The sequence below is a fragment of the Jatrophihabitans sp. genome, from assembly GCF_046262535.1.
Lineage (GTDB): Bacteria > Actinomycetota > Actinomycetes > Mycobacteriales > Jatrophihabitantaceae > Jatrophihabitans.
This window is the reverse complement of sequence record NZ_JBHEMO010000135.1, coordinates 1-49,814: the sequence shown is the minus strand read 5'-3', so window position 1 is coordinate 49,814 and position 49,814 is coordinate 1. Positions and strand designations below refer to the sequence as shown.

Annotated in this window: 51 protein-coding genes and 2 tRNA genes; 32 read left to right on the top strand and 21 right to left on the bottom strand. The window is 69.6% G+C overall.

Annotated features, from left to right (window positions below; translation table 11 throughout):
- The 11 genes from ABR571_RS17790 to ABR571_RS17740 form a co-directional block, all read left to right on the top strand.
- Positions 1-1,853 (top strand): DNA gyrase C-terminal beta-propeller domain-containing protein (locus tag ABR571_RS17790; protein WP_409454544.1); only part of this gene is annotated, 1,853 nt, incomplete at its 5' end.
- A gap of 67 nt (positions 1,854-1,920) precedes the next feature.
- A complete protein-coding gene (locus ABR571_RS17785) occupies positions 1,921-2,583 on the top strand; it encodes a DUF3566 domain-containing protein (RefSeq protein ID WP_409454543.1) in 663 nt (220 codons plus the stop codon).
- Positions 2,584-2,670: 87 nt separating this feature from the next.
- Positions 2,671-2,744, top strand: a tRNA-Ile gene (locus ABR571_RS17780).
- A gap of 57 nt (positions 2,745-2,801) precedes the next feature.
- Positions 2,802-2,927, top strand: a complete 126-nt coding sequence (locus tag ABR571_RS17775) for a DLW-39 family protein (protein WP_409454542.1) — start codon at positions 2,802-2,804, stop codon at positions 2,925-2,927.
- A 32-nt stretch (positions 2,928-2,959) separates the two neighbouring features.
- Positions 2,960-3,032, top strand: a tRNA-Ala gene (locus ABR571_RS17770).
- 152 nt (positions 3,033-3,184) lie between these two features.
- Positions 3,185-5,773, top strand: a complete 2,589-nt coding sequence (locus tag ABR571_RS17765; protein ID WP_409454541.1) for a PQQ-dependent sugar dehydrogenase — start codon at positions 3,185-3,187, stop codon at positions 5,771-5,773.
- 33 nt (positions 5,774-5,806) lie between these two features.
- Complete coding sequence (locus ABR571_RS17760; protein WP_409454540.1) at positions 5,807-7,081, top strand: MurT ligase domain-containing protein; 1,275 nt, start codon at positions 5,807-5,809, stop codon at positions 7,079-7,081.
- 79 nt (positions 7,082-7,160) lie between these two features.
- A complete protein-coding gene (locus ABR571_RS17755; protein WP_409454539.1) occupies positions 7,161-7,880 on the top strand; it encodes a type 1 glutamine amidotransferase in 720 nt (239 codons plus the stop codon).
- Between the two features lie 21 nt (positions 7,881-7,901).
- Positions 7,902-8,552, top strand: a complete 651-nt coding sequence (locus ABR571_RS17750; protein ID WP_409454538.1) for a hypothetical protein — start codon at positions 7,902-7,904, stop codon at positions 8,550-8,552.
- 59 nt (positions 8,553-8,611) lie between these two features.
- Positions 8,612-9,136 (top strand): peptidylprolyl isomerase, encoded by a 525-nt coding sequence (locus tag ABR571_RS17745; RefSeq protein ID WP_409454537.1) that lies wholly within the window; start codon positions 8,612-8,614, stop codon positions 9,134-9,136.
- 3 nt (positions 9,137-9,139) lie between these two features.
- Positions 9,140-10,000: a rhomboid family intramembrane serine protease gene (locus ABR571_RS17740; RefSeq protein ID WP_409454536.1), complete on the top strand. Its 861-nt coding sequence runs from the start codon at positions 9,140-9,142 to the stop codon at positions 9,998-10,000.
- A gap of 22 nt (positions 10,001-10,022) precedes the next feature.
- On the opposite strand, the gene ABR571_RS17735 is transcribed toward ABR571_RS17740, so the two are convergent.
- A complete protein-coding gene (locus ABR571_RS17735) occupies positions 10,023-10,481 on the bottom strand; it encodes a PH domain-containing protein (RefSeq protein WP_409454535.1) in 459 nt (152 codons plus the stop codon).
- 147 nt (positions 10,482-10,628) lie between these two features.
- Positions 10,629-10,901 (bottom strand): cell division protein CrgA, encoded by a 273-nt coding sequence (locus tag ABR571_RS17730; protein ID WP_409454534.1) that lies wholly within the window; start codon positions 10,899-10,901, stop codon positions 10,629-10,631.
- Positions 10,902-11,020: 119 nt separating this feature from the next.
- Between ABR571_RS17730 and ABR571_RS17725 the strand changes: the two genes are divergently transcribed.
- From ABR571_RS17725 to ABR571_RS17710, 4 genes are read left to right on the top strand one after another with little or no spacing between them, the layout of a single operon-like run.
- Complete coding sequence (locus tag ABR571_RS17725; protein ID WP_409454533.1) at positions 11,021-11,752, top strand: DUF881 domain-containing protein; 732 nt, start codon at positions 11,021-11,023, stop codon at positions 11,750-11,752.
- A 10-nt stretch (positions 11,753-11,762) separates the two neighbouring features.
- Positions 11,763-12,596 carry a class E sortase gene (locus ABR571_RS17720; protein WP_409454532.1) on the top strand — a complete coding sequence of 278 codons (834 nt, stop codon included), beginning with the start codon at positions 11,763-11,765 and terminating at the stop codon, positions 12,594-12,596.
- Positions 12,596-12,757: a hypothetical protein gene (locus ABR571_RS17715; protein ID WP_409454531.1), complete on the top strand. Its 162-nt coding sequence runs from the start codon at positions 12,596-12,598 to the stop codon at positions 12,755-12,757. Before ABR571_RS17720 ends, ABR571_RS17715 begins: the two co-directional genes overlap by 1 nt.
- Complete coding sequence (locus ABR571_RS17710; protein WP_409454530.1) at positions 12,754-13,410, top strand: aminodeoxychorismate/anthranilate synthase component II; 657 nt, start codon at positions 12,754-12,756, stop codon at positions 13,408-13,410. Before ABR571_RS17715 ends, ABR571_RS17710 begins: the two co-directional genes overlap by 4 nt.
- Positions 13,411-13,413: 3 nt before the next feature.
- Here the strand turns inward: ABR571_RS17710 and ABR571_RS17705 are convergent, their stop codons facing one another.
- Positions 13,414-13,995, bottom strand: a complete 582-nt coding sequence (locus tag ABR571_RS17705) for an HhH-GPD-type base excision DNA repair protein (RefSeq protein WP_409454547.1) — start codon at positions 13,993-13,995, stop codon at positions 13,414-13,416.
- A 48-nt stretch (positions 13,996-14,043) separates the two neighbouring features.
- Between ABR571_RS17705 and ABR571_RS17700 the strand changes: the two genes are divergently transcribed.
- A complete protein-coding gene (locus ABR571_RS17700) occupies positions 14,044-14,430 on the top strand; it encodes a (deoxy)nucleoside triphosphate pyrophosphohydrolase (protein ID WP_409454529.1) in 387 nt (128 codons plus the stop codon).
- Here ABR571_RS17700 and hutH read toward each other — a convergent pair.
- Complete coding sequence (gene hutH / locus ABR571_RS17695; RefSeq protein ID WP_409454528.1) at positions 14,410-15,951, bottom strand: histidine ammonia-lyase; 1,542 nt, start codon at positions 15,949-15,951, stop codon at positions 14,410-14,412. The two genes, ABR571_RS17700 and hutH, sit on opposite strands and share 21 nt — an antisense overlap.
- 148 nt (positions 15,952-16,099) lie before the next feature.
- Here hutH and ABR571_RS17690 point away from each other — a divergent pair, with 148 nt between their 5' ends.
- From ABR571_RS17690 to ABR571_RS17680, 3 genes are read left to right on the top strand one after another with little or no spacing between them, the layout of a single operon-like run.
- Entirely contained in the window at positions 16,100-17,086 is a 987-nt protein-coding gene (locus tag ABR571_RS17690; protein ID WP_409454527.1) for an NAD(P)H-quinone oxidoreductase, read from the top strand.
- 22 nt (positions 17,087-17,108) lie between these two features.
- On the top strand, positions 17,109-17,687 hold the full coding sequence (locus tag ABR571_RS17685) for a bacterial proteasome activator family protein (RefSeq protein ID WP_409454526.1): 579 nt from the start codon (positions 17,109-17,111) through the stop codon (positions 17,685-17,687).
- A 6-nt stretch (positions 17,688-17,693) separates the two neighbouring features.
- A complete protein-coding gene (locus ABR571_RS17680; RefSeq protein ID WP_409454525.1) occupies positions 17,694-19,136 on the top strand; it encodes an acyl-CoA synthetase in 1,443 nt (480 codons plus the stop codon).
- On the opposite strand, the gene ABR571_RS17675 is transcribed toward ABR571_RS17680, so the two are convergent.
- Together ABR571_RS17675 and serS are read right to left on the bottom strand one after the other, a co-directional pair.
- Positions 19,123-19,971: an HAD family hydrolase gene (locus tag ABR571_RS17675; RefSeq protein WP_409454524.1), complete on the bottom strand. Its 849-nt coding sequence runs from the start codon at positions 19,969-19,971 to the stop codon at positions 19,123-19,125. The two genes, ABR571_RS17680 and ABR571_RS17675, sit on opposite strands and share 14 nt — an antisense overlap.
- Entirely contained in the window at positions 19,968-21,221 is a 1,254-nt protein-coding gene (gene serS, locus ABR571_RS17670; RefSeq protein WP_409454523.1) for a serine--tRNA ligase, read from the bottom strand. Before serS ends, ABR571_RS17675 begins: the two co-directional genes overlap by 4 nt.
- 129 nt (positions 21,222-21,350) lie before the next feature.
- Between serS and ABR571_RS17665 the strand changes: the two genes are divergently transcribed.
- The 4 genes from ABR571_RS17665 to ABR571_RS17650 are packed head-to-tail and all read left to right on the top strand — an operon-like array spanning position 21,351 to position 23,624.
- Complete coding sequence (locus tag ABR571_RS17665; RefSeq protein ID WP_409454522.1) at positions 21,351-21,653, top strand: WXG100 family type VII secretion target; 303 nt, start codon at positions 21,351-21,353, stop codon at positions 21,651-21,653.
- The gene (locus ABR571_RS17660) at positions 21,650-21,937 is read left to right on the top strand and encodes a WXG100 family type VII secretion target (protein ID WP_409454521.1); all 288 of its coding nucleotides are present in this window, start codon (positions 21,650-21,652) and stop codon (positions 21,935-21,937) included. Before ABR571_RS17665 ends, ABR571_RS17660 begins: the two co-directional genes overlap by 4 nt.
- Positions 21,934-23,262: a colicin D domain-containing protein gene (locus tag ABR571_RS17655; protein ID WP_409454520.1), complete on the top strand. Its 1,329-nt coding sequence runs from the start codon at positions 21,934-21,936 to the stop codon at positions 23,260-23,262. Before ABR571_RS17660 ends, ABR571_RS17655 begins: the two co-directional genes overlap by 4 nt.
- 38 nt (positions 23,263-23,300) lie before the next feature.
- Positions 23,301-23,624 carry a colicin immunity domain-containing protein gene (locus ABR571_RS17650; RefSeq protein WP_409454519.1) on the top strand — a complete coding sequence of 108 codons (324 nt, stop codon included), beginning with the start codon at positions 23,301-23,303 and terminating at the stop codon, positions 23,622-23,624.
- 86 nt (positions 23,625-23,710) lie between these two features.
- Here the strand turns inward: ABR571_RS17650 and ABR571_RS17645 are convergent, their stop codons facing one another.
- The 5 genes from ABR571_RS17645 to ABR571_RS17625 form a co-directional block, all read right to left on the bottom strand.
- Positions 23,711-25,048 (bottom strand): ABC transporter ATP-binding protein, encoded by a 1,338-nt coding sequence (locus ABR571_RS17645; protein ID WP_409454518.1) that lies wholly within the window; start codon positions 25,046-25,048, stop codon positions 23,711-23,713.
- Entirely contained in the window at positions 25,038-26,048 is a 1,011-nt protein-coding gene (locus ABR571_RS17640) for an ABC transporter ATP-binding protein (RefSeq protein WP_409454517.1), read from the bottom strand. The genes ABR571_RS17645 and ABR571_RS17640 overlap by 11 nt, the downstream gene beginning before the upstream one ends.
- Positions 26,045-26,965 (bottom strand): ABC transporter permease, encoded by a 921-nt coding sequence (locus ABR571_RS17635; protein ID WP_409454546.1) that lies wholly within the window; start codon positions 26,963-26,965, stop codon positions 26,045-26,047. Before ABR571_RS17635 ends, ABR571_RS17640 begins: the two co-directional genes overlap by 4 nt.
- Before the next feature lie 88 nt (positions 26,966-27,053).
- Positions 27,054-28,097, bottom strand: a complete 1,044-nt coding sequence (locus tag ABR571_RS17630; protein ID WP_409454516.1) for an ABC transporter permease — start codon at positions 28,095-28,097, stop codon at positions 27,054-27,056.
- Between the two features lie 113 nt (positions 28,098-28,210).
- Positions 28,211-29,833: an ABC transporter substrate-binding protein gene (locus ABR571_RS17625; protein ID WP_409454515.1), complete on the bottom strand. Its 1,623-nt coding sequence runs from the start codon at positions 29,831-29,833 to the stop codon at positions 28,211-28,213.
- A 262-nt stretch (positions 29,834-30,095) separates the two neighbouring features.
- Between ABR571_RS17625 and ABR571_RS17620 the strand changes: the two genes are divergently transcribed.
- From ABR571_RS17620 to ABR571_RS17610, 3 genes are all read left to right on the top strand, one after another.
- The gene (locus ABR571_RS17620) at positions 30,096-31,238 is read left to right on the top strand and encodes an inorganic phosphate transporter (RefSeq protein ID WP_409454514.1); all 1,143 of its coding nucleotides are present in this window, start codon (positions 30,096-30,098) and stop codon (positions 31,236-31,238) included.
- Positions 31,239-31,248: 10 nt separating this feature from the next.
- On the top strand, positions 31,249-31,497 hold the full coding sequence (locus tag ABR571_RS17615) for a hypothetical protein (protein WP_409454513.1): 249 nt from the start codon (positions 31,249-31,251) through the stop codon (positions 31,495-31,497).
- Positions 31,498-31,563: 66 nt separating this feature from the next.
- Entirely contained in the window at positions 31,564-31,857 is a 294-nt protein-coding gene (locus ABR571_RS17610; RefSeq protein WP_409454545.1) for a GroES family chaperonin, read from the top strand.
- Between the two features lie 2 nt (positions 31,858-31,859).
- On the opposite strand, the gene ABR571_RS17605 is transcribed toward ABR571_RS17610, so the two are convergent.
- Genes ABR571_RS17605 through ABR571_RS17595 form a run of 3 tightly spaced genes read right to left on the bottom strand, consistent with a single transcriptional unit; the run spans position 31,860 to position 33,848 of the window.
- A complete protein-coding gene (locus ABR571_RS17605) occupies positions 31,860-32,372 on the bottom strand; it encodes a DinB family protein (protein ID WP_409454512.1) in 513 nt (170 codons plus the stop codon).
- Positions 32,369-33,292, bottom strand: coding sequence for a prephenate dehydratase (gene pheA / locus ABR571_RS17600; RefSeq protein ID WP_409454511.1), 924 nt, complete (start codon positions 33,290-33,292; stop codon positions 32,369-32,371). Before pheA ends, ABR571_RS17605 begins: the two co-directional genes overlap by 4 nt.
- 22 nt (positions 33,293-33,314) lie before the next feature.
- Complete coding sequence (locus tag ABR571_RS17595; RefSeq protein ID WP_409454510.1) at positions 33,315-33,848, bottom strand: DUF4446 family protein; 534 nt, start codon at positions 33,846-33,848, stop codon at positions 33,315-33,317.
- 61 nt (positions 33,849-33,909) lie between these two features.
- Between ABR571_RS17595 and ABR571_RS17590 the strand changes: the two genes are divergently transcribed.
- From ABR571_RS17590 to hisC, 4 genes are all read left to right on the top strand, one after another.
- Positions 33,910-34,509, top strand: a complete 600-nt coding sequence (locus tag ABR571_RS17590; protein WP_409454509.1) for a TMEM165/GDT1 family protein — start codon at positions 33,910-33,912, stop codon at positions 34,507-34,509.
- 104 nt (positions 34,510-34,613) lie between these two features.
- On the top strand, positions 34,614-35,807 hold the full coding sequence (hppD, locus tag ABR571_RS17585) for a 4-hydroxyphenylpyruvate dioxygenase (RefSeq protein ID WP_409454508.1): 1,194 nt from the start codon (positions 34,614-34,616) through the stop codon (positions 35,805-35,807).
- Positions 35,808-35,977: 170 nt separating this feature from the next.
- Positions 35,978-37,636: a DEAD/DEAH box helicase gene (locus ABR571_RS17580; RefSeq protein ID WP_409454507.1), complete on the top strand. Its 1,659-nt coding sequence runs from the start codon at positions 35,978-35,980 to the stop codon at positions 37,634-37,636.
- Between the two features lie 61 nt (positions 37,637-37,697).
- On the top strand, positions 37,698-38,762 hold the full coding sequence (gene hisC, locus ABR571_RS17575; RefSeq protein ID WP_409454506.1) for a histidinol-phosphate transaminase: 1,065 nt from the start codon (positions 37,698-37,700) through the stop codon (positions 38,760-38,762).
- On the opposite strand, the gene ABR571_RS17570 is transcribed toward hisC, so the two are convergent.
- Positions 38,763-39,683: a DUF4349 domain-containing protein gene (locus ABR571_RS17570; protein WP_409454505.1), complete on the bottom strand. Its 921-nt coding sequence runs from the start codon at positions 39,681-39,683 to the stop codon at positions 38,763-38,765.
- Between the two features lie 67 nt (positions 39,684-39,750).
- Entirely contained in the window at positions 39,751-41,178 is a 1,428-nt protein-coding gene (locus tag ABR571_RS17565) for an NAD-dependent malic enzyme (protein WP_409454504.1), read from the bottom strand.
- A gap of 94 nt (positions 41,179-41,272) precedes the next feature.
- On the opposite strand from ABR571_RS17565, the gene ABR571_RS17560 reads away from it, so the two are divergent.
- On the top strand, positions 41,273-46,084 hold the full coding sequence (locus ABR571_RS17560; protein WP_409454503.1) for an NAD-glutamate dehydrogenase: 4,812 nt from the start codon (positions 41,273-41,275) through the stop codon (positions 46,082-46,084).
- 11 nt (positions 46,085-46,095) lie between these two features.
- Here ABR571_RS17560 and ABR571_RS17555 read toward each other — a convergent pair whose 3' ends face one another.
- From ABR571_RS17555 to msrA, 5 genes are all read right to left on the bottom strand, one after another.
- Positions 46,096-46,482, bottom strand: coding sequence for an ATP-binding protein (locus ABR571_RS17555; RefSeq protein ID WP_409454502.1), 387 nt, complete (start codon positions 46,480-46,482; stop codon positions 46,096-46,098).
- A gap of 77 nt (positions 46,483-46,559) precedes the next feature.
- Positions 46,560-47,453 carry a glycerophosphodiester phosphodiesterase family protein gene (locus ABR571_RS17550; RefSeq protein ID WP_409454501.1) on the bottom strand — a complete coding sequence of 298 codons (894 nt, stop codon included), beginning with the start codon at positions 47,451-47,453 and terminating at the stop codon, positions 46,560-46,562.
- A gap of 53 nt (positions 47,454-47,506) precedes the next feature.
- Positions 47,507-47,851, bottom strand: coding sequence for a rhodanese-like domain-containing protein (locus ABR571_RS17545; protein WP_409454500.1), 345 nt, complete (start codon positions 47,849-47,851; stop codon positions 47,507-47,509).
- Between the two features lie 29 nt (positions 47,852-47,880).
- Positions 47,881-48,756, bottom strand: coding sequence for an Fpg/Nei family DNA glycosylase (locus ABR571_RS17540; protein WP_409454499.1), 876 nt, complete (start codon positions 48,754-48,756; stop codon positions 47,881-47,883).
- A gap of 23 nt (positions 48,757-48,779) precedes the next feature.
- Complete coding sequence (gene msrA / locus ABR571_RS17535; protein ID WP_409454498.1) at positions 48,780-49,430, bottom strand: peptide-methionine (S)-S-oxide reductase MsrA; 651 nt, start codon at positions 49,428-49,430, stop codon at positions 48,780-48,782.
- A gap of 35 nt (positions 49,431-49,465) precedes the next feature.
- On the opposite strand from msrA, the gene ABR571_RS17530 reads away from it, so the two are divergent.
- Positions 49,466-49,792 carry a DUF6191 domain-containing protein gene (locus ABR571_RS17530; RefSeq protein ID WP_409454497.1) on the top strand — a complete coding sequence of 109 codons (327 nt, stop codon included), beginning with the start codon at positions 49,466-49,468 and terminating at the stop codon, positions 49,790-49,792.
- Positions 49,793-49,814: the final 22 nt, after the last annotated feature.

Here is a 49,814-nt window from a genome sequence, read left to right as displayed (position 1 = left end):
CCGAGGAGGAACTGCTCGAGAAGCTGATCGAACTGATTCAGGGTCCGGACTTCCCCACCCGCGGCCTGATCGTCGGCCGCGACGGGATCGAGGAGGCCTACCGCACCGGCCGCGGCTCGATCCGCATGCGGGCCGTGGTCGAGGTGGAGGAGGACCAGAAGGGCGCGACGATCCTGGTCGTCACCGAGCTGCCCTACCAGGTGAATCCCGACAACCTCGTCGAGTCGATCGCGCAGCTGGTCAAGGACGGCAGGATCTCCGGGATCCGGGCCATCCACAACGAGAGCTCCGACCGCATCGGCATGCGGATCGTCATCACCCTGAGCCGCGACGGCGTCGCCAAGGTCGTGCTCAACAACCTGTTCAAGCACACCCAGCTGCAGACGACCTTCGGCGCCAACATGCTGGCGATCGTCGACGGCGTCCCCCGCACGCTGCGCATCGACCAGTTCGTCTCGCACTACGTCGAGCACCAGGTCGAGGTCATCGTCCGGCGCACCCGATTCCGGCTGCGCAAGGCCGAGGAACGCGCGCACATCCTGCGTGCCCTGCTCAAGGCGCTCGACCAGCTCGACGCCGTCATCGCCCTCATCCGCAGCGCCCCCTCGGCCGAGGAGTCGAAGGCCGGCCTGATGGCTCTGCTCGAGATCGACGAGCTGCAGGCCACGGCGATCCTCGACCTGCAGCTGCGGCGACTGGCCGCGCTGGAGCGCAACCGGATCATCGAGGAGGCCGCGGAGATCGAAGCCAAGATCGCCGATCTGACCGACATCCTGGCCAAGCCGGGCCGGCAGCGCAGCATCATCCGCGACGAGCTGACCGAGATCGTCGACAAGTACGGCGACGAGCGGCGCACCCGGCTGATTCCGCACGACGGCGATGTCTCGATGGAAGACCTCATCGCGCAGGAAGACGTGGTCGTCACGATCACGCGCACCGGTTACGCGAAGCGGACGAAGACCGACCTGTACCGGGCCCAGCGCCGCGGCGGCAAGGGCGTGCAGGGCGCGAACCTGCGCACCGACGACATCGTCGAGCACTTCTTCGTCACGTCCACCCACGACTGGATCCTGTTCTTCACCAACAAGGGACGGGTCTATCGAGCCAAGGCGTACGAGCTGCCGGAGGCCAACCGCAACGCGCGCGGCCAGCACGTCGCCAACCTGCTGGCCTTCCAGCCCGACGAGGCGATCGCCCAGGTCATCACGCTGAAGAACTACGACGTCGCTCCGTACCTCGTCCTGGCCACCAAGCACGGCCTGGTCAAGAAGACGAAGCTCACCGACTTCGACTCGAACCGCACGGGTGGCTTGATCGCCATCAACCTGCGCGACGACGATGAGCTGATCGACGCCGCGCTGATCTCCGGGACCGACGACCTGCTCCTGGTCAGCCGCAAGGCGATGTCCATCCGGTTCACCGCGGACGACGACGCGCTGCGGCCGATGGGCCGGGCCACGTCCGGCGTGTTCGGGATGCGGTTCAACTCCGGGGACGAACTCCTGGCCATGGCCGTGGTCCGTGACGAGGATGCCGAAATCTTGGTTGCCACTGAGGGGGGATACGCCAAGCGCACACGGGTAGGCGAGTATCCGATACAAGGACGAGGCGGCAAGGGGGTACTTACGGCGCGTATCGTCTCCACTCGGGGCGGCCTCGTCGGAGCGATGGTGGTGGTCCCGAAGGATGAGATCTACGCCATCACTTCTGACGGAGTGGTGATCCGTACCAAGTCGGCGGAGGTTCGCAGAGCCCAACGACAGACGATGGGTGTGCGCCTGATGAACCTTCCCGACGGCGTCAACCTCGTTGCCATTGCCCGAAACGCCGATGAACCGGACGAGCAGGACTGAGCAGGGCCGCGGGCCGAAGGCCGGCGGAGCGACACGGAGCGCGCACCGCGCGTGAGGACGGAGTGACATGACGCAATCGAGCCCCGGCGGCTCTGCCGGCTCGAGCGGTCCGTCGCCCTCGACACCGACGACCTCGACTCCGTGGGGCTCGACCTCGACGGTCCCCGGCTCGTCGACCTATGGGGCCGACCAGCATGCGCAGGGAACGCCGACGTGGTCGGCCCACCCGGTCGAGCACGCGCACGCCGACGCCCCGACGGCCAACGTCCCGCTCGTACAGGGCACGGCGGCCGCCACGCACCAGGGCGCTGTTCCGCCGCCACCTCCACCGCCCGCGGCGGCGGACCAGAACCGTGCCGGTCGAGCGACCCGCGCCCGCGGCCCGCGACGGGCGCGGCTCCAGTTGCGCCATGTGAATCCGTGGACCGTGCTGAAGTTCTCGTGCGTCCTGTCGATCGCGCTGTTCTTCGTCTGGCTGATCGTCGTCGGCATCCTCTTCGGAGTGCTCGACGCCGCCGGAGTGGTCGGCAAGATCAACGACGCCTACACGACCGTGCAGGGCGGCAATGCCAAGGCGCCGGTCACTGCCGGCGTCGTCTTCGGCGGCGCCGCGATCATCGGAGTGGTGAACATCGTGCTGTTCATCGCCCTCTCGACGGTCGGTTCGGTGGTCTACAACCTCTGCGCCGACCTCGTCGGAGGCATTGAAATCACACTCTCGGAGCGGTGACGCGAACCAGCGGTTTGCTCCGGAGTAGTGGCGATACCGGTTTGGAGGGCGTGTTAAGCGCCCGATATGCTGGCCGTTCGCGTTTGCGGGCCTGTAGCTCAGACGGTTAGAGCGCATCCCTGATAAGGATGAGGCCGGAGGTTCAAGTCCTCCCAGGCCCACTGCACGACGCAGCGACGAGCCCGCTCGGCCCGGCGCGCAGCGACGAGGAGGTGCGGATGAGGAAGCCGGTACTGCTCGCCGCAATAGCAACGGCGATCGCCGCCGTGGCAGCGCGCCGGCGTCAGGCGCAAGCCGACGCGGCGGCGCTCTGGCGGGAGGCCACCTCCGACGCATCGAAGTGAAGAAGCGGGCTGACTTGTCAGTTCCGTCGCTGGGGGACGTAGCTCAATTGGCAGAGCACCGCCTTTGCAAGGCGGGGGTTAGGGGTTCGATTCCCCTCGTCTCCACAGACTGAAGGCCCCGCGCGTCGGATCGTCGGGCTTCACAGCCTCCAGATCTCGATTGGGCACATCCGGCGATCCGTGTCATCCTCCCCCCGTATTCGATCAAGGCTGCATCAATCGGGGGATTCATGCGACGAATCGCGGCAACCGCGGTCGTGACACTCACTGCAGCCACGCTGGTGGGCGCGGCCACTGCGTCGTCCTCGGCCGTACCGAGCTTGCCGGCCGGGTTCCAACTCGTGACCTATCCGACCGGCCAAGCGGCTTACAACCTCACGAACTACGCCTGGCTGCCTGACGGCGGCCTGCTGACGAGCGGCAAGGACGGCACCGTCACCCATGTGCCCCCTGGCGGAACGCCGCAGGTGATCGCGAAAGTGCCAGGAGTCCGGGCCACCGGTGACCACGGCATGCTGGGGTTCGCCCCGGCCAACGACTACGCCACGACCGGACACGTCTACGTCTCCTACGACAAAGGCGACCCGGCGACGACCGGGTTCGGGATGGTCGAGGTATGGACCGCCTCGCCGGCGAGCGCGCCCACGTCCTTCACCTTCACCTCGAAGATCATCGACGGCAGCACGACGAGCCCCCAGTTGCTCGAGAGCGGCACCACCCACTCGATCGACTCGGTCGTCGTCGCGCCTGATGACACCCTTTTCCTGACGATCGGCGACAACGCGGGCAACAACGGTGACCCGAAGACGTTCCGGGCCCAGGACCTGGATCAGCCGTACGGAAAGATGCTGCACTTCAACGCCGACGGCACCGCCGTGCCGAGCAATCCGTTCTACTCCGCGAGCGCGCCCAAGTCGTGGCGCAGCCTCGTCTACGCCTACGGCTTCCGCAACCCGTTCCGCTTCGACCTCGACCCGCGCTCGGGCGTCCCGCACCTCGGCGACGTCGGGTGGTACACGACCGAGGAGGTCGACACGGTCCGGGCCGGTATGAACGGGGGCTGGCCCTGCTACGAGGGCGCTGAACAGAACACCTACTTCGCGACAGACGCCCGATGCGTCGCGCTGTACTCTGCCGGCTCGGCGGTACCGCCGATCACGGAGTACCCGCATGCCGGCGCGGGTGCAGCGGTCGTCGGGGGCATGCACTACACCGGCACGGTCTACCCCAGCACGTACCTCAATTCGTTCTTCTACGGCGACTACGTCCGTCACGAGCTGTGGACGTTGGCCACCGACACGAACGGGGCGCTGACGCGGGCGCCGGAGGCCGCGGGCTTCGCCACGGACATCGGCGGCCCCGTCGCGTTCCACGCCGGCCCGAACGGCGACGTCACCTACGCAGACCTCGTCGCGGGCAACATCGAGCGGCTTGTGTACACGGCAGGCAACCGGCCGCCCACCGCTCAGTTCACCTCCACAACCGACGCAGCCACCCGCACGGTCAGCTTCGACGCCAGCTCCAGCTATGACCTCGACGGTGACGCGCTCACCTACCGCTGGGACTTCGGGGACGGTTCGTCGCCGGCAACCGGCGTGACGGCACGGCACGTGTACGGCAGTCCCGCTCAGGCAGTCGTCACGCTGACGGTGCGCGATCAACTCGGCGCCCAGGACAGCGCGACAGCCACCGTGTACCCGGCCAACTTCACCCCGGTCCTCAACTTCACCCCGCCGCCGCCCACTACGTATCAGGTCGGCGGACTTGTGAAGCTCAGCGCATCGGCCACCGATCCCGAGGACGGCCCCCTCCCCGTCAGCTGGTTCACCTACTTGCTGCACTGTCCGTTCGCCGGCAGCTGCCACGTGCATCCCGGTGACACCGTGACGGGGCCGAATTACAGCGAGCCGTTCACCGACCACGGCGCCGACACCGTCATGGTCATCACGGTGAGTGCGACGGACAGCAAGGGAGCGACGGCGAGCGCCAGTTACGAGGCCGACCCGACTCTGCGCACGGTCGCGGTCAACAGCCCGGTGGCGGTGGCGATCAACGGCATCATCTCCGCCTCTCAGCAGGCCGTCGTCGGATCGCAGGTCATCGTCAACGCACCGCCGAGTTCAGGCATCCTGACGTTCCACAGCTGGAGTGACGGCGGCGCCGCGGAACACGCGTTCACGATGCCCGCCACCGATGTGACTCTCACGGCCCGCTACGACTCGCCGATCGACCTCAAGTACGCGGCCCTCGGCGGCGCCACGTCCGTGGTCGGGGCTGCCACGGGTCCTGAGTACCCCGTCGTCGGTGGACGAGCCCGCGATTACACCCGCGGGCGCATCTACTGGAGCAGCGCGACGGGTGCCCACGCGCTGTACGGGGCGATCTTCACGAAGTTCGGCGCCGTCGGCGGCCTCGCGAAGTCCGGCTTCCCCACCAACGACCAGGTCGCGGTGACCGGCGGATCGGGGCAGTACTTCACCAAGGCCCGCATCTACTGGTCGGCTACCTACGGCGCCCATTGGATCAACGGAGCGATTCTCACCAAGTATCTGGCGGCCGGCGGCCCGACCGGGTACGGCCTGCCGACGATGGACTTGAGCGCGACGACGGGCGGGTACTACGACTTGTTCAGCCCGGGGCGCAGCATCTACTGGTCCTCGGCGACCGGCTCCCATCTGGTGTACGGAGCGATCTTGTCGAAGTACCAGTCATTGGGGACGGTGCGGTCCTGCCTCGGGTATCCGACCACGGACGAGTATTCGATCACCAACGGCCGCCGCAACCAGTTCGTCCACGGCAACATCACCTACCACACGGATACGCACGTCATCACCTACGTCTGCTGAGGGTCGCTCGTCCGCGGCGTTACCGTTGGCGTCATGAACGTGGCGGCGGTGTGGCTGGGCAAGCTCACCCTGCTGGCGCTGCGGACGATCGGCCGGCGCGGGAACGCGTTGCCGGGCCTCGTGGTCGAGAAGGTGTTTCCCCGCTATCTGGCCCACGCGATGGCCCGGCTGCCCGAGGGCGTCGTCGTCGTCTCGGGCACCAACGGCAAGACGACGACGACGAAGATGGTGGCCACGCTGCTCGGCGAACGCCTGCGCGTCCTGACCAACGACACCGGCTCGAACTTCGTCCGCGGCGCAATCACCGCCACCGTCGAGCACGCGTCGTGGTCGGGGCGACTGCCGTATGACGTCGCGGTCTTCGAGCTCGACGAGGCGTGGGCCGTCCGCTTCGTCGAACGGGTGCAGCCCCGACGAGCGCTGCTGTTGAACGTCATGCGTGACCAACTGGACCGGTTCGGCGAGATCGACACGACGGCCCGCCTGCTCGGCAAGGTGGCGGCGGCGACCACCGGCGCGGTCGTGCTCAATCGCGACGACGAGCGGATCGCGGCACTCGCGGGCCAGACCCCGGCCGCGGTGTCGTACTACGGCGTCGCCCCGGCGTTGCGCGAACTGTTCCCCAACGACGAGGAGCTCTACGGCGGCCCGGTGCACGTCTCCGAGACGCCTGCGGTCGTGGAGCTGCAGTCGCTGCCGACCGTCGAGCGGCCGGCGGCGACGCTGCGCATCGCCGGCACCGATTGCGAAGTGGTGCTGCGGGCTGAGGGACCGCACAACGCGCAGAACGCGTGCGGCGCCGCGGCGCTGGCCCTCACCTTCGGCTTCGACACCGAGACCGTCGCCGCCGGGTTGGCCAAGGTCTCGCCCGCATTCGGGCGCGGGCAGACCTTCATGGTCGAGGGCCGTCCCGTCACCCTGCAGCTGGTCAAGAATCCGGCCGGCTTCAGGCAGACGCTGCGCACCCTCGATGCCGCAACGCCCGACGCGATCGTCGTCGCCATCAACGACGACTACGCCGACGGCCGTGACGTCTCGTGGCTGTGGGACGTCGACTTCGCCGCCCTTGCCCCGCTGCCCAGCCGCCGCTCGACGTCGGGAACCCGCGCGGCCGACATGGCCGTCCGCCTGCGCTACGACGAGGTTGCGGTGGACGAGATCGAGCCCGACCTCGAGAGAGCCGTGCGGGCCGCCGTCGCGGCGGTGCCGCCCGGCGGGCGGGTCGTCGTGTTCAGCACCTACACCGCGATGTGGGAACTGCACGGCGCCCTGGAACGCATCGGCGCCCCGGCCGAGGTGGCCGCATGACCCCCGCTTTGCACCTTTCAGCGCTGCTGGGACGGGCAATTTGCAGCGCTGAAAGGTGCAAAGCGGGAGGGGGGCGGACGTGACCAGGCCGCTCACCCTCGTGCACCTGTACCCGCGCGAGATGAACATCTACGGCGACACCGGCAACGTGATGGTGCTGCGCAAACGGCTGCAGTGGCGCGACCTGCCGGTAACCGTCGTCCCGGTCAGCGTCGGCGACCCGTTGCCCACCGACGCCGACATCGTGCTCGGTGGCGGCGGCCAGGACGCCGCCCAGGGCGAGATCGGTCAGGACTTCACCTCCCGTGGCCCCGAGCTCCGCGCGATGGCCGACGACGGCGTCGTGATGCTCGCGATCTGCGGGTCCTACCAGATGCTCGGCCACGAGTTCGTGACGCAGGAGGGGCTGCGCATTCCGGGCGTCGGCGTGCTGGACGTGACGACTCAGGGCCAGCCCGTGCGCCTCATCGGCAACAACTACGTCGACACCCCGGACGCCGGCCGCCTCGTCGGCTACGAGAACCACAGCGGGCTGACCACTCTCGGACCGGATGCACGCCCGCTCGGCACGACGCAGAGCGGCCGCGGCAACAACGGCAAGGACGGCAGCGAGGGCGCGGTGCGCGGCAACGTCTTCGGCACCTACCTGCACGGCCCGGTGCTGGCCAAGAGCCCGCGGTTCGCCGATGAGTTGTTGCGGCGCGCCTACGCGCGCCGCGGGGACAACCCGGCCCTCGAGCCGCTGGACGACACCCTGCCCGAGATCGCCGCCCGGGTCGCCGTCGGGCGCCCGCGCTGAGCCCCGGATAGGCTGCCGCAGGTGAAGCGCCTCCTGCCGGTACTGCTCGCCGTGCTGGTATTGGCCGGCTGCACGTCCAACGGCAACCCGGGTCCGACCCCTCCGGCCAGCACCCACACCTTGACGCAGACGAGCACTCGTACACCTCCCCTGGTGGTGAAGTTCCGCGCGCCCGCGCCGGCGACCGTCCGTCCGCTGCCGCCGGGCGCCAAGGCGCATACGGGCGAGACGGACAGGCGCTGTCCGTACATCAAGACGGGTTTGAACCAGGACGAGAACACCGGCGTCAACCTGGCCGACATCGAGGGCGACCGGGTCTACCGCACCACCGTGCTGGCCGCCTACAAGCCGGTGGGCTGCCGCTTCTACTTTATCGGCCCGCCGTACGAGGCGACCGCTGACATCCGTCCGTACACCTTCGCCACCGCGACCGAGGCGTACAACGCCATGGTGGTGGTCGCGCGCAGCGGCACCAACCCGATCCCCGAACGCGAGTTCGTCAAGGGCGCGACGGGGGTCGCCTACCGCACGAAGTTCTTCGGTCAGGACGGGGCGCGGGACTGGGCCTTCGTGTTCGCCAAGGGCAAGCACATGGTGATCATCCATACCCAGCGCAAGGACACGTCCCGCAATGCCGTCTACCTGGGCCAGGCCATCGCCGCGAAATTCTGAGGCAGCGCCCTCGTGGGAGAATGATTTCTCCCCGTTCTCGAGCCGCAGGAGTCAGACGTATGTCCGCAACGCAGATCGCCACCCTGCACACGTCGGTGGGGGACATCCGCGTCGAGTTGTTCGGCAACCACGCCCCCAAGACGGTGAAGAACTTCGTCGATCTCGCCACCGGCGCGGTCGAGTGGAAGCACCCCGGTACCGGCGCCAAGACCAACGACCCGCTGTACGACGGAACGGTGTTCCACCGCGTCATCCCGGGCTTCATGATCCAGGGCGGCGACCCGCTCGGTGAGGGCTACGGCGGCCCGGGTTACAAGTTCGCCGACGAGTTCCACCCGGAGCTCTCGTTCGACCGTCCCTACCTGCTGGCCATGGCGAACTCCGGTCCGAACACGAACGGATCGCAGTTCTTCATCACCGTCGGTCGCACGCCGCATTTGAATCGCAAGCACACGATCTTCGGCGAGGTGGCCGACGCCGACAGCCGCGCGGTCGTCGACACGATCGCCAACACGAAGACGGCGCGCGGCGACAAGCCGGTCGAACCGATCAGCATCAACTCGGTGACGATCGAACCCGCGTAGTAGATGAGCTCGACGGGCAGCGAGGTCACCGCGCACTGCTACCGCCACCCGCACCGGGAGGCGTTGATCCGCTGCGTCCGCTGCGACCGGCCGATCTGCCCCGACTGCATGCGTCCGGCCTCGGTGGGCTTCCACTGCCCGGACGACGTCGCGGCCGGCGCGCGGACGGTGCGGGCGCCCCGCACGACCGTCGGCGCGCGGATCATTCAGTCACCGCCCTACGTGACGATCGCGCTGGCCGCGTTGAGCATCGCGGGGTACCTGGCGACCGGACTGCAGAAGCCGGGGACGCTGCGCGACCCCAGCGGTTCGGCCCGGTTCGTCAAGTGGCAGCTGTTCCCGCCGAAGGTGCACGACGGTGCGTTCTACCAACTGCTGACGTCGGGCTTCCTGCACCTGAGCCCGCTGCACATCGCGGCCAACATGGTGTCGCTCGCGTTCGTCGGGCCGTTCCTGGAAACCCAGCTCGGTCGCTGGAGGTTCCTGGCGGTGTATCTGCTGTCCACGCTGGGTGGTGGCGCGGCGGTCTACGCCTTGGGCTTCCGGCTGACTGCCACGGCCGGCGCATCCGGGGCAATCTTCGGGCTGCTCGGTATCGCGCTCGTCCTCGTCCGCAAGATCGGGCTCGACCTGCAGTGGCTGGTCGGGACGCTGGTGCTGAACTTCGTGATCACGTTCTCGGTGCCCGGGATCTCGAAGTGGGGGCACATCGGCGGCTTCGTCACCGGCGTGCTGGCCGGGGTCGCCCTCGGCGGCCTGCCGTCGTCACGCGAGCGGGTGCCGACCCGTCTACAGGTCGCCGGGCTGGCCGGCGTTCTGGGCCTGGTAATCGTCGTCGTGGCGGTCCGGACCGCGACCTGGTGAGATCGCGGGTACCGTGCGCCGGTCAGCGGGGGCGGAACGCCTCGACGAGTTCGGCCGCCTCGACCGGATCGGCGCCCAGCGCCCGACGGCTCAGCACCGCGAGTACCGGACCGGCGTCGACCTCGAGAGTGGTGTTGCGCAGCCCACGCCGGATCCGCGTCGCGGCCCGGACCTCGTACACCTCGGCCCAAGACAGCCGGGCGCGGGTCATCGGCGAGTTCACCACCAGCCCGTCGGCCGACGCGACCAGCCGTGGGCTGAAGATCAGGTCCGAGCCGACGTAGCCGAGCAGGATCACCACCGCCAGGCCCAGCATCAGCCGGCCGCCGGCGTCGCCGGTGATGAGCGCGGCGATCAGGGCGCCGACGGCGCCGCCGGCGGCCAGGGCGGTGTAGCGCCGATCCGGCGTGAAGCGCGCCTGCGCCGGCGCCGGCGTGTCGGGGGGCAGGGACGGCAATTGCGGCCGAGCCGCCGGCGGCACGGGGCGAGGCGGCGCCGGCCGCGGCCGGGCCGTCGGGCGCGGCTTTGGGCGGCGCGGGCTCGGTCGCTCGTCCACAGGCTTTTCCCCAGCTGGGGATGAACTACAACCGTGTAATCACAGGGGTGGACAACGCTGTGGACGCGGCGGTCAGCGCCACCGGACCGCCATGACCAGCCCGAGCAGCATCACGCCGAAGCCCACCGCGAAGTTCCATGCGTTGAGGTCGGCCATCACCGGGATGTGCGGGTTCTTGCCGCTCGATGTGAGGTAGTAGAGCACCATGTAGGCCAGCCCGAGCAGCAGGACGCCGGCCATGACGATCGGGTACCAGGACGGGCTGGGGGCCAGCGCCCGGGACGGCTGCGCCGCCGACGTCCGGATCGGGGCGTCGGGCTTCTTGCGGACCTTGGACTTGGGCACGTGTCTCTCCGATATTCCTATGCTTGGCGGTCCGGCGGAGCGGACGTTCCCGGCTAGCGTAGACGGCGCAGGCGGGCGAAGCTTCCGCCGAGGGGAAGCCAGCGTCCGAGGGGAGATCGGTGCCCGACAGCTCCGCCGCGACCCGGCGCTGGAAGATGCTGGTGCCCGTCGTCTGCCTGGTGGCCGGAATCGGCTTCGCCGCCAGTGCGCGGGACTCCGGTGGCAAGGACCTGCGCAACGCCAACTCGAGCCTGGCCGACACCGTGCGGCGGGCCGAGCAACGCGTGCGCAGCGCGGACGCCCGGGTGCAACGGTTGCAGGCGCAGGTCAACGAGACGGTCAAGGCGGCCGGTCGTGGTGACTCCGCCGTCGCGGCCGCGCAGGCGAGGGTGACGCCGCTGCTCGCCCCGGCCGGCCTCACGCGGGTCAGCGGGCCCGGACTCGAGGTGATCCTCGACGACGCGCCCGGCGCGCCGCCGGGCGTGAGCGTCGACCCCAACCAGCTCGTCGTGCACCAGTCCGACCTGCAGGCGGTCGTCAATGCGATGTGGGCCGGTGGTGCCGAGGCGATGTCGATCGCCGGCCAGCGGGTGATCGCGACGTCGGCCGTCCGGTGCGTCGGAAACACCCTGTTGCTCAACGGCGAGGTGTTCTCGCCCCCGTTCCGGGTTGCAGCCATAGGCCCATCAGCGACAATGCTGGAACGACTGGCAGCGTCGCCGGGCGTCAAGCTGTTCCGCGAAGCGGCGGGCTACTACGGCTTGGGCTACACGGTGGAGCTGCTCGACAAGGTGGAGCTGCCGGCCTTCACCGGGTCGATAACGCTCAACTACGCAAAGGCCGGCAAGTGAGGACGAGGGCATGGCACACGCCGCGGTGACCGACCCGCCGAGAGGCTCCCTGCCGCCGAGGGCCCCGATGGCCACCGGCGACAAGGTGCGCTTCGTGTTGCGCGGCATCGGCCAGACGCTGATCACCCTCGGGCTCGTGGTCCTGTTGTTCGTCGTCTACGAGGTGTGGATCACCAACATCTTCGCCGCTCGCGAGCAGTCGAAGGTCGCCTCGGCCCTGCGCCACGAGTGGGCCGACAGCGGGGGTGACCCGCTGTTGCCGTTGCCCGGCGAGAGCGATCCGACGATCCCGCTCGGCACCGGCATCGGCGTCCTGTACATCCCGCGCCTCGGTCAGGACTTCCACTTCACGATCGTCGAGGGCAGCGTCGTCCCCACCGACGGCGAATTGGAGAAGGGACCGGCGCACTATCACCACACCGCGTTGCCCGGGGCGGTCGGCAACTTCGCCGTCGCCGGACACCGGGTGGGCAAGGGCGAACCCTTCCTCAACATCGACAAGTTGCGGGCCGGTGACTCGATCATCGTCGAGACGAAATCCTGGTGGTACGTCTACAAGGTCAAGGGCAGCCCGGCCGGGTCCAATCCGCAGAATTCGAAGGACGCGGACGGCATCCCCGGGCGCGAGATCGTCTCGGCCAGTGACGGGAACGTGCTGCTGCCGGTGCCCGATCATCCCGCCACCAAGCCGACCGAGCGGTTGATGACGATGACGACCTGTCATCCGAAGTTCACGGCATCCCACCGGATGATCGTCTACTCCGCGTTGGTGATGAAGGTGGCCAACCCGGATCTGAAGATGCCGGCGTCGGTACGCGACCTCTACAAGGCGGTGAAGGCCTGATGTACGTATGGATCTGGCGGCATCTCCCCGGGCCTCTTGCCGCCCGGTTGGCCCAGGTGCTGGCGCTCGTGCTGGTCGTCGCCGCCGTGCTGCTGTTCGTCATCTTCCCGTGGATCGAGCCGCACCTGCCGATCAACCAGGTGACGGTGCACAACAAGTGACCCGAGTCCTCGTCGTCGACAACTACGACAGCTTCGTCTACAACCTGGTGCAGTACCTCGGGCAGTTGGGCGCGGAGGTGATCGTGCGCCGCAACGATGCCGTCACGCCGTCCGACCTCGACTCCCTGGACGTGGATGGTGTGCTGATCTCACCTGGCCCGGGCACTCCGGAAGACGCCGGTGCGTCCATGTCGTTCGTGTCGGCCTGCGCCGAGCGCGCGCTGCCGCTGTTCGGCGTGTGTCTCGGCCATCAGGCCATCGGCGCCGTGTTCGGTGCGCCCGTACACCGTGCGCCGGAGCTCTTGCACGGCAAGACCAGCGACGTCGTGCACGACGGCTCGGGCGTGCTGACGGGGCTGCCGAGTCCGTTCACCGCCACTCGGTACCACTCGCTCGCCGTGTCGGAGGACGAACTGCCCCCGGAGATCGTCGTCACCGGCCGCACGCCGTCAGGCGTCGTCATGGCGCTGCGGCACACGTCGCTTCCGATCGAGGGGGTGCAGTTCCACCCCGAATCGGTGCTCACCCAGGGTGGGCACCGGATGGTCGGCAATTGGCTGCGCCGCTGCGGCGCGACCGTCGACGACGGCCTGGTCGACGAACTCGGTGCCGAGGTCGAGGCCTTGCGGCAGTCCGCCTTCGCCGGGGTGTGACTGTCAGGCCTCCGCGGCGGCCTTGGCCGCTTTGGCGGCGGCTTTCGCGTGCTGCTTGAACTCGCGGACCTTGCTCAGCGACTCCGGCCCGACCACGTCGGCCACGGAGCGGTATCCCTTGAGCGCGTAGTCGCCGGCGGCGGCCTTCCAACCGGTCGGCTTCACGCCCACTTGCTTGGCCAGGAGTGCGATCAGGATCCGGGCCGTCTGGTCGCCGATGCCCGGCACCTCGGTGAGCCGCTTGTGCAGTTCCGCGCCGGTCTTCGCATCCGTCCACAACCGGGTGACGTCGCAGTCGTACTTGCCCACCACGAGCCGCGCCAGCTCCTGCACCTGGGCGGCCTTGGCACCGGGGAACCGATGGATCGCCGGCGGGACGGTGCACAGCGCCTTGAACTCGTTCGGATCGGCAGCCGCGATGGCCGCCGGATCCAGCGAGCCGAACCGCGAGAAGATCTTCCAGCCGCCCCGGAACGCGTGCTCGATCGGATACTGCTGGTCGAGTTGCATGCCGATGACGAGCGCGAGCGGGTGCTCGTCGAGAACGGCATCCGCCGCCGGATCGTCGGTGATGTGGAAGCCCATGGGCTGAATCATCCCCTAGCTCGCCGCATGGGGCGCGACCATGGTGCGGTGCGGGTTGTGGCGGCGGCGATCGTGCGGGACGGACAGGTGCTGGTGGCTCGGCGGTCGAAGCCGGCCGCGTTGGCCGGTGGTTGGGAGTTCCCGGGCGGCAAGATCGAGCACGGTGAGTCCGACGAAGAGGCGCTCGTGCGCGAGTGCGCCGAGGAGCTCGGCGTGCGGATCGCGGTCGGTGCGCACCTCGGGACGGCGTCGGATCAGCGCATCGACCTCGTCCTCCATGCCGCGACGTTGCGCGACGGCGAGCCGGTGGCCGGTGGGGACCACGACGAGCTGTCCTGGTCGCGTCCTGACGAGCTAGACGCCGTGGCGTGGTTGCCGATCGATCGGGAGCTGGTGCCCGCAGTCGCTGCGCTGCTACGCGAGCCGGGCGGATAGTGCCGAGTCGGCGGCCCGGACGGCCGCCCCGGAGCGGACGAACCCGACGGCGGCTTCGATCTCCGGCGCGAGGAACCGGTCGGTGCCGGGCCCGTCGACGTGGTGGCGCAAGGCCGCGACCACCGCGCCGGTCGCCGGCCCTGGTTGCAGCGGCGCGCGCAGATCGAGGGCGCGAGCCGCGGTGAGCAGCTCGATCGCCAGCACCCGGGTCAGGGCGTCGACGCTGCGGCGCAGTTTCCGCGCGGCCGACCAGCCCATCGAGACGTGGTCCTCCTGCATCGCGCTCGACGGGATGGAGTCGACGCTGGCGGGTGCGGCCAGCCGCTTCAGCTCGGAGACGAGAGCGGCCTGGGTGTACTGCGCAATCATGTGTCCGGAGTCGACGCCCGGGTCGTCGGCGAGGAACGGCGGCAGGCCACGCGAGCGGTTGACGTCGAGCATCCGGTCCGTCCGTCGCTCGCTCATGCTCGCCACGTCCGCGGCCGGGATGGCGAGGAAGTCGAGCACGTAACCGACCGGCGCGCCGTGGAAGTTGCCGTTCGACTCGACCCGCCCGTCCAGCGTGACGACGGGGTTGTCGACAGCCGACGCGAGTTCGTAGCCGGCCACCGTCCGGGCATGGGCAAGGGTGTCCCGCGCGGCGCCGGCCACCTGAGGAGCACAGCGCATCGAGTACGCATCCTGGACATACACACAGTCCGGGCCGGCGTGCGATGCCACGATCGGTGAGCCGGTCAGCAGGGCCCGCATGTTGGCTGCGGCGACGGCCTGCCCGACCTGCGGGCGGAGGGCGTGCAGGTCGGCAGCGAACACGGCCGCGGTGCCGAGCATCGCCTCGACGCTCATTGCGGCGGTGAGGTCGGCGGTGCGCAGCAGGAGGTCGAGGTCGGTGCACGCCAGCAGCAGCTGGCCCAGCATGCCGTCCGTGCCGTTGATGAGCGCGAGGCCCTCCTTCTCGCGCAGTTGGACCGGCGCGATGCCGTGCGCGGACAGCGCGTCGGCGGCGAAAACGAGCTCGCCGGTCGGCCCGTGCGCCGTCCCCTCGCCCAGCAGCGCCAGCGCAACGTGCGCCAAGGGCGCGAGGTCGCCCGAGCAGCCGAGCGAGCCGTACTCGTGCACGACCGGGGTGATGCCGGCGTCGAGCAGGCCGGCGAGCGCGGTGGCGGTCTCAAGCCGGATGCCGGTGCGACCCGTGGCGAGGGTGGACAGCCGCAGCAGCATCAGCGCCCGGACGACCTCGCGTTCGACCTCCGGGCCGCTGCCGGCGGCGTGCGACCGGATCAGTGAGCGCTGCAACTGCGCGCGCTGCTCGAGTGGGATGTGTTTGGTGGCCAGCGCGCCGAAGCCGGTCGAGATGCCGTAGTGCGGCTCGATGTCGTCGGCGAGGCTTTCGACGACGGCGCGTGAGGCCGTGATCGCGTCGGTCGCGGCCGGGCTCAGCTGTACCCCGGCGCCATGCCGGGCCACGGCGACGACATCCGTTTCGGTCAGCGGGCCGGTTCCGACTGTGATGCGCTCCATGGCGTCACTGTGCCGCTCACGTGCCGCCGCGGCCAGTGGCCGTCTGCCGTGTCTGGGATCCCGGACGCCGCGCGAGGCCGTCGTGGCCGCGCAGCGTCGGGACACACCGCGACGCTCGCTGCCCCGGCGCCAACGCTACGGTCGGAACATGCGCGCAGTCGTCATCACCGAACCGGGCGGCCCCGAGGTACTCGAGGTCCAAGAGGTGTCCGACCCGTCGCCGAAATCCGACGAGGTGGTCATCGACGTCGCGGCGACCGCGCTCAACCGCGCCGACCTGCTGCAGCGCCAGGGCAACTACCCGCCGCCCAAGGGCGCGTCGCCCTACCTCGGCATGGAGTGTTCGGGCACCATCGCCGCCGTCGGCGACGCGGTGGCCGGTTGGAGCGTGGGCGACCAAGTCTGTGCGTTGCTGTCCGGCGGCGGCTACGCGGAGAAGGTAGCCGTGCCGGTCGGGCAATTGCTGCCGGTGCCGCACAACGTCGCCCTGGTAGATGCCGCGGCGCTGCCCGAGGCGACCTGCACCGTGTGGTCGATGGCCTTCGGGGCCGAGGCCGGCCGGCTGCAGGGCGGCGAGCGGTTCCTCGTGCACGGTGGGACGAGTGGAATCGGGACGATCGCCATCCAGATCGCCCACGGCCGCGGCGCCGCCGTGTTCGCAACGGCCGGCACCCCGCGCAAGGTCGGCTTCTGCCGCAGCCTGGGGGCCGACGTCGCCATCAACTACCGCGAAGAGGTCTTCGACGAGCGGATCAGGGCCGAGACCGGAGGCCACGGCGTCGACGTCATCCTCGACAACATGGGCGCGGCGTATCTCGAGCGCAACCTCGACTCGCTGGCCGTCGGCGGCCGGTTGATCGTTCTCGGACTGCAGGGCGGCACGAAGGGTGAACTCAACCTCGGCGCCCTGCTGGCCAAGCGGGCCACCGTTCACGCCGCCGGCCTGCGTGGCCGTCCGCCGGCGCAGAAGGCCGCTGTCGTCTCCGAGACGCACGCGAATGTCTGGCCGATGATCGAGTCGGGAACGGTGCGACCGATCATCGACCGCATCCTCACCCTGGACGACGCCGGCGAGGCGCATCGGTTGGTCGAGTCCAGCGAGCACATCGGCAAGGTGCTCCTGCGCGTCCGCTGAGCCGAACGGGCAGACTGGACGGATGAGCGCGCCGATCGAAGACAGCGAAACGTCCGCCGAGAGTCCGTCCCAGGAGCTCGTCGAGGCCCGTGACGACGGCGAGTCGATCGCCGGGCAGGTCGAGCAGCCGGCGAAGGTGATGCGGATCGGCACGATGATCAAGCAACTGCTGGAAGAGGTCCGCCAGGCTCCGCTCGACGAGGCCGGTCGCGCCCGCCTGCGCGAGATCCACGAGTCGTCGATCCGCGAGCTCGAAGAGGGCCTCGCGCCGGAGCTGCGCGAGGAACTCGAGCGACTGACCATCCCGTTCGGCGGGGACGTCCCTTCCGAGGCGGAGCTGCGCGTGGCGCAGGCCCAGCTGGTCGGCTGGCTCGAGGGTCTCTTCCACGGCATCCAGACGGCGCTGTTCGCCCAGCAGATGGCCGCCCGGGCCCAGCTCGAGGAGATGCGGCGGCGGGCTCTGCCCGGTGGCCACTCCGATGGGCAGCCGGTCATCGTCGGGCCGGGCGGTCAGATGATCATGCCGCCCGGCGTGCGGCTCACGCCGTCGTCCGGCGACGAGGAGGAGCCCGGGGGCCGCGGCACCGGTCAGTACCTGTAGCGGTCGGTGAACTTCGTCCGGGACGTCGTCGCCGCCCGTCCGGCGAACGACCTGGCGGTCATCACGCTCTCGGCGGCCGGACAGCGCCGCGAATGGACGTTCGGCGAGTTGGTCGAGGCGTCCGGCTCGTTGGCCGCCGCCTACCTCGCGCACGGCGCGCAGCGCGGGTCCACCGTGCTGACACTGGTCGGCAACCGCATCGAGTACGTGCTCGCGGTCCTGGCCGGACTGCGGATCGGCGTCGCGACCCTGCCGTGCAGCGAACAACTACGCCCCAAGGATGTCGCGCTGCGGTTGCAGCGCGCCCGTCCGTCCCTGGTGCTCTGCGACGAACGCAACCGGGCGGTTCTGGACGCGGCGACGCCGGCGTGCCCGGTGTTGACCTTCCCGGACGAGTCGTTGCTGGCCGGCGGGGAGCTGCCCGATGCCGTTAACCTCAGCGAGCTCGACCCGGCCTTCGTCCTGTTCACCTCGGGGACGAGCGGCGAGCCGAAGCTGGTGACGCACGGCCAGCGCTACGTGTGGGGGCAGCGCTTGCAGGCGAGCGAGTGGATGGCCGCGCAGCCGGGCGAGCTGGTGTGGTCGACGGCCGCGCCGGGCTGGTCGAAGTCCGCCCGCAACTCGTTCATCGCGCCGTGGTTCGCCGGCGCGGCGGCGCTGTTGCAGGACGAACGCTTCGACCCCGTGCGCCGGCTGGAGACGATCCGGAACGAAGGTGTGCAGGTGCTCTGCATGGCGCCGACGGAATACCGGCTCATCGCGGCGCACGGGCGGATCGGCGCACTGCCGTCACTGCGGCGCGCGATCACGGCCGGCGAGGCGCTGGGCGTGCCGGCGTTCGCGGCGTGGCGCGCGCAGACCGGTCTGGAGATCTCGGACGGCTACGGGCAGACCGAGACCGGTCAGGTGACCGGCGTGCGTCCTGGTGAGACCGCGCCGCCCGGCTCGATGGGGCGGCCGTTGCCGGGCATCGTCGCGTCGGTCGTCGACGGCGAGCTGGTCGTCGATCCGGGCACCGTCCCCACCTTCTTTCTCGGCTACGACGGCACATCCGTACCTCCGGGTATGTGGCGCACCGGCGATCAGGTCCGACAGGACGACGACGGGTGGCTGTTCTTCGAGGCGCGGGCCGACGACGTGATCATCAGCTCGGGCTACCGCATCGGACCGGCCGAGGTCGAGTCGACGCTCATGGGACATCCGGCCGTGCGTGAGTGCGCGGTGCTCGGCGTGCCCGATGAGTCGCGCGGCCAGGTGGTCGGCGCCGCGGTGGTGTTGAAGGAAGGCTTCTCCGCCGGCGACGAGCTGGTGGCCGAGCTGCAGCGCTACGTCCGGTCGGAGACGGCGCCCTACAAGTACCCGCGCCGCATCTGGTTCCTCGACGACCTCCCCAAGACGACGAGCGGCAAGATCCGGCGGGCCGCGCTCGCCCCGCCTACTGGAGGTTGAGCAGGCCCTCGATGAGCTGCGCGACGGCGTCGTCGTCGTTGCTGTCGACCACCTCGTCGGCGACCTCGATCACCGACGGGTGGGCATTGGCGACGGCGTAGGAGTGGCCGGCCCACTGCAGCATCGGGAGGTCGTTGGGCATGTCGCCGATCGCGGCAACCTGGTGCGGGCCGACGCCGTGCCGGTCGGCGACATCGGCCAGCCCGGTCGCCTTGGTGACGCCCGGAGCCGAGATCTCGAGCAGGCCGAAGGACGACGAATGGGTGATCGTCGCCCGGTCCCCCACCAGCGCCGTGACCGCGTTCAGGAACAGATCGGCGTCGACCTCGCGGTCCTTGGCCAGAAGCTTCATGGCCGGTTCGGTGAGGATCTCGTCCAGCTCGCCGACACGGGGCCGGGCCAGGGCCACACCGCGACGGTCGTAGGGCGGGTTGATCTGCCAATCGTGCACGTAGCCGGGTTCGGCGGCGAAGCCGTTGCCGTACTCGACGGCAAACTGGACGCGAGGGAACTCGGCCCGCACGGCGGCGCCGAGCTCGGCCATCAACGCCTGGTCGAGCGTGCGCGCAGTGATGACCTCCTCGGTCGTCATGTCGTAGAGAACGGCGCCGTTCGCGCCCACGGCGACGCCGACGTAGCCCGTCTCGTCCACCAGGACGTCGAGCCAACGCGGTGGCCGGCCGGTGACGAAGACGACGAGGAGCCCGGCGTCGGCCGCCGCCTTCAGGGCGGACCGGCTGCGGTCGGAAACCGAACCGTCGGAGTGCAGCAGCGTTCCGTCCAGGTCGGTGGCGACGAGCTTGATACCGCGCGGGTACTCGCGAGGGACGGTCATGCGGGCGTCAGCACCTCGCGGCCGCCGAGATAGGGACGCAGGGCCGCCGGGACGTAGACCGAGCCGTTCGGTTGCTGGTGGTGGTCGAGGAGGCAGGCGATGGTGCGGGCGATCGCGCACAGCGTGCCGTTGAGCGTGGCGACCGGCTCGTTGCCTTTGTCTCCGCGGGTGCGGATGTTGAGCCGACGCGACTGAAAGGTGGTGCAGTTCGACGTCGACGTGAGCTCGCGGTAGGCGCCCTGCGAGGGGAACCAGGCCTCGATGTCGAACTTGCGCGCAGCGCTGCTTCCGAGGTCGCCGGCCGCGACGTCGATGACGCGGTAGGCCAGCTCGAGCTTGTCGAGGAACTCGCGCTCCCACGCGAGCAGGCGCTGGTGCTCGTCGCGCGCCTCGTCCACGCCGACGTAGGAGAACATCTCGACCTTGTCGAACCAATGGACGCGGATGATGCCCTTGGTGTCCTTGCCGTACGAGCCGGCCTCACGTCGGAAACAGCTGGAGAACCCGGCGTAGCGCAACGGCAGCTCTTCGAGGATCTCGCCGGAGTGGTAACCCGCGAGCGCGACCTCTGACGTCCCCACGAGGTACAGATCGTCGTTGGCCAGGCGGTACACCTCGGCGTCGTGCGCGCCGAGGAAACCGGTCCCCTGCATGATCTCGGGCTTCACGAGCGCCGGCGCGATGACGGGCACGAAGCCGGCTCCGGTTGCCTGGGCCATGGCCAGGTTGGTGAGCGCGAACTCGAGCTGGGCGCCGATGCCGGTGAGGAAGTAGAACCGTGCGCCGCTGACCTTGGCGCCCCGTTCGGTGTCGATCGCCTTGAGAGCGGCGCCGATCTCGACGTGGTCCTTCGGGTCGTCGACCTGCGGCGGGGTACCGACCGTCTCCAGCGTGACGAAGTCGTTCTCGCCGCCCGGGGGAACCCCGTCCTCGACGATGTTGGGGATGGCGAGGTGGGCCTCGCGCAGCGCCTCGTCGGCGTCGGCCTGGTCGACTTCGGCGGACTTCACCTCGTCGGCCAGGTGCCGCGCCTTGGTCAGCCGCGCCGGGCGGTCGTCGGCGCTCGCCTTGGCCACCTCGCGGCCCAGGCTCTTCTGCTCACCACGCAGGGAGTCGGCGCGGGCCACCGCCGCGCGGCGCGCGTCGTCGGCGGCGAGCAGTGCATCGACGAGGCTCTCGTCGGCGCCGCGGGTGCGTTGCGAGGCGCGGACGCGGTCGGGATCGTCGCGCACCACCTTGAGGTCGATCACCTCGCCAGGTTACTGACCGGGCCGCGGTGCCCTTGCCGGTTGCCCGGCGAGCGTTGTCCACAGCCCGCCCCGCGACCTGTCCGATCTTGCTTAGGCTTCCGGCACACATCGGGCGAAAGGGGGCGTGACGTGGGAGGCTACGCCGTCGATCCGGTCGAGCTCGAGCGTGCGGCGGGCGCGCTCGGTTGCGCCGTCGTGGCGGCGCGGTCGGCGCTCGATCCGCTGCGCGCGTCGGCCACGGTGCTGCTGACGGCGAGGTGGCACGGCAGCGCGGCGACGGCGTTCCGGCTGGGCTGGGAGCAGTGGCTCGAGGGTGTGGTGGCGATGCTGCGTGCACTGGACGAGCTGACGGTGGCCCTCCGCGGTTCCGGCGCGGGCTATGCCGCCACCGAGGAGTCGGTGCGGACGACTGTCGGCGCGGGGCCGATGTGAGCCGGCTGGTGGTCGATCTCGCGCAGCTCGCCGAGCTGGTCGAGTGGATGGAGCGGTACCTGGGCCATCTCGCCGGGTTACGGGAGGAAGCCGTGCGCGCCGAGCGCTTGCATCCGACCTGGACGGGTGAGGCAGCGGTGGCGCAGGCTCGGGCGCGAACGCGGTGGGCAGCAGGGGCGGCCGAGGTGCAGGACGCGCTCGCCTCGCTGCGCGCGGTTGCCGCCGTCGCTCGGGGCAATTACGAGGCCGCCGTCCTGGCCAACCGCCGCATGTGGGCGCTGTGACCACCGCGTTGATCCAGCTCGAGACCGAGGACTTCGCCGCTGCCTCGCGATCGCTCTACGCCGACGTCGCCGATCCATGCACGACCGCCGCCACACGACTGATCGACACGCTGCAGGAGTGCGGCGGGATGGCCGGCGACGACCCGGGCGGCCGGGACTGGGCCACCGCGTACGACCGGGCCGCGGCGGGGACTCTTCGCGCCGCGCAGGACGCGATCAACGCCTGTTATCAGGTCTCGTCGATGTTCGCGCAGACCGCGCGGAATTACGAAGCGGCTGATTCCGCATCAACGGCCGGCGTGCGGCACGCCATCGCGGCGGCGACGTCGGCGCTGCCGGACGAGTGCACGATCGGGCTGGCTCTTCGCGTTCCGAGCGCGGCCGGCGGTTCCGGTGGCGGGCCGACGGGCTGGGGGCTGATCGATGACGCGGTCGGCTACGTGTGGCCGAACGGTCACCAGGACCGGCTGCACCGAGCGGCGTCGGCCTGGCGGTCGTGCGGCGACCGGCTGTGGTCGCTCAGTGAGTATGCGGCGGTCGCGGCCGTCCCGGCGATGGGCGACCACCTGCCCGAGTTCGACGACATGACGACGGTGTGCGACGGGCTGTACATGCACATCCGCGAAGTCGCCTGCGCCCAATTCGCGCTGGCCGACGCGTGCGGCGAGCTGGCACATCACCTTGACGTCGTGCACTCCGAGGTCGAACACGAGCTGGTGAGCTTGGTCGAGTGGTCGGCCGCGATCCAGGCCACCGGGTTCGTCGCGTCGGTGTTCAGTTTCGGGACGGCGGAGGCTCCGACACAGGCTGCGCAGGCCGGGCGCATCGCCAAGACGGCGGCGCGAGTGGCGCAGTTGATCGAGAAGTTCACCACGATGGCTCGGACGGTGGCGCAGTCGATCAATGCCGTGGCCGAACGGGCCGAGGCGGTTGCCGCGCGAGTGCGGGTGGTGCTGAACGCGAAGGTGACGGCCGCTGCGGTGACCATGGCCGGCCGCCTGCGCACCGTCCGCGCAACAGGAGAACTAGGCGCCCTCGGCCGGCTCCGCGCGGCCGGGAAGTTCCCCCAATTCACGGCGCAGCCGTTCCAGCTGGAGGCGAAGTTCAAGCATGCGGCCGCATTCGGCGTCACCGAGAACCGCGGGCGAGCCGGATTCGCAGCCTTCGAGACCGCCGTGCGTCGGTTCTTGGAGCATCCCACGACAAGTCCGAATTATCGGCACCTATCACCGGGAGCGAGTCATACTCAGCTACAACACGCAGTCCAGACTGGTGGTCATTCAGTCAGAGACGGGCGAGTTCATCTCCGCGTGGGAAATGACTGAAGGCCAAACCCAGAACGTGGTGGAGAGGGGGAGTCTCGGTGGCGGGTGATCTGAATGCACAGGCTGCCGTCGCTGCGGCAATCGAGCCCTACCGTCGACTTCTCGAGGACTTTGTGGAAGGTCAGATCTCAGCCGACGATTTTGAAGGCCGGTACATGAGGACCTATCTCAGTGATGACACGATCTTTGCGAACGAAGTGTTCGACGTGGTCGATGCCTTCTTTGCCGAGGCGGAATCCTACGTGGGCGATCCGGAGTTGCGCGCACGCGCTTACCGAGCCATCGGTCCAGACGACCTCCGGCAGCACGCCGAGGACCTTCTCCGACTCGCCGGGCACCGCGAGCAGAAGCCGGTCAGCTAACCACAAAGAAGTGGATCTTGTGCAGACACGCGGGAAATAGCCCGCGAGTCTGCACAAGATCCACTCGGAAAGTGGCCGGCGACGGACTAGGTCGGAGTGAGGTTGGACTCGGCGGGATCGGAACCGGCGGGTGGGTGGTAGAGGTGGCAGGACACGGCGACGTCTGATCCCGGCACTTGCTGCAGATGCGGCTCGACGGCCGGTTTCATGTCCATCAGCACCGTCCGTCCCGACACGGACATGCCGGCGACGCCCTTCCACAGCGGGTCGCTCGGTCGCTCGGCCCGCTCCTGCTCGAGCAACTCGAGGACCTCCCCCGGTGAACCGCTCGCCGCGTAGACCGCCTCATCGGATGCGAACCGGTCCCCGTCGCCGACCAGGTCCGCCTCTCGGTCGTACTGCTCCGGCGCCACGATCGTCCACCGTTGCTCCAGCACCATGCGCACGTCGCGCGGCTCCCAACCGCACGGGCCGAACGCCGCTGGACACCGGGGGTGGAACGAGCAGCCGAGTGGTGGATCGGCGGCGTCAGGGATCTCGCCCCGGGGCAGATCACGCGCCACCGATCGCGACGGGTCGGGATCGGGCACCGCGCCGAGCAACGCCTTCGTATACGGATGCCGTGGGTTGGCGAAGATCTCGGCGACCGGACCGACCTCGACTATCTTGCCCAGGTACATGATCGCGACGCGGTCGCAGAAGAATCGGGCCGACGCGAGATCGTGCGTGATGTAGACGTAGGTGAGCCCGAGGTCTCGACGCAGCTCGTCCAGCAGCCCGAGGATCTTCGCGCGCACCGACATGTCGAGCATCGAGATCGGCTCGTCGGCGACGACCAGCTCCGGCTCGAGCACGATCGCGCGGGCGATGACGGCGCGCTGCTTCTGCCCACCGGACAGCTCCGCCGGGTACTTGTCGATGAACCGCGACGCCGGCGCGAGTCCGACCCGCTCGAGCGCGGCAGCGACGGCTTCGCGCCGCTTGTCGGCGTCCGGATACATCTTGTGGATCCGAAGAGCGTCACCGATCGACCGGCCGACGGTCATCGACGGGTTCAGCGACGCATGGGGGTCCTGGAACACCATCTGCAGTTGCCGGCGCAGTGGCCGCAGCTGCGACTCCGGCAGCCCGGTGAGCTCCTTGCCGTGGAAGCGGATGCTGCCGCTGGTCGCCGGTACCAGCCCGAGCAGCGCCCGGCCGAGGGTGGACTTCCCCGACCCCGACTCCCCCACCAGCCCGAGCACCTCGCCGGGCGCGAGCGAGATCGTCACACCGTCGACCGCGCGCACGGTGCCCGACGACCGACCCAGCATCCGCGCCGCCGCGTTCGCCCGCAGCGAGAAGTGGACGTTGAGATCGGTGATCTCGACGATCGGTTCGGCCGGTGCGCGGGTGGCGACCGGCGCTTCGTCCTCAGGCCTCATCGGCGACCGACACCTCCTGCTTCTCCAGCGGCGCCGCATCCGAGTCCGACAGCGACGGATCGAGCAGCCAGCACTCCGCAGCGTGCGGTCCGAACTTCGGCGGTGCGACCCGCGGGCAGATCTGCATCGCCGACGGGCAGCGCGGATGGAAGCGACAGCCCGGTGGCGGTGCGACCAGGTCGGGCGGCGCACCGGCGATGGAATGCAGTTCCTGGGTGGTCAGCGAGATGGTCGACGACAGCAGCGCCTTCGTGTACGGGTGCGACGGTGCGGCGAAGACGTCGCGCACCGGTCCCTGCTCGACGATCCGGCCGGCGTACATCACCGCCACCCGGTCGCAGGCCTCGGCGACGATGCCCAGGTTGTGCGTGATCAGCAGGATCGCCGGTGAGAATCGCTCGCGGATCTCGACCAGGATGCGCAGGATCTGCGCCTCGACCAGCACGTCCAGCGCGGTCGTCGGCTCGTCGGCGATGATGAACTTCGGACGCAGCGCGAGCGCCAGCGCGATCATGATGCGTTGGCGCATCCCGCCGGAGAACTCGTGCGGGTAGTTGCGGAAGCGGGTCGGGGGGATGCCCAGTGCGCGCAGGGCCTCCAGCGCGCGCGATTCGCGTTCGTCCTTCGACAGGTCCTTCTCGTGGGTCTTCAGCGCTTCGTCGAAGTGGGCGCTGATCCGCATCAGCGGATCGAGGCGGGTCATCGGCTCCTGGAAGATCAGCCCCATCCCGCTGCCGCGCAACCGGTCCCGTTCGCGCTTGGGCATCGAGAGCAGGTCCCGTCCGTCGAAGCGGACATCTCCGTCCACGGCCGATCCGCGCGGCGTCAACCCGATGAGGCCGCGTCCGAGCGTCGACTTGCCGCAACCCGATTCGCCGACGAGCCCCAGCACCTCACCGGGCCGCAACGTGAACGAGACGCCGTCGACGGCGCGGACCGGTCCGGCCGGTCCGGCGTACCAGACCCGCATGTCCTTGACGTCGAGTACGGGCTCGGTCATGACTCGGCCGACGCGAACTCGCTGAGGTCCACCTGGTCGACCTTCGGTGTGCGCAGCAGCGGATTGAGCACGTCGTTGAGTGATTCGCCGACGAGCGTCACCCCGACCACGATGAGGACGATGGCGATGCCGGGGTAGAGCCCGGTCCACCAGATGCCGGCCGAGGTGTCCCCGACGGCCCGACTGAGGTCGTGGCCCCACTCCGCACCCGACGAGGGCTCGATGCCGTAGCCGAGGAACCCGAGCCCGGCGAGGGTGAGGATCGAGTCGCCGGCGTTGAGGGTGGCGATCACCGGCACCGTCTGCACGACGTTGCCGAAGATGTAGCGCGTCATCACCACGCGAGCCGGCGCCCCGATGGCGCGGGCGGCCTCGACGTACGGTTCTTCCCGCGCGGCCACCGTGGCGTTGCGGACGACGCGGAAGTACTGCGGCACGTAGACGACGGTTATGGAGATGGCGGCGGCCATGATCCCGCCCAGCTTGCTGTTGGTGCCACCTGCGATCGCGATGTTGACGATGATGGCGAGCAACAAGGACGGGAAAGCGAACAGCGCATCGGTGATGAGGACGAGGACGCGGTCGAGCCACCCGCCGATGTAGCCCGAGATCAGCCCGAGCGGGACACCGACGACGATCGAGATCGCGACCGCCAGGAGGATCACCTCGAGTGCCGTCTGCGCGCCGAAGACGACGCGGGAGTACACGTCCTCGCCGCCGGCCGTCGTTCCGAACCAGTGGTCGCTCGACGGCCCGATGAGCCGGCCGAACACCTTCGTGCCCTTGCGGTCGTCGTTGAACCCGTACGGCGCGATCCAGGACGCGAGCAGCGCGACCGCGACGAAGAACATGACGATGACGGTGCCCGCGACGAGCATGCCGCGCTGGAAGCCGGACGTCGCCCGGACGGCGTCCATCCCCGGGATACGGCTGTGCTTGCGGCCGGTCGACGGAAGCGCGGCGGCGATCTCGGCGCCGTCGAGCTCAGGCAGGTTGATACTCACGTCAATACCTCACCCTCGGGTCGACGGTCGCCGCCACCACGTCGATCAGGAAGCTGATGATCGCCACCGCCACCGCCACCGCGGTGACGATGCCCTGGACGGCGACGTAGTCCTGCCGCTGCAGGTAGAAGGCGAGCTTGAAGCCGAGCCCCTGCCACTCGAACGTCTCCTCGGTGAGCACCGCGCCGCCGAGCAACGCGGCGATCTGCAGACCCATGACCGTCACCACCGGGATCAGCGCGTTGCGGAACGCGTGCTTGCGGACGACGCGGCCTTCGCGGACGCCACGCGCGCGCGCCGCCTCGACATAGTCAGCCCGCAGCGTCTGCAAGAGGTTCACGCGCACCAGGCGCAGGAAGATCCCGGCGACCAGCAGGCCGAGCGTGATCGCCGGCAGCACGGTGTGTTTGAGCACGTCCCAGATGTAGGAGTTGTCCCCGTACAGGATGGCGTTGATCAAGTAGACGTGGGTGTTGGGCGAGACGTCGTTGATGGCCACCTCCACGTTCGGTGACGCGCGCCCGTTCACCGGCAGCCACCCGAGCTGGATCGAGAACAGCAGCTTCAGCAGCAGGCCGAGGAAGAAGACCGGGATGGCGTAGGCCAGCACGCCGAACAGGCGCAAGCCCACGTCCGGGGCGCGGTCCCGATAGCGGGCGGCCAGCCGGCCGAGCGGGATGCCGATCACGAGGGCGACGAGCAGCGCCCACAGCGTCAACTCGAGCGTCGCGGCGCCGTTGATCTTGAGGATCTTGCTGATCTTCGTGTTGTCGGTCAGCGAGGTGCCGAAGTCGCCCTGCAAGACACCCTTGAGGTAGTCCCAGTACTGGGTCAGCAGCGGACGGTCGAGGCCGGCCGCGTGCTCCTTCGCGGCCAGTTCGGCCGGCGAGAGGCGGTCGCCGAACGCCGACTTGATCGGATCGCCGACCACACGGAGGACGAAAAACACGAGGGTGACCAGGATCCACACCATCGGGATCACCAGGACCAGTCGGGTGATCAGGTAGGTGCGCAGCGAACCCGACGACGTCTTGGTCGAGGCCACGTGAGGTCGGTCCTCCAGAGGAGTTTCGGATGGGCACCGGGCACGCGCGCCGACACTGCGCCGCGCGTGCCCGGGTACAGCCGCGATGGGTCAGCTTCGACCCAACTGTCCGGTCAGCTCTTGCTGAGCAACCACATCCGGAACTGGTACGTGGCGTCCAGCGTCTCCTGCACGCCGGTGATCTTCTTGCTGGTCGCCGCCACCTGGTTGCCGGACAGCAACGGGATGTAGGGGACCGTCTCGGTCGCCAGCTTCTGCTGGATGGTGGTGAAGGCCTGCGCCCGGGCATCCCCGGTCTGCGTCTCCTCCTGCGTCAGCAGCGGCAGCACCCCGTCCTTCACGCACGGGGCGGTCGTCTGGTTGTCGCAGTAGTGGGCGTGGACGAAGTTGTCCTTGTTCAGGAAGTTGAACAAGTAGTTGTCCGGGTCCACGAAGTCCGGGAACCAGCCGAGCTGGTAGATCGGGTAGATGTCCTTCACCCGCTGGTCCCGGTACGTCGTGTACGCCGTGCCCTGCAGCGTGACCTTGAAAAGGCCGGTGCCTTCGAGCTGACGCTTGATCTGGTTGTACTCGTCGCCCGACGTCGTGCCGTAGTGACCGTCTGACACGTAGTCGATGTGCAGGCTGACGGGCGTCGAGATTCCCGCAGCCTTCAACGCGCTCGCGGCCTTGGCCTTGTCCGGCGCCGCGCCGAACACGCTCTTGAACGGTTCGGTGGCGAACGGGATGCCCTGCGGCACCATCGAGTACGCCGGACGGTACGTGCCCTTGTAGACGTTGGTCGACAGATCCTGGCGGTCGATGGAGTAGGCGATGGCCTTGCGAATGGCGAGCTTCTCCGCGTCGGTCTTGCCCGGCATCGTCTTCAGGTTGAACACGATGTAGCGCAGCTCGCCACCGGCACCGGTGAGCACCTTGACGTTGCTGTCCTTCTTGAGCGAGTCGATGTCGGTCGGGCTCATCGTGCGGTACGCGACGTCGATACCGCCGCTCTGCACGTCCAGCTTCATGTTGTCCGACGTCGTGTAGTACTTCATCGTGACCTGGCTGGTCTTCGGCTTGTTCGGGCCGGTGTAGGTCGGGCTGGCCTTGAACTGGACGAGCTGGTTCTTCTGGTAGCTCGAGATGACGTAGGGCCCCGAGCCGATGACCTTGTCGTCGGCCAGCAGCTTGTTCGGCGGGAAGACCTTGGAGTCGACGATCGGGCCGGCCGACGTGCCGAGCACGAACGGCCACGTCTGGTCGTTCGGGTTGTTCAGCGTGAACACGACGGTGTCGGTCCCCTGTGCCGCGACCGACTTCATGTTGGCGATGAGCGAGGCCGGCCCGTTGGGGTCGTTGATCGTGACGATGCGCTTGAAGGTGAACGCGACGTCGGCGGCCGTCAGCGGGTCACCGTTGGAGAACTTCAGGTTGGGCTGCAGGACGCACTTGTAGGTGGTCGGCGTGTCGAACGCGCAGCTCTTCGCCGCGTCGGGCTCGGGTTTGGTGCCGCCGGCCGGGACGTTCATCAGGAACTGATAGATGTTCGTCTCGACGGTGAGCGAGCCGAAGTCGTACGAGCCCGCCGGGTCGAGCGCGGTCACCGTGTCGGTCGTGCCGATCGTGATCGGCTTGCCGCCGGTCGCCGCGTTCGAGCTGGCGCCGCTCGCGGCCGCCCCGCTGGACTTGTTGTTGTTGTTGTTCTTCTTGCCGGCGCCACAAGCCGCCAGCGTCACGGCAGCGACGACCGCCACTGACAGCGTGAAAGTCGTTCTGGTTCGAGATGAAAACGCCATGTCGTCCCCTCTTCGGCGAAGGGGCCGGGGGTCGGCTCCCTTCGGTGAGCACGTGCCCACGTGGTGAGATCCGGAGCGTAGCGCCCGTTTCCGGCGCATCGTGGTGACTGACACAAGCTTGTTACCGTGGTTGACCGCCCCACTCGGGCCCGGAACCCGTTCACCCGCCGTTCACCTGATGTCCGCCGAAGGATCACCGGGTGTCCGTAGCGTCCGCGCCGTGGACGTCTCCCTCCTCGTGGTCATCGTCATCGTCACGGCCCTCGCGTTCGACTTCACCAACGGGTTCCACGACACCGCAAACGCGATGGCGACCTCGATCGCCACGGGAGCACTGCGCCCCAAGGTGGCCGTCGCCATCGCGGGGGTGCTGAACCTGGTCGGTGCCTTCCTCGCCACCGAGGTGGCCAAGACCATCTCCGGCGGCCTGGTCGACGACAAACTGGTGACGCCGGCCATCATCTTCGGCGGCCTCATCGGCGCGATCCTCTGGAACCTGGTCACCTGGCTGTTCGGCCTGCCCTCCTCCTCGTCCCACGCGCTGTTCGGCGGGTTGATCGGCGCGGTCTGGGTCGCTTCCGGCACCGGCGCGATTCACTTCGACGTCGTGGCCGAGAAGGTTTTGGTGCCCGCCGTGGCATCGCCGATCGTCTGCGGCACCGTTGCGGCGATCGGGACGTTCGTCGCATATCGACTGACTCGCCGCGCCCGGCGGTCGTCGGTGGACCGCGGCTTCCGGCGCGGCCAGACCCTGTCCGCGTCGATGGTCGCGCTCGCGCACGGCACCGGTGACGCCCAGAAGACCATGGGGATCATCACGCTGGTCCTCATCTCGTCGGGCAACCTTGCATCGAAATCCGGCCCGCCGTGGTGGGTCGTCCTGCTCGCCGGGCTGGCCATCGCCGCGGGGACGTACGCCGGTGGCTGGCGGATCATCCGCACGATGGGCAGCGGCATCACCGACATCGAGCCGCCGCAGGGCTTCGCGGCCGAGACGTCCTCCACCGCCGTGCTGCTTGCGTCGTCCCACCTGGGCTTCGCGCTCTCGACGACCCAGGTCTGCGCCGGAGGCATCCTGGGCTCGGGGATCGGCCGCCGGCTGGCCGAGATCCGCTGGACCGTTGCCCGGCGCATGGCGCTGGCCTGGCTGTTCACCCTGCCGCTCGCCGCGGTCGTCGGCGGCCTGGCCGCGAAGGTGGCCACGTCCGGCAACGGCGGGGTGTTGGCCGTCGCCGCCACGGCTCTGTGCGCGGTCGCCGCGATCTACGCCTACTCGCGCCGCTCGGCGGTCACCGCCGCCAACGTCATCGAGACCCCGACCGCGCCGGTGATCGCGGCGCCGACCTTCGCCGCGGCCGCTTGAGGGGGACGACATGGCTGGAATAGAGATCCATTGGTCGGGCCTGGTCAAGGTCGCCGAAGTCAGCCTCGCGTTCGGCGTCGGCATCGTGGCCGTCTTCGCCCTGGGTGTGCTGGGGCTGTCCAAGGCCGAGGCCGCCAAGTCGGCCCCGGCCGGATCGACCGCCCGCGCCACCGGTCTGGCCGGCGCCGGCCTCGCCTTCCTGGTGTGCGGCGCCGCGTTGCTCTACGGGCTCTACCTGCTCATCCCCCAGTTCCACTGACGGTCGCGCGCCGCGGCTCATGCCCGGCCGTAGGCTGCTGATGTGGGTGACCGGCTGCCGATCAAGATGCTGCACGACCGTGTGCTCGTGAAGGACTCTCACGAGGACGGCGAGCGCCGCTCGTCCGGAGGCATCCTCATTCCCGCCACGGCCCAGGTCTCCAAGCGGCTGATGTGGGCCGAGGTGCTGGCCGTGGGCAACCACGTGCGGGCCGTGCAGACCGGTGACCGGGTGCTGTTCAGCCCCGACGACCGCTTCGAGGTCGAGATAGCCGGGGACGAGTACCTGTTGCTCCGCGAGCGCGACCTGCACGCCGTCGCAGCCGAACGCAACGACGAGAACACCGGGCTGTACCTCTAGGGCTACTCGCCGGTGACGCCGTCGATCCGTTCCCGCAGCAGGTCGGCGTGCCCGTTGTGCCGGGCGTACTCCTCGACCATGTGGGTGAGCACCCACCGCAGCGACGTCGGACCGTTGCGCGGGTGTTCGAACGTCGCGTCGAGCGGTGTTCTGGCACTGATCGCGCGCGACTCCTCGATCGCCTCGCGCCAGGCGGCGAACGCCTCGTCGACGGCGGCGGCCTCGCCGACCGCATGGTCGAAGTCGCCGTCGGGGTCGTCGGCGGAATAGAAGCGCGGCGTCCGCCGAACGCCGGTCTCGACCAAGTGGAACCAGCCGGTCTCGACGTCGGCGAGGTGACGGACGAGGCCGAGCAGCGACATCGACGACGGCGGCACGGAGCGAGCGGCCAGCTGCTCCGGCGTCAGGCCTCGGCATTTCAGCTCGAGCGTCGCCCGGTGGAAGTCGAGGAACCCCTCGAGGGTGGCTCGTTCGTCGGCGGTCAGCGGCGGCTCGGGGCGGCCGTCGTCGCTCATGACGCTCCCGTCTCGCGCAGCTTCGTCAGCCACGTCCGCGCCTCGAGGAACTCCGGGTTCTGCCGGCCCGGGGGCACCGGACCCTGCACGCCGTCGCGGCGCGGGTACGAGCCGAGGTAGCGGACGTCGCCGCAGATCCGGTGCAGGGCGGCGAGCACGTCGCCGACCCGCTCGTCCTCGAGGTGGCCCTCGCAGTCGATCGAGAAGCAGTACTGGCCGATGCGTCCCTTGGTGGGCCGGGACTCGATCCGGGTGAGGTTGATGCCGCGCGTGCCGAACTCGGACAGGATCTCGAGCAGCGCGCCGGCGTGGTCCTCGCGCAGATAGGCCACCAGGGTCGTGCGGTCATTGCCCGTCGGCGGCGGCGGCGGAGCCGGGCGCGTCAGCAGCACGAAGCGGGTGACCGCTCCTCCGTTGTCGGCGATGTCGTGGGCGATCACGTCCAGTCCGTACAGCTCGCCGGCCACCGCCGCGCCGACCGCGGCGTCGAACTCGCCGGCCGCGACGGCCTGGGCCGCGCCGGCGGTGGAGCCCACGAGTGCCACGTGGGCATGGGACAGATTGTCGATCAGCCAGCGGCGCACCTGCGCCTCGGCGTGCGTGTGCGTCGCCACCGTGCGGATGTCGGTTCGTTGCGTTCCCGGGCGTCCCAACAGTTCGAACGTGACGGCCAGGTAGGTCTCTTCGGCGATGATCAGCGGCTCGCCGTTGGCGAGCTCGTCCAGCGTGGCCGGCACCGCGCCCTCGACGGAGTTCTCCAGCGGGACGAGCGCGGCGTCGGCCGCGCCCGAGCGAACGGCGTCGATGGCCAGGGTCACGTTGCTCGTCGGCAGCAGTTCGGCGCCGGCCGCGACGGGCAGGGCCCGCAGGGCCTGGTGGGCGAAGGTCCCCTCAGGCCCCAGGAAGGCGATCGTGGTCACGCGGGCCAGCGTAGAGCCCGACTCAGGCGGACTTGCGGCCCAGCAGCCCTCGCCGCTTCGCCACGGCCGCGGTCACCGCCTGCTGCTCCTCCGGCGACAGCTCGTGCTCGCCTTTCCCGTCGGAGACGCTCTTGGCGTAGACGCGGGTGTCTCCCGTGCCGGCAATCGCGCTGATGGTGACGCCGTCGCCGTTCTCGTCGAGCAGCGCCAGCGAGAAGGACATCCGTCCGGACATCTCGCCGAAGGCGTCGTAACGCACGAGAGCGATGTTCGACAGGCCGGCCGGGGCGGCACCGGACTGCGGATCCTTCCGCTTCTTCATCTGGTCGGCGACCATCGCCCGCAGGTCGGCGATCTCCTCGGCCACGAGCTCGGTGCGCTCGGTGTTGCGCTGGGTCGCCTCGATCAGCGACGCGTGCGCCTCGGGTCCGCGCGCACCCTTGGCCAGGACGGTCGTCGCGCGGCGCAGCCGGGCCAACGTGCGCAGGGCGCAGTAGGCCGCTACCAGCGCCACATAGGCGAGGACGAGCGCGAAGACCGCGACGTAGTTGGACATCGGTCACAAGGCTAGGGGCGGATTTGGCGATGACCGGTCAGGACACGGCACGATCGAGGGGATGACTTCCTTGACGGCCGCACTGCTGGCCTTCGGCGTGGTGCTGCTCGTCGAGCTGCCGGACAAGACGCTGGTGGCCTCGCTCGTGCTCTCGACGCGGTACCGGCCGCGGCCGGTGCTGCTCGGGGTGGCTGCCGCCTTCGCCGTCCAATGCGTCGTGGCCGCCACCGCGGGCGGGGTGATCACGCTGTTGCCGCGCCGAATGGTGGAAGCGGTGGTGGCCGTGCTGTTCGCGATCGGTGCAATCCTGCTCATCCGGGAATCGCTCGCCGCCGAGGACGATGTGGAGCTCGCCGAGGCTCGAGAGGCCGCCTCGTTCTGGCGGATCGTCGCCACCTCGTTCGGAGTGCTGTTCGCGGCCGAGTGGGGCGACGCGAGCCAGATCGCGACCGCTGGGCTCGTCGCCCGCCACCACGGCATGGCCCACGCCGTCGCAACCGGCGTTGGCGCGTGGGTGGCCCTGGTCGTGGTCGCGGCGATAGCGGTGGTCGCCGGCCGGGTGGTGGTGCGCCGCATCCCGCTGCGGCTCGTGCACCGGGTGGCCGGCGTGCTGTTCGCGCTGTTCGCGGTCCTCGCCGCCGTCGCCGCGCTCACCAACTGACAATCTGGCCAGTCGGCTGGGCCTCTACGTGGACAGAATGTGCAGGTTGTCCGCCCTATCCACGCTCACTTGCCCACTGATGCCGTCGAGAGCAGGCTGACGGCATGACGACGGTCGACCTCACCCCGCAAGAGCGCGACGCCCAGCTCACCATCGAGCGCCTGAAGCAACTGGTCGGTCTCGTCGACTACGACGAGTCGACCGACCCCTTCCCGGTCACTGCCATGGACGCGGTCGTCTTCGTGTGCGGGAACGCCACGCAGAGCGCGCATTTCTACCAGCACGCCTTCGGCATGGACCTCGTCGGTTACAGCGGGCCGGAGACCGGCAACCGTGATCACAAGGCGTTCGTCCTGCGCGCCGGCTCGGCCCGGTTCGTCCTGATCGGTCCTGTCGACCCCGGCAGCCGCTACGCCGACCATCACCGCGAGCACGGTGATGGAGTCGTCGATTTGCCGCTCGAGGTCCCCGACGTCGACAAGTGCATCGCGCACGCGCGGGCGCAGGGCGCGACCGTCGTCGACGAACCGCACGACGTGAGTGACGAGCACGGCACGGTGCGGATGGCCGCGATCGCCGCCTACGGCCAGACGCGGCACACGCTGATCGACCGTTCGCGCTACACCGGCATCTACCTGCCCGGCTACGTCCCGCAGTCGTCGACGATGACGATGCCGGACAAGCGGCTGTTCCAGGCCGTCGACCACTGCGTCGGCAACGTCGAGTTCGGCCGGATGGACGAGTGGGTCGACTTCTACAACCGCGTCATGGGCTTCGTGAACATGGCCGAATTCGTGGGCGACGACATCGCCACGGAGTACTCGGCGCTGATGTCCAAGGTCGTGGCCAACGGCAACCACCGGGTGAAGTTCCCCCTCAACGAGCCGTCGCCCGGCAAGCGCAAGTCGCAGATCGACGAGTACCTCGAGTTCTACGCCGGCCCGGGTTGTCAGCACATCGCGCTGGCCACCAACGACATCCTGCGCACCGTGGACGAGATGCGCGCCCGTGGCGTCGAGTTCCTCGACACCCCTGACTCCTACTACGACGATCCCGAGCTGCGCGCGCGGATCGGCGAGGTGCGGGTGCCGGTCGAGGAGCTCAAGCGGCGGGCCATCCTGGTCGACCGCGACGAGGACGGCTACCTGCTGCAGATCTTCACCAAGCCGGTCGGCGACCGTCCCACCGTCTTCTTCGAGCTGATCGAGCGGCACGGCTCCCTCGGCTTCGGCAAAGGCAACTTCAAGGCCCTCTTCGAAGCCATCGAGCGGGAGCAAGAGCGCCGCGGCAATCTCTGATCCGCCGACGCGTCGCTCCTCTGGACCGCTCGCTTCGCTCGGGTCCGTCGTCGCTCCGCACGCAAGCTCGCTTCGCTCGCGCGACGGCGGGGCTCGGACCGAAGCCGCTCGTCGCTGGAGCTCCTCGGGCTTGATCCTCGCGTTCTGGGTACGTCTGGAAAGCTGGTTGCGTGACGTCTTTCGCTGAGCTCGAGCTGCGGCCTGAACTCGAGCGCGCGCTCGATGCGCTGGGTTACGAGGAGCCGACGCCGATTCAGCGGGAGGCGATCCCGGCGTTGCTCGCCGGATCCGATCTCGTCGGGCAGGCGGCCACCGGCACCGGGAAGACGGCGGCGTTCGCGCTGCCGCTGCTGCAGCGGATCGTTCCCGGCGGTGAAGCGCCGCAGGCGCTGGTCCTCGTGCCGACCCGCGAGCTGGCGATCCAGGTCGCCGAGGCGACCCACCGCTACGGGCGCGAGCTCGGCGCGCGGGTGCTCGCCATCTACGGCGGGCAGCCGATCGTCCGGCAGATCCGGGCGCTCGAGGCCGGCGTCGACGTCGTCGTCGCCACCCCGGGCCGGGCCATCGACCACCTCACCCGCCGTACGGTCAGCTTCGACGAACTGCGGACGGTCGTGCTCGACGAGGCCGACGAGATGCTCGACATGGGCTTCGCCGAGGACATCGAGTCGATCATGTCCTCGGTCCCCCGCGACCGGCAGACGGTCCTCTTCTCGGCCACCCTCCCGGCCCGCATCGACGGTCTCGTCCGCCGTTATCTCAACGATCCGGTCAAGGTCCGCATCCACCGCGAACGCACCGACGCCGAGACCGCCCGCGTACGCCAGGTCGCCTACCTCGTCCCCCGCCAGCACAAGGCGTCGGCGCTCGGCCGCATCCTCGACGTCGAGTCCCCCACCGCCGCGGTCGTCTTCTGCCGCACGCGCGAAGAGGTCGACTCCCTCGGCGAGACGCTGGCCGCCCGCGGCTACCGGGCCGAGGCGCTGCACGGCGGGATGACGCAGGACCAACGCGACCGGGTGATGTCGCGCGTCCGCAACAAGAGCGCCGAACTGCTGGTCGCCACCGACGTGGCCGCCCGCGGCCTCGACATCGACCATTTGACCCACGTCGTGAACTACGACCTGCCCTCGGCCCCCGACGCCTACGTCCACCGCATCGGACGCGTCGGGCGGGCCGGCCGCGAAGGTGTCGCGATCACGCTCGTCGAGCCGCGCCAGCACCGGCTGCTGAAGACGATCGAGAAGGCGACCAAGCAGAAGATCTCCGTCGAGTCGCTGCCGACCGTCGCCGACCTGCGGGCCCGCCGCCTCGAGCTCACCCGCGCCGCGCTGGAGGACGCGCTGGCCGACGACGGCGAGAACGAACGGTTCCGCGTTGTGGTCGACACGCTCACCGACGAGTACGACCTCATGGAGATCGCGCTGGCCGCGGTGAAGCTCGCCCACGAGTCGACCGGCGCCGACGACGACGACGCCGAGATCCCCGCCGTGAGCCCGGCCGCTGCCGCGGCGGAGGGCGGTGCGCGGCCGAAGCCGCGAGCCGCCGCCGGCACCACGACCACGATCTTCGTCAGCCTCGGGCACCTGGCCAAGATCCGTCCGCAGGACCTCGTGGGCGCGATCGCGAACGAGACGAGCCTTTCCGGCAAGCAGATCGGCGCCATCGAGATCACCCACAAGTACTCGACCGTCGAGATCCCCAAGTCGGCCCAGGCCGAGGTCATCGCTGCGCTGTCGGCGACGCTGATCAAGGGACGCAAGGCGCGCGTCGAGCGGTACAAGCCGCCGTCGGAGCGTCCCTACAAGAAGAAGGAACACAAGCCATGAGCGACGCTTGCGGAGCGAAGAAAAGGCATTGCGTCTCCGCATGGCCGAACGGAGTGAGGCCATGAGCGCGCACCTTCGGCCCACGCTGGCGACCCTGCCGGCCTACGTGCCCGGCCGCAACGTCCCGGGCGCCATCAAGCTGGCCAGCAACGAGACGCCCTATCCGCCGCTACCGTCGGTCCTCGAGCAGATCGCGGCGGCGGCCGGCGCCGTCAACCGCTACCCGGACAACTTCGCCACCGAGCTGACCACAGCCCTGGCCGACAAGTACGGCGTGGACGCCGAGCAGGTCCGCGTCGGCTGCGGCTCGGTCTCGCTGTGCACCCAGCTCGTGCAGGCGGTTACCGACGCCGACGAAGAGGTCATGTACGCGTGGCGCTCGTTCGAGGCGTACCCGATCATCAGCGCCGTCAGTGGCGCTTCGTCGATCCAAGTACCGCTGCGCGATCACGTCCATGATCTGGACGCGATGGCCGAGCGGATCACCGGCAAGACCCGCCTGGTCTTCGTGTGCAATCCGAACAACCCGACCGGCACCGCGGTCGGGCGCGACGCGCTGGTGCGTTTCCTGCGCGCCGTCCCGTCTGACGTCGTCGTCGCGCTGGACGAGGCGTACCGCGAGTTCGTCGCCGATCCCGATGTGCCCGACGGCCTGACCCTGCTCGACGAGTTCCCCAACCTGATCGTCCTGCGCACGTTCTCCAAGGCGTACGGGCTGGCTGGGCTCCGCGTCGGCTACGCGATCGCCGCCGACCCGGCACTCACCGCCGCCCTGCGGCAGACGCAGGTCCCCTTCGCGGTCAGCACGATCGCCCAGGCCGCCGCCCTCGCGTCGCTGGAACCGCAGGCCGAGAAGGAACTGCTGGAGCGGGTCGCCGGTCTCGTACAGGAGCGCACCAGAGTCCGCGAGGCGCTGCTCACCTTCGGTTACGAGGTGCCGCCGAGCCAGGCCAACTTCGTCTGGCTGCCGCTCGGGGACGCCACGACGGAATGGGCGGCCGGCTGCGAGGAGCGACAGGTGATCGTCCGCGGTTTCGCCGGTGCGGGCGCCCGGGTCACGATCGGCGCGCCCGACGAGAACGACCGGCTTCTGGCGGCTGCCGAGGTCCTCGCCCCGCCGGCCTGATCACTCGGCCGGCGCGGGCGACGGTCCCGGGCCGGTGCGGCGCGGGATGCGCCGCCACGCGACCCGGCCGGCGACGCCGAGGACCAGGATCAGGACGAGGAACGGCAGCAGGGTGCCGAACCCCGTCGCGACTCCGTTCCCGGCGGCGACGAAGCCGTCCCACCCGCGGTGCAACCCGCCGACGAAGCCGGAATGGTGCTTGTGCGTCGTGTGCGGCTTGGCGACGGCCGTCTTGGGCGCGGTCTGCAGCGTCAGGGTGATGACGGCCATGGCGGTCTGTCGGGCCAGCGTGCGCTGCTGGGCCTCCAGCGATTCGAGATCGGCCTCGCGGCTGCTGAGCTCGCCCTCGACGGTGATGATCTCGCCGATCTTGGTCGCCGAGCTGTACAGCACCCGCAAGCGGGCGATGGCGTCGCGGGCGCTCTGCACCCGCGAGTCGACATCGGCCACCCTCTCCGAGACGTCAGTCGTCGACAGCGCGCGGCTCTTCTCCTTCCCCAGCGCGGCGAGCTGGGCGAGGACGGAACGCAGCCGCGCCGGCGGCACCCGGAACTGCATCTCGGCCGTGGCGGCGGGGCCGGACACGCGGTCGTCGGAATCGACCTCACCGCCGACCCCGATGGTGATCTGCGCGGCTCGGTCGGCTTGGCCCGCGACCTGCGCCGCCTTGGCCACGGCGACAGTCAGTTGCGCAGTGCGGATCTTGGCCTCGGTGACGACGGAGGCTGTGACGGCCTTGTCCTGCCGGCTCGGGGCCAAGCGCGCCGGTGCGCCGGGCTGCTCGGCCCCGGCGGCCCCGGCGCGGCCGTGCGCTCGGGCCACGTCACCATGAGCTACCGCCTGACTGCCCGCTGAACCCGTGCCGCCGGAGCAGGCGGCCACGGAGACCAGGGTGAGCAGACCGGCCGTTCCGTAACCCACTGCCCGTCGTCGCATCGCGCGCCGTCCCTTCGTCGCCTGTGCGAGAAGGGACGCGATGGTTCGCGCCTCAGGTTCCCGGCGGATCGTCCCGATTCCGTTCCGCCGCCTGACGGACGGCCGCGGCGACGGCTGTCGGGACGGCCGGATCGAACACCGACGGGACGATGTAGGTCGCGTTGAGTTGCTCGTCGGACACGCAGCCGGCCAGTGCTTCGGACGCGGACAGGAGCATTGCCACGGTCACCTCGCTGGCCCGGGCGTCGAGCAGACCGCGGAACACCCCGGGGAACGCCAGCACGTTGTTGATCTGGTTCGGATAGTCACTTCGCCCGGTCGCCACCACCGCGGCGAGTCGCTGGGCGGCATCGACGTCGACCTCGGGGTCGGGGTTGGCCAGGGCGAAGATGACCGGGTCGGATGCCATGTCGCTGATCCACGCTGCGTGGAGCACACCCGGTCCGCTGACGCCGATGAAGACGTCGGCACCGCGCAGCGCGTCGTGCAGGTCTCCGGTCACGCCGGCGGGGTTCGTGCGCTCCGCGAGGGCGCGCTTGGCCTCGTTGAGCCGGGTGTCGGCCGGAGCGAGGATGCCCTCGCGGTCCCAGACCAGAACCGACATGGCGCCCGCGGCGAGCAGCAGGGTCACGATCGCCGTCCCGGCTGCCCCACCGCCGGCCACCACGATCCGCGCTGCGTCCAGTGACTTCGAGACGCAGCGCAGCGCATTGGTCAGCGCAGCCGAGACGACGATGGCCGTGCCGTGCTGGTCGTCGTGAAAGACCGGTATGTCGAGCGACTGCCGCAACCGCGCCTCGATCTCGAAGCAGCGCGGCGCGGAGATGTCCTCGAGGTTGATGCCGCCGAAGCCCGGGGAGATGGCCTCGACGACGCGGACGATTTCGTCGGTGTCCTGCGTGCCGAGACAGATCGGCCACGCGTCGATGTCGGCGAACCGCTTGAACAGCGCCGCCTTGCCCTCCATGACCGGCAGGGCCGCGCCGGCGCCGATGTTGCCCAGCCCGAGGACGGCCGACCCGTCGGTCACCACTGCGACGGCGTTGCCCTTCACCGTCAGCTTGGCGACGTCCTCGGGATGTTGGGCCAGCGCCAAGGCCACCCGTCCCACCCCCGGTGTGTAGGCCATCGACAGGTCGTCGCGAGTGCGGAGCGGCACCTTGGACTGGACGGATATCTTGCCGCCCAGATGCAGGAGGAATGTCCGGTCGCTCACCCGGTGGACGGTCACGCCGGCGACCGCCCGCATCGCCTCGACCATCTCGGCGGCGTGCTCGCCGTTCACCGCCGAGCAGCTGACGTCGACGGTGATGCGGTCCGCCCGTGACTCGCTCACGTCGATTGCTGTCACCAGACCGCCCGCGAGTCCGACGGCGGTCGCCAGCTCACCCACGACCGAGGGCGACGGAGCGGCGTACAGGCGCACGGTGATGCCGTAGGACGCGCTGGTGGGAAGGGGACGGTGCGGCACGGCAGTCATGACTCGCATCCTGCCCCTCCCCCGCATGCGCGTCGTCAGTGCCAGGATGGACAGCAGCCGTCACACACACGTCACAACGAGGTGACTCCTTTCCATGACCGACACGGAGGCCGACACCGAAATCGGTGCCGGACGCGCCGACGCCGCGGTGTTCGCGCGGCGCTTCCTTGCCCACGCCGGCAGCCAGCTTCCCGACCGCGCCGCGCCCGCCCTGGCCGAGCTCGCCCAGGACGTGTTCCAGTTCGGCCGGGTGCGGCCGTGGGGGGAGGCGTTGCTGCGGGTCCGCAATGTCACGACCGCCGACCGTGACGTGACGGCCATCGACATCATCTCGGCCGACGCGCCCTACATCGTCGAGTCGCTCTGGGCCGAACTCGAGCGGACCGGTCGCTCGACCGACCGGGTGCTGCACCCGCAGATCGTCGTGACCCGCGACCCCGAAGGCACGATCACGCACGTCTACGACGTCGACGACAACGCCGACGTGCCCGAGGGTGCGATGGTCGAATCCTGGGTGTACGTCGAGCTCGATCCGATCCCGGCCGACCGGCATGCCGAGCTGGCCGCCCAGCTGCAGCGCGTCCTCGACGACGTCCTGCACGCGGTGGCCGATGCGCCGCACATGTACCGCCTGATCCGTGAACTCGCCGACGAGCTGAGGGCCGACCCCGGGCAGTTCGACCGGGAAACGAGCGAAGAGGCCGGCGAGCTGCTGCGGTGGCTGGCCGACGGCAACTACATGATCCTCGGACACGCCGCCTACTCGGCCAACGAGCTGGCCAGCCCCCGAGCGCGGTCCGACGCGCCGGCCGCCGAAGGGGTGCTGCGCGGTACCGCCCGCATCTCGCCGCTCGAGCTGCTGCCCGCGTACCGCAGCGGCGCTCCGCTGGTCATCTTCAAGTCCCCGCTCGTGTCGACGGTGCGCCGCTCGGCTCACTACGACTGCGTCACGGTCGTCACGCCCGCCGGTGGCGCCGGCGGCCAGATGATCCATGTCTTCCTCGGACTGATCACCAACGCCGAGGACGGGACGGTCGGCCGGGTACCGGTGGTACGTCGCCGGATCGCCGAGATCCTGCTGCGCTCCGGCGTGCGGGCCGACAGCCATACCGGGCGACGGTTGCTCGCCGCGCTGCGGACGCTGCCACGCGACGAGCTGCTCGAAGCACCCACGACCGACCTTCTCCGCCTGGCCCAGCTGGTCGTCGACCGGGCCGAGCACCGCACGGTCGGGGTGTTCGCCCGCATCCACCTCAACCGCGACTTCGTCAGCGTCCTCGTCTACTTCCCGGCCGACCGGTTCGGACCAGACACCCGCAAGCGCGTGTGCGCGGTGATCAACCGCTACTGGCCCGGCGAGATCATCGGACGCGACGACCGCATCGTCGAACTCAACCTCGCCCGTATGCAGCTGCTGATCGCCGTCCGCCCCGGCGCCCAGCCGGCGTCCCCCGAGCGGCGCATCGTTGAGGACGAGGTCGCCAAGGTGACCCGCCGCTGGAGCGACGACTTCGCCGACCTGCTGACGCTCTCGGTCGGCGAGGAACGCGCCGGCCACCTGCTGCGCACCTACGCCGACGCGCTGCCCGAGGCGTACAAGGAGGACTTCGGCGCGGCGACGGCCGTGCGCGACCTGTCCCGGCTCGACGAGTTGCCGGCCGAGAACGGGCTCGCCTTCGAGCTCTACACGCCGGCCGACGACGACGGCGCGGACAAGCGGCTGAAGGTGTTCCGCACCGGGCAGTCGGTGTCGCTCGCCCGGGCACTTCCGATCTTCACCCAGATGGGTATCGAGGTCCTCGACGAGCGGCCCTACGAGATCGAGGTCGGCGGCGACGCGTCGCTGTGGATCTACGACTTCGGCCTGCGGCTACCGCCCGGCACCGACTTCGACGAGGTCCGGTCGGGCAACTTCATCGAAGCGGTCCGGCTGCTGTGGTTGGAGCAGATCGAACAGGACGGTTTCAACGCCCTGGTCGTCCGTACCGCCCTCACCTGGTGGCAGGCCAACATCCTGCGCACCTACGCGAAGTACCTGCGCCAGGCCGGGACCACCTTCAGCCAGGGCTACATCGAGCAGGCACTCATCGACAACGCGGCGATCGCCGAAGCGCTCGTCGAGCTGTTCGAGTCCCGGTTCGATCCCAGCCGCGAGAACGAGCCGCCGCTCGTGGACGGTGCGCAGAGCCGGGTCGAGTCCATCGAGGCGCTGCTCGCCGACGTCGCCAGCCTCGACCAGGACCGCATCCTCCGCTCACTGCTCGGCCTGGTGAATGCCACGCTGCGCACGAACGCGTACCGGACCGACGACGCCGGTCACTCCGACCAGCTCGGGTCGCAAGCTCCCCTCAGACGCAGCGCCATCGCCATCGCCATCAAGCTCGACCCGCGCTCGATCCAGGATCTGCCCGAGCCGCGTCCCCGGTTCGAGATCTGGGTGTACTCACCACGGGTCGAGGGCGTGCACCTGCGATTCGGACCGGTCGCGCGTGGCGGCCTGCGCTGGTCGGACCGGCGCGAGGACTTCCGCACCGAGGTGCTCGGCCTGGTCAAGGCCCAGATGGTGAAGAACGCGGTGATCGTTCCGACCGGCGCCAAGGGCGGTTTCGTCGTCAAGCGTTCGCCCGACCCGACGCAGGACCGCGAGGCCTGGCTGGCCGAGGGCATCGCCTGCTACCGAACGTTCATCTCCTCCATGCTCGACCTCACCGACAACTACGTGCCGGCGCCCGACGGCACGCAGCAAGTCGTTGCGCCACCCCAGACCCGCCGCTACGACACCGACGACCCGTACCTGGTCGTCGCCGCGGACAAGGGCACCGCCACGTTCAGCGACATCGCCAACGGCATCGCCGCGGACTACGGCTTCTGGCTGGGCGACGCGTTCGCGTCAGGCGGCTCGGTCGGCTACGACCACAAGGCGATGGGCATCACCGCGCGGGGCGCGTGGGAGTCGGTCAAATATCACTTCCGCGAGCTGGGCGTCGACACCCAGACGCAGGACTTCACCGTCGTCGGCATCGGTGACATGTCCGGGGACGTCTTCGGCAACGGGGTGCTGCTGTCCGAGCACATCCGCCTCGTGGCCGCGTTCGACCACCGCCACATCTTCCTCGACCCCGACCCCGACGCCGCCACCTCCTACGCCGAACGGCGCCGGCTCTACGAGCTGCCCCGCTCCTCGTGGGCCGACTACGACACCTCGCTCCTGTCCTCCGGCGGCGGTGTGTACCCGCGGACGTTGAAGGCGATCCCGATCACCCAGCCGGTCGCCGCCGCGCTCGGGCTGCCCATCGGCGTCGGCACGCTGACGCCCGCCGAGCTGATCCACGCGATCCTCGTCGCGCCGGTCGACCTGCTCTGGAACGGCGGCATCGGAACCTACGTCAAGGCGTCCACCGAGTCCCACGCCGACGTGGGCGACAAGGCCAACGACGCGGTGCGCGCCGACGCCGCGCAGCTGCGTTGCAAGGTCGTCGGCGAAGGTGGCAACCTCGGGCTGACCCAACGTGGCCGCATCGAGTACGCCCGTGCCGGCGGCAAGATCAACACCGACGCCATCGACAACTCGGCCGGCGTCGACACCTCCGACCACGAGGTCAACCTGAAGATCCTGCTCGACCGGGCCGTCGCGGCCGGCGCGATCAGCCGCGATGAGCGCAACGCGTTGCTCGCCGAGGCCACCGACGACGTCGCCCGGCATGTTCTACGGGACAACTACGAGCAGAACGTGCTGCTCGGAATGGCGCGCAAGCTCAGCCCGGCCCTCGTGTCGGTGCACCAGCGGTTCATGCAGGATCTCGAGGCGGCCGGCGAGCTGAACCGGGCCCTGGAGTTCCTGCCCGATGACGCCGAACTCGCGCGGCGCGAGGCCGAGGGGCGTGGTCTCGTCTCGCCGGAGAACGCCGTTCTCGTCGCCTACTCGAAGATGACGCTGACACAGCACATCGTCGACTCGACCCTGCCCGAAGAGGCGTGGTTCAAGCGCATCCTGGCCGGCTACTTCCCGCCCAAGATCTCCCAGCGCTTCGCCGACGACCTGCCCAACCATCCCTTGCACCGCGAGATCATCACCACCGTCCTGGTGAACGACATGATCAACCGGGCGGGGACGACGTTCGTCCACCGCGCGATCGAAGAGACCGGCGCGGACATCGGCCAGATCTCGCGCGCGTACAGCATCGTGCGCGCCGTGTTCGACCTGCCGACGCTGTGGGCCGCGATCGAGGCGCTGGACAACCAGGTGCCGACGTCGGCCCAGCACGCCGGCTACCAGGAGATGCGCCGCCTGATCGACCGCGCGACCCGCTGGCTGGTCGACGTCCGCTTCCCGATCACCGACGTCGCCGCCGAGATCGAGCGCTTCCGTCCGGTGGTGTCCCAGCTCGGCGCCCACTGCCCCGACCTGATGCGTGGGGCCGAGCGGCACACGCTGTTCGCCGACGCCGAGAAGCTGGTCGGCCTCGGCTTGCCCCGCGAGCTGGCCCTTCGCCTGGCCGAACTGCTCAGCGCCTTCCTGCTGCTGGACGTGGTCGAGATCGCCGACGCAACCGGCTACGACCCCTCGGTCGTTGCGGAACTGCACTACGCGATCTCCGAGCGGCTGAGCATCGACGAGTTGCTCACCCGTGTGACCGCCCTCCCTCGCGACGACCGGTGGTCGACGCTGGCCCGTTCGGCCGCCCGGCACGACGTCTATGCCGTGCTGTCGGCCATCACCACGGCGGTGCTCCGCGGTACCGACGACGGCTTGAGCCCCGACCAGCGCATCGCCGCCTGGGTCGATCAGCACGCCCAGCGGGTGGAGCGGGCCCGGGCCACTGTCCGGGCCGCACTGGACCGCGACGTGGCCGACCTGGCCACCCTGTCGGTCGCGCTGCGGGTGCTGCGCGGGCTGCCCAGCTGACTGGCCTCCGGTCAGCCCCGGACGATGCCGACCCGCGCCCAGACCTGCTTGCCGCGCTCGTTGCGGCGCACGCCCCAGTCGGCGGACACCGCGGCGACAATCGCCAGCCCGCGCCCGCTGGTGTCGTGGTCGTTGCTCGAGCGCTGCCGGGGCGGGTCGGGGCTGCCGTCGACGACCCGGACGACGACCGCGTCCGGTTCCACGTCCCAGCTCACGGCCAGCGAGCTGTCGAAGCTGGCCGCAGCGTGCCGCACGGCATTGCCCACCAGTTCGCTGGCGACCAGAACGACGTCGTCGATGCTGTCGGTGTCGATGCCCCTTCGGGCGAGGTCGTCAGCGATGGAGTGCCGGACGAGTGCAGCGCTGGCCCGGTCGTGCCGCACCGCCAGCGTCCCCACGCCCATGACTCCTCCCGCTCTCCCCCCAACACTTGAAGGTCTTCCCGAGGGTCGCGGAGCGGAAACAGGCCCGTCCCTCAGCGGGTGTCGAGGATCGCCAGGACCTCCGACGGCCGGTCGGTGATTATCGTGTCGACCCCGAGGTCGAGGACGAACTCGACGTCGGACGGCTCGTCGACGGTCCAGACGTAGACTTGGTGCCCGTTCTCGTGGGCCCGTTCGACGAACGACGGGTATGCGCGCAGGATGTTCAGCCCGGGCCCGGCGATCGGGACGCCCGCCGGCATCTGACCGGCGCGTCGTTTCGGCTTGAGCCGGTCGAAGAGCTTCACGGTCGGGATCTCCGGGGCCAGCAGCCGCACCCGGCGAAGTGCGATGGTGGCGAAGCTCATCACGACGACCGGGTTGTCGAGGTTCGCCGGTTGCCGCAGGTCCTCGCTGGGCCCGGCGCTGCCGGCCCACCCGAACCGGGTCAGCATGTCGACCAGCGTCTTCTCGACCAGGCCGCCGTAGCGGGTCGGGTGCTTGGTCTCGATGAGAAGGCGGACGTCGCGGTCGGCGTCGCGCACCAGCCCCAGGAGCAGTTCGAGGGTGAGCACGCGCCCCTCCGGATCGATCCGGTCGGCGGCGACTCCGGCGTGGTAGGGCGAGTCGGACAGCAGCTGATCGGCCGACGCCGGCAGGTCCCCGTGCCAGGACGAGAAGTCGAGCTGCTCCAAGCTGGGCAGGTCGAGCTCGCTCACCACCCCGCGGCCGTCCGACGTCCGGTTGATCGTGCGGTCGTGCACACAGACCAGGTGCCCGTCGCGGGTCAGCCGCACGTCGCACTCCAGCGCGTCGGCTCCGGAGGCGATCGCCGCTTCGTAGGCGGCGAGGGTGTGCTCGGCCACCGCCGACGACGCCCCGCGATGGGCCACCAGCATCGGTCGTGCCGGGGGCACGACAATGCGCTGGGCGGTGCGCGGCCTCATGGGTGGCATCGTTGCGGTTGAAGATGACGCACGAGTGACCTGCCGAACTGGGCTCAGATGATTCGCGGGGGACGATCGTCCGACGACTCGATCGGGCGACCGGCGGCCTCCCAGCCGTACATGCCGCCGGCGAGGTTGGCGGCGATGTAGCCCTGCCGGCACAACCAGGCGGTGACCTGTGCCGAGCGCGAGCCGACCTTGCAGACGACCACGATGGTGGCGTCGGGCGTCAGCGGCCCGGGATCGTGCTGAAGCTGTTGCGGCACCCGCATCATCGGAACGTGGATCGCACCGCTGATGTGGCCGGCGGCCCATTCGTCGTCCTCGCGGACATCGAGGAGCACGGCCTCGGGCGGGACCGAGGAGACCTCGACCGTGGGGACGGCGGTGGGATGCACCGGCCAAGCCTAGGCGAGCGCGCCGGGCGCTACTTGATGAGCTTGGACAATCGCCGGTCGGCGAGTTCGCGGCCCTCGGTCTGGCAGGTGGGGCAGTACTGGAACGAGCGGTCGGCGAAGGACACCTCACGGACGGTGTCGCCGCAGACCGGGCACGGGAGTCCGGTGCGCGCATGCACTCGGAGGCCACTTCGCTTCTCCGACTTCAGCGTCGCGGCCTTCTGCCCGACCGAGCGCTGCACCGCGTCGGTGAGCACGGCACCCATCGCGTCGTGCAGCCGGCCGATCTCGTCGTCGGTGAGCTTGGCCGCCAGCTTGAAGGGCGACAGCTTGGCGGTGTGCAGGATCTCGTCGGAGTAGGCGTTGCCGATGCCGGCCAGCACGTTCTGGTCGGTGATCGCCCGCTTGATCTGCGCGCGCTGTCCGGCCAGCAGGGTGGCCAGGTCGGCCCGCGATACCGAGAGCGCGTCCGGTCCGAGCCGGGCTATTCCCGGCACGTCGAGGGGGTCGCGCACGAGGTAGACGGCCAGCCGCTTCTGCGTGCCGGCCTCGGTCAGGTCGAACCCGGCGACCGGGCCGCCGTCGAACTCCGGCGCGAGGTGCAGCCGGAAGGCGATCGGGCCCTTGCCGCCGGGGCGGGGCGGAGCCGGCGGCAGTGACTCGCGCCAGTGCAGCCAGCCGGCGCGGGACAGGTGCGTGATCAGGTGCAGGCCGCTGACGTCGAGGTCCAGGAACTTCCCGTGCCGGCTGGCGCCGGTCACCTCAGCTCCGCCGACCGCGGACAGCGGTGGGTCGAACGTCTTCACGGCGTTGATGGCGGCGACGTCGGCCCGGATGACGCTGCGGCCGACCGCGCGCTCGCGCAGGAACGTCGCGAGCGCCTCCACCTCCGGCAGTTCGGGCATGGGTCGAGCCTAGGCGCGCAGCCCTACGCCAGCTTCTCCAGCGGGAAGGTGACGCCCGTGGTGCTGTGGCAGCGGTACCCGTTGGGGTTCTTCGCCAGGTACTGCTGGTGGTAGCCCTCGGCGTAGTAGAACTCGCGCAGCGGCGCGATCTCCGTGGTCACCCGGCCGTAGCCCAATTCCTCGAGCTTCGCGCTGAAGACGGCCTTGGCCTGCTCGGCGATCGCGCGCTGCGCCTCGTCGGCGTAGTAGATGCCTGACCGGTACTGGGTACCGACGTCGTTGCCCTGGCGCATGCCCTGAGTCGGGTCATGCACCTCGAAGAACTTGGCCACGATCGCCGCGTAGGTCGTCTCGTCCGGATCGAAGACCACGAGCACGGCCTCCGTGTGGCCGGTCATCCCGGAGCAGACCTCTTCGTAATCCGGGTGCGGAGTGACGCCGCCGGTGTACCCGACCGCGGTCGTCCAGACGCCGGGTTCCTGCCAGAAGATCTCTTCGGCGCCCCAGAAGCAGCCCAGGCCGAATACCGCCTGCTGGTAACCCTCGGGGAACGGCGGCTTGATGGGACGGCCGGTGACGTAGTGCGTCTCCGGAACGGGGAACTCGTAGTCCTCGCGGCCGCGCAGCGCCCGCTCGGGGGTAACCAGCTCGGTCTTCGGTCGGGAGAACAGCATGCAATCGAGGCTACGCAGGACGTAGGCTCGGTGCCATGACGCAGTGGGGCCTCGACACCCTCTTCAACCCGGCCAAACGGCACATGGACGAAGAGAAGCGCCGGCTGCAGTCAACCCGGGAGCAGTTGGGCGACAGCTCGGGCGGCAAGCGCATCGACCTCGAGTCGGGCAAGGTCACCATCCGACGCGACGCGGCCGACGACGAAGCGTCGGCCGGCGACCCGGGCGCGGACGCCACGGACGCGAGCGCCGCGGACCCGGGCGACCACGCTCCGGCGGCTCCGGCGGCCGAGAAGCCCAAGCCGGCGCCCAGCCCGGCTGCGATCCGCGCCGCTCAGCGGCGCGGTCGCCAGCCTCGCTGACTGCGGGCGAACGCAAGGAAAC

Bases quoted from the DNA above. Each gene is read 5' to 3' on its own strand.
- ABR571_RS17785 (WP_409454543.1), top strand. From the start codon at position 1,921: ATGACGCAATCGAGCCCCGGCGGCTCTGCCGGCTCGAGCGGTCCGTCG.
- ABR571_RS17775 (WP_409454542.1), top strand. From the start codon at position 2,802: ATGAGGAAGCCGGTACTGCTCGCCGCAATAGCAACGGCGATCGCCGCC.
- ABR571_RS17760 (WP_409454540.1), top strand. From the start codon at position 5,807: ATGAACGTGGCGGCGGTGTGGCTGGGCAAGCTCACCCTGCTGGCGCTG.
- ABR571_RS17745 (WP_409454537.1), top strand. From the start codon at position 8,612: ATGTCCGCAACGCAGATCGCCACCCTGCACACGTCGGTGGGGGACATC.
- ABR571_RS17740 (WP_409454536.1), top strand. From the start codon at position 9,140: ATGAGCTCGACGGGCAGCGAGGTCACCGCGCACTGCTACCGCCACCCG.
- ABR571_RS17720 (WP_409454532.1), top strand. From the start codon at position 11,763: ATGGCACACGCCGCGGTGACCGACCCGCCGAGAGGCTCCCTGCCGCCG.
- ABR571_RS17715 (WP_409454531.1), top strand. From the start codon at position 12,596: ATGTACGTATGGATCTGGCGGCATCTCCCCGGGCCTCTTGCCGCCCGG.
- ABR571_RS17705 (WP_409454547.1), bottom strand. From the start codon at position 13,995: ATGGGCTTCCACATCACCGACGATCCGGCGGCGGATGCCGTTCTCGAC.
- hutH (WP_409454528.1), bottom strand. From the start codon at position 15,951: ATGGAGCGCATCACAGTCGGAACCGGCCCGCTGACCGAAACGGATGTC.
- ABR571_RS17690 (WP_409454527.1), top strand. From the start codon at position 16,100: ATGCGCGCAGTCGTCATCACCGAACCGGGCGGCCCCGAGGTACTCGAG.
- ABR571_RS17685 (WP_409454526.1), top strand. From the start codon at position 17,109: ATGAGCGCGCCGATCGAAGACAGCGAAACGTCCGCCGAGAGTCCGTCC.
- ABR571_RS17675 (WP_409454524.1), bottom strand. From the start codon at position 19,971: ATGACCGTCCCTCGCGAGTACCCGCGCGGTATCAAGCTCGTCGCCACC.
- ABR571_RS17645 (WP_409454518.1), bottom strand. From the start codon at position 25,048: ATGAGGCCTGAGGACGAAGCGCCGGTCGCCACCCGCGCACCGGCCGAA.
- ABR571_RS17640 (WP_409454517.1), bottom strand. From the start codon at position 26,048: ATGACCGAGCCCGTACTCGACGTCAAGGACATGCGGGTCTGGTACGCC.
- ABR571_RS17635 (WP_409454546.1), bottom strand. From the start codon at position 26,965: ATGGACGCCGTCCGGGCGACGTCCGGCTTCCAGCGCGGCATGCTCGTC.
- ABR571_RS17615 (WP_409454513.1), top strand. From the start codon at position 31,249: ATGGCTGGAATAGAGATCCATTGGTCGGGCCTGGTCAAGGTCGCCGAA.
- ABR571_RS17610 (WP_409454545.1), top strand. From the start codon at position 31,564: ATGCTGCACGACCGTGTGCTCGTGAAGGACTCTCACGAGGACGGCGAG.
- ABR571_RS17605 (WP_409454512.1), bottom strand. From the start codon at position 32,372: ATGAGCGACGACGGCCGCCCCGAGCCGCCGCTGACCGCCGACGAACGA.
- ABR571_RS17595 (WP_409454510.1), bottom strand. From the start codon at position 33,848: ATGTCCAACTACGTCGCGGTCTTCGCGCTCGTCCTCGCCTATGTGGCG.
- ABR571_RS17590 (WP_409454509.1), top strand. From the start codon at position 33,910: ATGACTTCCTTGACGGCCGCACTGCTGGCCTTCGGCGTGGTGCTGCTC.
- hppD (WP_409454508.1), top strand. From the start codon at position 34,614: ATGACGACGGTCGACCTCACCCCGCAAGAGCGCGACGCCCAGCTCACC.
- hisC (WP_409454506.1), top strand. From the start codon at position 37,698: ATGAGCGCGCACCTTCGGCCCACGCTGGCGACCCTGCCGGCCTACGTG.
- ABR571_RS17565 (WP_409454504.1), bottom strand. From the start codon at position 41,178: ATGACTGCCGTGCCGCACCGTCCCCTTCCCACCAGCGCGTCCTACGGC.
- ABR571_RS17560 (WP_409454503.1), top strand. From the start codon at position 41,273: ATGACCGACACGGAGGCCGACACCGAAATCGGTGCCGGACGCGCCGAC.
- ABR571_RS17550 (WP_409454501.1), bottom strand. From the start codon at position 47,453: ATGAGGCCGCGCACCGCCCAGCGCATTGTCGTGCCCCCGGCACGACCG.
- ABR571_RS17540 (WP_409454499.1), bottom strand. From the start codon at position 48,756: ATGCCCGAACTGCCGGAGGTGGAGGCGCTCGCGACGTTCCTGCGCGAG.
- msrA (WP_409454498.1), bottom strand. From the start codon at position 49,430: ATGCTGTTCTCCCGACCGAAGACCGAGCTGGTTACCCCCGAGCGGGCG.
- ABR571_RS17530 (WP_409454497.1), top strand. From the start codon at position 49,466: ATGACGCAGTGGGGCCTCGACACCCTCTTCAACCCGGCCAAACGGCAC.